Genomic DNA, 57671 nt, shown 5'->3' with positions numbered 1-57671 from the left:
CGCGACCCCGTGAACCCAGGCGTCGTTGACAGTGACGCCGGACATGGTGATGTTTCCAGGGACCTGAAGCACTTCGTCCGGGGTGGTGAGGCCGTATTCGATTGCGGCGGAAGCGGTCACGATCTTGTTGACCGAGCCGGGCTCGAACGGTGAGGTCACCGGCAGGTTGCCCATCTGCGCGGTCGGCGAGTTGTTGCCCACCCCGATGGACGGGTTGAACGTGCCGTCGTTCGACATGGCCAGAACCTCGCCGGTGTGGGCGTCGAGCACCACGGCGGACGCGTTCTTGGCTCCCGACAGGTCCTTCGCCGACTGCACTTGCTGCTGGACGTAGTACTGCAGATCGGAATCGATCGTGAGCTCGACACTGGAGCCGTTGATCGCCGACTGCTGATCTCGCCAGCTGCCCGGGATTACCGCGCCGTCGGACCCTCGGTCGTAGGTTCGCGATCCGTCGGTGCCCGCCAACGTGGGGTCGAGCGAGCTTTCGAGACCCAGGAGGCCGTGCCCGTCCCACCCGGTGGCGCCGACGATGTTCGCGCCCAGCGATCCCCCGGGGTATTCGCGAATGTCCTGACGCTCGAGGCCGATTTCGGGGAACTGCTGGTTCAGCTTGGCCGCGGTCGCCGGGTCCACGCTGCGCACCAGATAGACGAAGGACTCCTTGGACGTGAGCTTGGCCAGAACGTCCTTCTCGGTCACGACGGAGCCGAGCGCCGACGCGATACCGGCGGCGATCTCGTCGATGCGCCGATCGGGGTCGGGTTCGGAGGGGTCCTTGGCCTTCGCCGCTTCCAGATCGGCACGCACCTTGGCGGGCTGGAAGGTCAACGCCTTGGCTTCCATCGTGAACGCGATGGGATTGCCGTTGCGATCGAGGATGGAACCGCGAGTGGCGGGGTCGACGATCGTGGTCGAGCGCTGATTGGCCGATTGCGCGGACAGCGTCGGGCCCTGGAAGACCTGAATCCACAACAGTTGCAGCGCAGCGATTCCCAGCACGACGAACATGACGAACCGGCCCACCCGAAAACGTGAGACCGACCCGTCGAGACGGCGCGCGACCATTCTCGACGAACCACGCGGACCGGCTGATCCATGAGGTGCAGTTCGCTGTGGAGTCGAGCGATGGGGCGCAGTGCGCTGCGGAGGGCGGCGGGTCGGTGCGCTCACGCCGGCACCTGCTGTTCGCCGGCGGGTGCCGCAGGCGCTGGTGCTGCGGGTGCCGCGGGTGCCGCGGGCGCTGCGGGTGCGGCCGGTGCTGCGGGCGCCGCCGGGGCCGTCGTGGTCGGTGCGGGTGCTGCCGGTGCTGCGGCGGGTGCCGGCGTGGGTGTCGCGGTCGCAGACGGCGTGGCGGAGGGTGTGGGGGTTGCCGTGGCCGACGGTGTGGCGGAGGGCCCGGTTCCCACCGGAATCAATGCCTCGCGGCCCGGTGCCCCGGCCGCCGTCGTGTTGGGCGAGCCCGCCACCGGTCCGGTCGGTGCCGCGGCGTCGAAATCGGGAGCCGGCGGACCCGACGCGGGCGCCGGCTTACCGATCACCTGCACGGAACCGTCCGGAGTGACAAGAAGTCGCGCAACGTCCTTGGTGGGAATCATTCCGAGTTCCTTTGCGCGCTTGGCCAGTTCGGGTGCCGAGTTCGCCGTTTCGACGTCGCGTTCGAGGCCGGCGGCCTGTTCGGCGAGGCTCTGATTCTGCTGACGTGCCGCGGTCAACGCGTAGGAATCCTCTGTCGAGCGGGTGGTCAGCAGCAGGGTGAGCGCCAGACCGACCGACAGCAGACCGATGACCAGAGTCACGAACGGGATGCGCGCCGCGAGCGAACTGCCCGCGCGCGGAGAATCCGATCCCGACCTGGAATGTCCTTGCGCGCGTTGCTGCCGCTTCTCGTATGCCCTCTTGGCAGCGCCCGTGCGCGCAGTGCGAGCGGACGGCGTGGAGACTTCGAGGTCTCTGCGCGGTGACTTGACGGGGACGCTCATGCAGACCTCCTGGAGACTCGCTCTGCAGCGCGCAACCGAACGGGCGCCGACCGTGGGTTGTCGGCGATTTCTTCGTCGGACGCTTTCTCGGCTCCGCGGGTGAGGAGCCGAAACTGCGGTCCGCTGCCGGGCAACTCGACCGGCAGACCTTCTGGGCTGGTGGACCGCGTCAGTGGCGTCAGTTCCTGCTTGACCACGCGGTCTTCCAGCGATTGGTAGGACATGAAAACGATGCGTCCGCCGACGCGCAACGACGCGAGAGCGGGTGCGATGGCGTCGCGAAGGGAGTCGAGTTCACCGTTCACGGCGATCCGCAACGCTTGGAAGGTCCGCTTCGCGGGGTGCCCGCCGGTGCGTCGGGTAGCCGCCGGGATGCTGGCGTACAGCAATTCGACCAACGGCCCACTGGTTGTGAAGGGCGTTCGTTCGCGCTGACGAACCACCGCCGTGGCGATGCGCCCGGCGAACCGTTCCTCGCCGAACGTGCTCAGGATTCGGGCGATTTCGCCGTGGGTGGAGTTGTTCAGGATGTCGGCTGCCGTGGGCCCCTGCGTCGGATCCATCCGCATGTCCAACGGCGCATCCACCGAATACGCGAAGCCTCGATCGGCGGAGTCGAGCTGCATCGAGGACACACCGAGGTCGAACAGGATGGCGTCGACGGAGTCCTCTGCGTCGAGACCGGCTTCCACCAACGCGTCGGCGATGCCGTCGTACGTGGTGCGAACGAGGGTCACGCGGTCACCGAACTCGGCCAGCCGTTCGGCGGCCATCGCCAGCGCATCGGGGTCGCGATCGAGTCCGACGAGGCGTAGTGCCGGGTAGGTGGAGAGGAAGTACGCCGAGTGCCCGCCGAGACCGAGTGTGGTGTCGACGTAGACCGGGGACGGGGAGGCCTGGATGGCCGGACCGAGCAGCTCGTCGGCGCGGTGCAGCCGAACCGGAACATGCGAGAAGGCCGGAGGCCGGTCGGAATTCTGCGAGAAGGCCGGGGCGGGGGGCTGGTCCTTCTCACCATCCGCCATGCGCTGTCCTCCGGCCAAGATCGAACTCGATGAGTGTTACCGCGGCCCGGTGGGTACTGCGAGGTCTCTGTCCGAGGCGAGAACCTGGCGTTGGGGAAGTACGTCAGGGTCTCTCCCGGCACCTGGCGCTGGGGAAGTGCGTCAGGGTCCGGTTCGGGCAGAGGCCACGCGGTAACCACCGCGGGCCGGTCGTGCTTGTTCGGCGGTGCTTTACAACAATCCTTGGAGCGCTTCGTCGACCGCCTGCGAGAAGTCGTCTTCGTGTTCGTCGGAGTAGGAGTTCCAGGCTTCTGCGTCCCAGAGTTCGAGGTGGTCCACGGACCCCAGGACGACGCATTCCTTGGTGAGGCCTGCGTACTGCCGGTGCGCCGGCGCGATGGTGATGCGCCCTTGCGAATCCGGATGCTGTTCGTCGGCGCTACCCGCGAAGTTGCGGATGAACGCACGCGCGCTCGGGTTCGAACGCGACGCCTGAGCCAGTCGCTCGGCCCGTGCCGCGAAGACTGCGCGGGGATAGATGTCCAAGCTGTGGTCCTGCCCCTTGGTCACCATCACCCCTCCAGCCAACTCGTCGCGGAACTTGGCCGGCACGGTCAGCCGGAATTTGTCGTCGAGCTTGGGCGTGTAGGTACCGAGAAACACTCGACACCTCCACTCGCGCCCACCGGAAGACTTCGTCTCCCGCTGCCCACCACTTTACCCCACTTTTCTCCACACACAATCTTATAGAGGGGTCAGTTCTGTGAATCGTCACCATTTTCCCAGCTAGACGATGTGGGTGGCGGTGGGAGATTTTTCGGGGCCACCTCCGCACGAACCCGCTTCTGCGGTGTCACCGACGGCGATACCCCCGGAAAAGGCCAGGTTCGAGCCGTACTCCCCCGGCCGAGTGGGGCATGGTGGGAATCAGGTCTCCCGTGGGGGGCACAGTGGGGAACTCGGGGGCAGAACGACAAAAAACGCGGCACCCGTGGGGTGCCGCGTTCTGCGTTCGGTGTCGAACTGTGTAGCTACTCCTGATCGAATCGCTTCTTGAAGCGATCTTCCATCCGGGACGTGAATCCCTTGCGGTTGCTGCGCTTCGGTGTGCCGGCACCGCGAGGTGCGCTACCCGATGCAGCGGCCGGTCCTTCTTCGGCGCCGCCGCTGGGCGGAACCTTCTTCGAACTCTTCAGGAGCAGGAGCACTCCCGATCCGAACATGAAGACGAAGCCGATCAGGCTGATGACAGGGAAGCCGCCAGGCTTGAACGGCAAGGCGACTCCGGCTATGAGTAATACGAGCCCGATGACGAACAGGGCAGCCGCTTGGAAACGGCGCCTCGTCGACGCGACCCTCATCCGTCCACCGCGAACTGTGGATGCGAACTTGGGGTCCTCGGCATAGAGAGCGCTCTCGATCTGATCGAGCATGCGCTGCTCGTGCTCGGAGAGTGGCACGGTACCTCCCCCGGCACTTGATGGTGGCAACCGTTTCTTGCCAGAAACGGTGGGTGATCGACGTTGGCGACCACCTGCTGTCGATGATACGAGCAGAATCGGCGGCGTACCACCTACCCGTTACACGTGTTCGAGAGAATCTGCGCGGAACGTCCGACGAACAGCGTCTAAGCGGGGATGGAAACCGGCATTTCCGACCGATGAACGCGATCGTCGACAGCGTGGAGAAAGCGCCCGACCTGCACGAAGAAGCTGTCCGCATCCTCCTCCGTCATACGGTCGACCGAACCGGCCTCGACCGATGCACGGACCGACGACCACCCGGCGAAATAGGCGGACCACTCGGCCAGATCGGGGGCGGACGAACCGATTCGAACCCAGGCACTGCGCGAGCGGCCTCTTTTCGGCGCCGGATCGACCGCTGCGAGCAGGGCTCCCGCCCCTCGCAACGCGGCGATGTACGCGGCGAGAAAGCGCTCCGCGGGATCCGTCGCGCCGGCCGCCTCTTCGAGCAACGCGTCGGCACGGCGGAGCAATACTCGGGCCGCAGGAGTCAGCGGAGGACCGTCGGCGCCGCCGAAGCGTCGATCACTGCCGGACGCCGCACTGTGTTGCCTCATCTACCCGTCCTCCTCCTGCGTTCCTCCGTGCACCGCTGCGCATCGGATCCGTACTCGATGCAACCATTGAGGTCCGACATCCGATTCCCACCGAAGTTCGACGCTGCGTATCGAACACTTGTTCGATAGATCGAATATAACCCCTACCACCGACAGAAAGCGAGAGGAAAAGGTGAGTACGGTCCCGCCGCACGCCGTCCCGGCACCGGTTCCTTTCGAGCTGTCCGCCCACGAGCTCAGAAGTCGGCTGCCCGAGGCACTGTCCGTCTACGTCCAGGCGATGGGTTATCCGCACGGAACCGAACACCACCGCGCACCCATGTGGGCCGAACACATCCTGCGACCCGGATGGCGCGCGATCGGCGCGGTGTCGCCCACCGACGGAACCCTGGTCGCGATCGCCTACGGCTACCGCGGTGCCGGACACCAGTGGTGGCACCGGCAGGTCCGCGACGGGATGCGTCGAGCAGGCTGGGACCGGGGCGCCGCCGACAGGATGCTCTCGGACTACTTCGAACTGACCGAGTTGCACGTGCTGCCGTCCGCCCAGGGGCACCGACTCGGCGAGTCCGTTCTGGCTGCTCTTCTCGACGGTCGAACCGAGAGGCACGTACTGCTCTCCACGCCGGAGGTGGCCGGCGAGGACAACCGCGCTTGGCGCCTGTATCGGCGATCAGGGTTTCGCGACGTGATCAGACGGTTCCATTTCACAGGTGACACCCGACCCTTTGCGGTGCTCGGCCGCGAACTACCCATGACATCTCGTCCCGACAGCCTGGAGGCTCCCCTGTGATCGACGCCGTAGTGGTCGGATCCGGCCACAACGCTCTTGTCTCGGCCGCCTACCTCACCGACGCGGGGTGGTCCGTGCGCGTGATCGAACGCGACACCGAGATGGGCGGCGCGGTGTCGACCGTGGAACGGTTCCCCGGCCACGCCGTCGACCGCGGCTCGTCCGCCCACATCATGGTGCGGCACTCCGGAATCATCGAGGAGCTTCGCCTCGCCGATCACGGCTTGAGGTACATCGATTGCGATCCATGGGCGTTCGCGCCGGCACCGCCCGGAAGCGACGAGCCGGGCATCGTCTTCTCCCGCAGTCTCGACGACACCTGCGCCTCCATCGAAGCAGCGTGCGGGAAGGCCGACGCCGACGCGTACCGCGACTTCGTCGATGTGTGGGGACCGCGCAGCGAGCGAGTGATGAAGGCCTTCGCCCAGCCGCCGACGGCCCGCGGACTGCTCGGCTCGTTCTGGGGCATGGACGCCTCGGACGGCGGAAGCGAACTCTCGCGCCAGTTTCTGACCACCGGCGACTCTCTGCTGGACGGGCTCTTCCGGAGCGAACGGCTGAAGGCCGCGCTCGCGTGGTTCGGCGCCCAGTCCGGACCGCCGATGTCCGAGCCGGGCACCGCGTCCATGGTCGGCTTCGCCGCACTCATGCACACCCTCGGGCCAGGCCGCGCCGTCGGCGGGAGCGGCTCGCTGAGCAAGGCGCTGGCGGCCAAGGTCCGGGCCGACGGTGGAACCGTGACCCTCGGAGACGCGGTGACGGAGATCCGGCGCCGCGGCGAGGGCTGGGTCGTGCGCACCGAGAGCGGCGAGGAAGTGGCCGCCCGCACCGTGATCGCCGGGTGCCACATCCTGACCACGCTGGACCTGCTCGACAACGGCGGCTTCGACCCCGGGGCGACCGCGCAGTGGCGCAAGTCGATACGCGTCGGCCCGGGCATCGGAATGGTCGTGCGCGCGTCGACGTCGTCTCTCCCCGCTTATCCGAGCGCGCCGAGCGAGGCGTCGTCGACGCACGGACTGCAACTGCTCGTGCACGATCGGGCACAACTGCGGCGCGCGCACGGCGCGGCGATGGCGGGCGACCTGCCACCGAAGCCGGTGGTCCTCGCGATGAGCTTCAGCGCGGTCGATCCGTCGATCGCACGTCCGGGAGAGCATCAGGTGTCGCTCTGGTCGCAGTGGCATCCCTACCGTCTCTCCGACGGACGCACCTGGCGCGGTGGGGCCGGCCGCGAGATCGCGGAGCTCGAAGGTGACCGCATCATCGCGGAAACCGATTCCTACGCAACCGGATTCGCCGATTCCATACTCCAGCGCCACGTTCAGTCGCCGTGGGATATCGAGCGGGAGCTCGGGCTGATCGGCGGGAACGTCATGCACGTCGAGATGTCGCTCGACCAGATGATGATGTGGCGACCGCTGCCCGCGCTGTCGAATCAGAAGGTCCCGGGCGCCCCGTCGTTGTTCCTGACCGGCGCGTCCACGCACCCCGGAGGCGGCGTATCGGGATCGAGCGGACGCAGTGCCGCACGGCTGGCCATCGCCGAACGGCGCGGCAGTCTGCTCCATCGCGCCGTCGGTCGGCTCACGCGGTGAAGCCGGGGCGGATACCGGCCGCCTTCGCGATCGGTGCGGTGCTGGCACAGATCACGTATCCGCTGGTGTCCGGTTCCGCCCGCGACGTGGTCACCGCCGCGGTGGTCGCGCTGCTCGCCGCAGCGTGTCTCGCCCACGCCGTTCAATGCCGCGGCGCGGGGTGGGCTCTCGCGCTGCTCGTCGTCACCGCCGGCGTGGGCCTTGTCGCGGAGATCATCGGCTCCTCGACGGGATATCCGTTCGGCGACTACGCCTACGCGCAGGGACGCATCGGGCCCAGCGTCATGGGAGTGCCCTTCGTCGTACCCTTCGCGTGGACGGTCGGGCTCTACCCGGCATGGTGCGTCGCCACCCAGCTCACGTCCAAGCGCCTGCCTCGCATCGCGCTGGTGGTCGCCGGTCTCGTCGGGTGGGACCTCTACCTCGATCCCCAGATGGTTCTCGACGGTCAGTGGACCTGGTTCAGCGACGCCGCGCATCTTCCCGGACTGCCGAACATCCCGTACACGAACTACCTCGGTTGGATTCTCGTCGCACTGATCATGGCCGCCGGAATGGAATTGCTCGGGCGCGTCCCCCCGCGAACGTCCGCGTATCCGACGGTCCCCGTCGCGCTGTTCCTCTGGACGTGGCTCGGATCGGCGCTCGCTCACGCGGTGTTCCTGCCCGGTCTCGGGTGGTCCGCCGTGTACGGCCTCGTCGCGATGGGAGTTGTCGGGGTTCCGCTGATCGGCTCGCTACGATATCGCGTGTGTCACGACCTCCACTCGCGCGGCGATCGCGCAGGCTCTTCTCCGTCCTCGCTCTGATCGTCCTTCTCGGTCCGTTGCTGGCCGGTTGTCTGCGCGTGCAGGTCTCGATGGGTGTCTCCGCCAACGATCGAGTGTCGGGTCAGATCGTGGCCGCGACCGTCCCGACGTCGGACTCCGACACCGGACCCACGCTGACCCCGCCGGATTCGATCGCGAGCAAGATCCGGGTACAGCCCTACAACTCGGACGGCTACGTCGGCAGCGAGGCCTTCTTCAGCGACCTCACCTTCGGTGACGTGCAGCAACTCGCGGCGCTCTCGGACCAGTCCGCCGGCGCCTACCAGCTGACTCTGACCCGCGCCGGAGACCTGGTGACGCTGGCCGGTCAGGTCGATCTGACCTCGGTTCCCGTGCAGGGCACGGACGTTCAATTCACCATCGCGTTCCCGGCGAGGGTGGCGACGACCAACGGCACCCGCGACGGGGACAACATCGTCACCTGGAAATTCCCCGCCGGCGAGAACAGCACCATCCGGGCCGAGGTGCGGTACTCCGACCCCAACACGCGCAGCTTCGCCGGCTGGGCGGGCATCGTCGGCGGCGTGACCGTCGGAGTGGCGGCCATCGTCGCCGGTATGGCCTACGTGTCCCGAAACCCACCCGTACGCCGCCGCGAGAAGACCGACGCTTGATCGCCGCCGCAGTTCGGGCGGGGTGCACCGTCAGTGTGGTGGGGGCCGCGCTTGCCGCGGTCAACACACTCACCGCCCCTCGCGTGCGGCCGAATCCGAACGACACGTCGGCGTCCGAGACGGTGACGGTGTGTATTCCGGCGCGAGACGAGGAACGCGACCTGCCGCTGCTCGTCTCCGACCTTCGCGCCCAGCGACTTGGCGCGCCGATGCGTGTGCTGATCCTCGACGACGGGTCGCGTGACGGCACCGTCGACGCGGCAACGCACGCCATCGGCGGTGACGACCGGTTCACCGTCCTGACCGGTTCGGCCGGCGGACAGGGCGTCGGCAAGTCGGTGGCGTGCATCGAGCTCGGACGCATTGCACTGCAGGGTGATCCGACCGTCCTGGTCTTCCTCGACGCCGACGTCCGTCTGGTTCCGGACGCCATCGCGTCCGCCGTCACGCAGTTGAGACGAGGGGGAACGTCGTTTCTCAGTCCGTGGCCCCAGCAGGTTGCCGTCGGGCTCGCCGAACGGCTCGTGCAGCCACTGCTCGTGTGGTCGTGGACCTCGACGCTGTACCTCCGGGGCGCCAACGCCTCGCTGCGCGCGTCGACCGCGGTGGCGTGCGGACAATTCCTCGTCCTCGACGCGGCTGCCTACCGCGCCGTCGGCGGCCACGAATCGACGCGGTCGTCGGTCACCGACGACTTGACTCTCGCACGGAGCTTTCGAGCGTCGCGGTTCTCGACCGCGGTGGCCTACGCGGGAGAGGTTGCGTCCTGTCGGATGTACACCAGCACCCGAGAGGTCCGCGTCGGATACACCCGGTGGCTCTGGTCGGCGTTCGGGCGACCGGCCGCGATGCCGGTGGTCATGGTGCTCGCGGTGACAGCGTGGGTGCTTCCGCCGGTCGCGGCGGTGATCGGCCGCGGGTCGGTCCGCCGATGGGGTCTGCTCGGGTACGCGGCGGCGGTGGCGTCGCGTGCGCTCACGCGTCGGGCCGAAGGACTCGGGTTCGATCTGCCCTCGGCCGCGACGCACCCCGTCTCGGTGTCGGCCGGCGTCGCGCTCGTCGTCGAATCAGCCCGCGGCCGCCGGCGCGGCACTCTCACGTGGAAGGACAGACGCCTGAGCGTCTGACGCGAATTCCGGTCTCGGCGCAGCCAGACCCAGGTTGGCCAACACCTCGCTGGTCGCCCGCGCGAAGTTGAGGGTGATGAAGTGCAGAGCGGGTGCCCCCTCGGCGATGAGGCGCTCCCCCATCGCCGTCGCGAGCTCGATTCCGATGGCGCGGACGGCCGCCCGGTTCTCGTCCGGTCCGGAGCCGGCCGCGTCCTGCAGGCGCTTCTCCACGGCTGCGGGCAGACGTGAACCCGACAGTTCGACCGCGCGTTTGACCGACCGCAGCGACGTGATCGGCATGATCTCGGGGATGATCGGCTTGCGTCCCTGCTCGGGGTCGTAGGCCTCGACCCGGTCGCGCAGACGCAGATAGTCATCGACGTCGAAAAACATCTGTGTGATCGAATACTCGGCTCCTGCACGCAGTTTCGCGACCAGGTGCTTCGTGTCGTGCTCGAGGTCCGGCGCCCGGTGGTGGCCTTCGGGGAACGACGCGACCCCGACGTGGAAGTCGCCGAGTCCGCAGACCAGCCGCACGAGCTCCTCGGCGTATTCGACTCCGTCCGGGTGCTTCTCCCACGGACCGAGTGGATCTCCGGGCGGGTCTCCGCGCAGAACCAGGATGTTGGAGATGCCGCGGTCCGCGTAGGCACCGACCATCGAGCGCAGTTCCGCGATGCTGTGCGAGACCGCAGTGAGATGCGCCACGGGAAGGAGGGTGGTCGATTCCGCCAGGTCGCCGGTGACCCGGACCGTGCGATCGCGGGTCGAGCCGCCCGCCCCGTAGGTCATCGACACGAAGGCCGGGCGCATCTGCTCGAACGTGCGCACCGCGCGCCACAACCGCGCCTCGGCGTCTGCGTCGCGCGGCGGCGAGAACTCGACCGAGAACGGGATGCGGGATTCTCGTGGTGCGGACAGTCGGTCCACCACCGAGGGCGTGCCGCTGGTGTGTCCCACTGCGTCTGTCACGTAGTCAGCATAGATTCCGCGGACCTACCGGACGGTAGCCGGTGGCGCTCGTCGGCATCGAGGTTCGACTCCGAATACGGCGTTAGAGTGGACACGACCGTGCCGCTCGTCCTCTTTGCACGTTTCCACAACGCCCTTTCGACCAGGAGGCCAGCTCTGTCTGCCGGACCGCACGCACCCAGGGTGACCAGCCGACCGCCCACCACCGACGGATTCGTCGAGTCGGTGGAGAACACCCTGCGCGAGTTCGTGGAGACCCGGCGGGAGCTCGTGCGCAGTGTCAGCCCGGTCTACGACGACGCAGTGAACGAGTTGATGTCGTTCGTTCTCCGCGGCGGCAAGAGGGTGCGTCCCGCGTTCGCCTGGACGGGATGGATCGGAGCCGGTGGCGATCCCGCGTCGGCAGACGCGAAAGCCGCTCTCTCCGTCTGCTCGGCCCTCGAGTTCGTGCAGGCATGCGCCCTGATCCACGACGACATCATCGACTGCTCGCTGACTCGGCGCGGCTTTCCCACCGTCCACGTCACGTTCGCGGAGCGCCATCGCGCTCAGGGGTGGTCGGGAGATTCCGATCGCTTCGGCGAGTCCGTCGGCGTCCTGCTCGGTGACCTCGCGTTGTGCTGGGCGGACGACATGGTTCGGTTCGCCGATCTGGACGCGGACGCGGCTGCCCGCGTCGCACCGGTGTGGTCCGCCATGCGTACCGAGGTCATGGGCGGTCAGCTTCTCGACATCGCCGTCGAAGCCAGCGGTGACGAGTCCGTCGAGGCTGCTCTGCGCATCGACCGCTACAAGACCGCGGCGTACACCGTGGAGCGTCCGCTGCTCATCGGCGCTGCCCTGGCCGACGCGGATCCCGCCCTGATCGCCGCCTATCATCGCTTCGGCGCGGACATCGGCGTGGCCTTCCAGCTTCGCGACGACCTGCTGGGCGTGTTCGGCGACCCCGAGATCACCGGAAAGCCGTCGGGCGACGATCTGCGCGAGGGCAAGCGCACGGTGTTGCTGGCCTCCGCTCTCGCCGCCGCCGACCGCGTCGCGCCCGAGTCAGCGGCGCTCATTCGGTCGTCGATCGGCACCGACCTCAGCGACGACCAGGTGGACACACTGCGCCGCGTCCTGATCGATCTCGGCGCGGTCGACGACGTCGAATCGCGCATCTCCACACTCACCGATTCCGCACTCGCGGAACTGGATCTGTCGGACGCCACGGCGCCGGCGAAGGAAAGGCTGCGCTCGATGGCTTGGTCCGCAACTCGGCGGGAGTACTGATGACTCGCACGGTCTCCGGCCCCACCGACCACGTCGTGGTGGTGGGTGCAGGCCTGTCCGGACTCGCTGCCGCACTTCATCTTCGGGGTAGCGGCCGCCAGGTCACGGTCATCGAGAGAAACGACACCGTCGGTGGTCGTGTCGGATCGGTCGAAGCTCCCGGTTACCGAATCGATACGGGCGCAAGCGTTCTCACCATGCCGAGCCTGATCGCCGAGGCGCTGGGCGCCGTGGGCGAGACGTTCGAATCGACCACCCCGAAAATCGAACTGGTGCACCTGAATCCGGCGTACCACACCCGATTCGCGGACGGCACGAGCATCGACGTTCATTCCGATCCGCAGCGCATGATCGACGAGGTGACGAACAAGTGCGGGCCCGCCGAGGCAGCTCGCTACCGCCGTCTACGACAGTGGCTCAGCGACGTCTTCGACTCCGAATTCGACCGATTCATCGACGCCAATTTCGACTCGCCCCTGGACCTCGTCCTCGGCAAGGGCGCGCTGAAGGACACTTTGCGCCTGGTTGCGCTCGGCGGTTTCGGCAAGCTCGGCTCTCGCATCGACAAACTGGTCACCGACCCGCGCCTGCGCCGCATCTTCACCTTCCAGGCTCTGTACGCCGGGGTGGCCCCGAGCAAGGCACTGGCCGTCTACGGCGCCATCGCGCACATGGACACGTCCATGGGCGTCTCGTTCCCCATCGGCGGTATGCGCATCATCGCCGAGTCGATGGCGGACGCCTTTGTCGGAGCGGGCGGAACACTTCTGCTCGGGACGGGCGCCCGCAGCATCGAGTACGCGGGCGGACGAGCACGCGCGGTCGTCACCGAGGACGGAGCGCGCCACGCCTGCGACGCGCTCGTTCTGACGCCCGACCTGCTGGTCACCGACCGCCTGCTTCGGAACGCGGGGATCGACGTCAAGCGCAAGACCCGCGTCTCACCGTCCTGCGTCGTCGTGCACGGCACCGTGCCGACGTCGGTCAGCAGTACGTGGGAGTCACAGTCGCACCACACCATCGACTTCGGTGAGAACTGGGCGCAGACCTTCGCGGAGCTGACCGCGACTCGAGGCCGCGGACGGCTCATGTCGGACCCGTCGCTGCTGATCACCCGAGTGTCCAAGTCGGACACCTCGTTGCGCGTCGACCGCGACGGCGTCACCGCGGAGCCCATCTCGATTCTGGCGCCGTGCCCCAACCTCGACAGTGCCCCCCTGGACTGGGACGCCCTGACCGACCCGTACGTGCAAGACGTCCTCGAGACCCTCGAGCGTCGCGGGTACCACGGGCTGCGCGCGAACCTGACGATCGATCACATCGACACCCCGAAGACGTGGCTCGAGCAGGGCATGATCGCGGGAAGCCCGTTCTCGGCGTCGCACATCTTCCGGCAGACCGGTCCGTTCCGCCGTTCCAACGTTGTTCGCCGGGCAGAGAACATCGTGCTGGCGGGCAGCGGAACCACACCGGGAGTCGGGGTTCCTACCGTTCTGGTGTCCGGGAAGCTTGCCGCGGCGCGAATCGACCCGCAGATTCGCTGACTTTCAGCCCCAGCGATTAAACTCGGCTCTCGTGCCGCACGGCCCGTCGGTCCGTCGCAATCAGAACTGGGAGGAACATGTCGACGTCCTCCCCCACCCGGACCGCGGGCGACCGACCCAGTATCGGTAGAGCGCGTGCCGTGAGGCAGTTCGCCGCCGGTGCTGCCGGCAGGGCGGCCATGGTCGGACTCGTCGGCGCCGTGCTGATCACCTTCGGCGGTTTCGGGTCCGGAGCCGTCCGGCGCCGCGATCCCCTACTCGAGGTCATGCACCTGTCGTGGCTGAGGTTCGGGCACGGTCTGGTGCTCTCGACGGCGATGGTGTGGATCGGCGTCCTGCTCATGATCGCGGCCTGGGTACGCATCGGACGTGCGACGCTCGCCCACCGCACCACCACCCGCCAGCTGCTCTGGGTGGTGCCGCTCTGGATCGCCCCGCTGCTGCTGGCCGTCCCCATGTTCAGTCGCGACGCGTACTCCTACCTCGCCCAGGGTGCGCTGCTGCGCGACGGTTTCGACCCCTACGCCGTCGGTCCGGTCGCCAACCCCGGAATCATCCTCGACAACGTGAGCAACGTCTGGACCACCACGACGGCTCCCTACGGACCGTTGTTCCTGCTCCTCGGCAAGGGCATCACCTCGATCACCGGTGACAACGTGGTGGCCGGAACCATGCTGCTGCGGCTCACCATGCTTCCCGGGCTCGCGCTCACGATGTGGGGTGTGCCGAAGATCGCGCGGCACTTCGGCGCCGATCCCACCGTGGCGCTCTGGCTGGCCGTGCTGAACCCGCTGGTCCTCATCCACCTCATCGGTGGTGTGCACAACGAGATGCTGATGGTCGGCCTCATGACGGCGGGCATCGCCCTGGTCCTCGACCGCCAGCACATCGCGGGCGTCGGCCTGGTCGCTGTTGCCGTGGCCATCAAGGCCACCGCGGGCATCGCGCTGCCGTTTCTGGTGTGGGTCTGGATGATTCACGAGCGTGAGAAGGAAGGCGACGAGCCGCGCCCGGGCCGAAAGCCGGTGTTGCTGTTGTTCGCCAAGACCGCCGGCATCGGTATGGGTGTGTTCGTGGCGGTGTTCGTGGCCGCCTCGCTGGTCGCCGGCGTCGGTATCGGCTGGCTCACGGCGCTGTCCGGATCCGCCAAGATCATCAACTGGCTGTCGCTGCCGACCATCCTCGCCCACCTGGTGACCGTCTCGACGTCGTGGTTCACCGGCGTTCAACTCGCCCCGGTGCTCGAGGTGACGAGAATGCTGTGCGCCGCCGCTCTCGTGGTGATTCTCGCGTGGGCCTGGTGGCGGTTCCGCCGCACCGAACGCGACGCCGTCAACGGAATCCTGATCTGCCTGGTCGCGATCGTGATCCTGTCTCCGGCAGCGCTGCCCTGGTACTACTCGTGGCCGCTGGCCGTCGCCGCCGGACTGACGATGAGCACCGGGACTCTGGCCGTCCTGGTGGGCCTGTCGGCGTGGTTGATGCTGGTGTTCCAGCCCGACGGGTCGATCGGCCTCTATACGTTCCCGCACGTGCTGCTCGCGACGTTCGCCGCGGTGGTCGCGGCGCTCTCGCTGCGCACGGTCGATCCGCTAAGGCTGCGATCGGTGGCCAGCAGGGTCGACGCACACGACAAGGTTTCCCGAGGAGCAGTGGAGCACTAGATGGATCCCACACTGGCGCAGGCCTATCGGCTCTGCAGGTCCATCGCGGCCGAACACGGAAAGACCTACTTCCTCGCGACTCGCCTCCTGCCGGCGGAGCGCCGCCCGGCCGTGCACGCGCTGTACGCGTTCGCGCGCATGGTCGACGACATCATCGACGTCGACATGATCGCCGACCGTGACGATCCCGACGCCGTCGCGGCCGGAACGACGGCTCTGTGGTCCATCGAGGAGGCACTTCTCGCCGGCCTGGACCATCGGACGGCGACGGTCGATCTCGGGTCGCCGGACCGCACCCTCGTCCTGGCCGCACTGCTCGACACCGCCGGGCGGTACGACATCCCGACCGAATACTTCACCGCGTTCATGACGTCGATGCAGATGGACGTTCCCACCTCGCCGCTGTACCGGTCGCGCTACGCCGACATGGATCAGCTCCGGACGTACATGTACGGCTCGGCCGCGGTGATCGGACTGCAGATGCTCCCCATCCTCGGCACCGTGGTGCCCGTCGAGGACGCTCGCCCGGCCGCGGCGGCGCTGGGAGAGGCCTTCCAGCTCACCAACTTCATTCGCGACGTCGGCGAAGACCTCGATCGTGATCGGATCTACCTTCCCGCCGACGATCTCGCCGCGTTCGGTGTCGACGAGGACCTGCTGCGGTGGAGCAGAAGTACGGGCCGCACTGATCAGCGCATCGTGCGCGCACTCGCCCACCTGGTGGCCGTCACCCGCGCCCTCTACCGCACCGCGGAACCGGGCATCGGCATGCTCGAGCCGCGTGCGCGCGCGGGCATCGGCGTCGCGTTCGCCCTGTACGGCGAAATCCTCGACGAGGTGGAGAAGGACGGCTTCACCGCCCTCACCCGACGCTCGCACGTGCCGAACCGTCGACGCCTCGCCGTGGCGACGTCGGCGGCCACCCGCGGCGTCCGAACCAGACTGGTGCAGCGCAGCTAGAAAACCATGGGCAGCTAGAAAACCATGGGCAGCTAGAAAGCCATGGCCTGTGCGCGGCGGATGACCTCGCGAGCATGCTGGCCACGAAGCACGTCGACGGGAGTCCCCGGCAGCGTGTCGTCGGGCGTGTACAACCAGCGCAGAATCGCGGGGTGGCCGTAGCCGCCGTCGGTCATGACGGCGATCAGGCCGGCCAACTGCTTGAGCGGCTGGCCGTCCTCGTCGAGAAACTTCGCCGGAATGGACACCACTCCGTTGCGGCGCAGAGCGATGAGCTTCTGATCTCGCACCAGTTGATGAACCCTCGATACGGGCAGACCGAGCAGGTCCGCGACGTCGGGAAGTGGCAGCACGGACTCGTCCGCAGGCAGGACGTCGTCACAGAATGGAATGGCACTCACAGGTGTCAACGGTAGTCACCGGCCGTCGTCGGGCGCTCGGCTGGCTACCATCGAACGCGAGAAGATCCTCCAGATCCCGAAAGTGGGCGCAGTGATTCACCCCGGACAGAGCTTGCTCGGCGCGATCGTCGACGGTCGATACCGCGTCGACGCTCCCATCGCGCGCGGCGGTATGTCCACGGTGTACCGAGGTTTGGACACGCGCCTCGACCGCCCCGTCGCAATCAAGATCATGGACCCTCAGTTCGCTGCGGACCCGGCGTTCCTGCAGCGGTTCGAGTTCGAGGCTCGCGCCGTCGCGCGGCTGAACCATCCCGGCCTCGTCGCGGTGTACGACCACGGCCGCGACGGCGAACTGGCGTTCCTCGTGATGGAACTGGTCGAAGGCGGCACGCTGCGCGAACTTCTGCGCGAACGCGGACCGATGCCGCCCCACGCCGCCGCCGCGGTGATGCAACCGGTGCTCGACGCCCTCGCCGTCGCGCACCGCGCTGGGCTGGTGCACCGCGACGTCAAGCCCGAGAACGTATTGATCTCCGACGGCGGCGAGGTCAAGATTGCGGACTTCGGCCTCGTGCGCGCCGTCGCGGCATCGACGACGACGTCGAACAGCGTGATTCTGGGGACCGCTGCCTACCTCTCCCCCGAGCAGGTGACCGTCGGCAAGAGCGATGCACGCAGCGACGTCTACTCGGCCGGCATCCTGCTGTTCGAGGTATTGACGGGGAGCACACCGTTCACCGGCGACACGTCGCTGTCGATCGCGTACCAGCGCATCGAGAACGACGTCCCGCCGCCCAGCTCGCGCATCGCCGGCGTGCCGTCCCAGTTCGACACCCTCGTGCGCCACGCGGCCGATCGGAACCCCGATGCCCGCTTCGCCAATGCGGATGCGATGGCCGAGGCCTTGCGCTCGGTGTCACGTGCCCTGCAGCTGCCGACGTATCGCGTACCCGCCCCGTCCAAGTCGGCAGAGCACCTCAGCTCCGAGACCCTCGCGTCACCGCGCCCGTACGCACCCGAGGCACCGCGCACCCCGGAGACAGCCATCGTGGCAGTCCCACAGAGCGATTTCGAGCGCGGTGACTTCGAGCGCGGTGACTTCGTGCGCGACGCCGGCCCGCACCGCACTCGCATGGTGACCACCGCAACTCCGCGAGACGAGGACGCGGAGCCACCCCTTCCCCCGCCGAGCCGAGGCTTCGCGTTCCCCGACTTCGACGCCGAACGTCGTAAGTCACGAAGGACGATCATCGCGTGGCTGCTGGTGATTCTGCTGCTGGCGCTGGCGGTGGGATTCGGTGGCTGGTGGATGGGATCCGGCCGCTACACCGCGGTTCCGGCGACCGACGGGATGAGTCAGAGCACCGCCCAGGAGGCGATCGTGGCCGCCGACCTCACCACGACCGTGCGCGGAACGTACTCCGACACCGATCCGCCCGATCGGCTGCTGGGAACCGATCCCGTTGCCGGGTCACGCATCGCGAAGGGCGCGAGCGTGGCCCTTCTGGTTTCGCTCGGACAACCCGTGGTTCCGTCCCTCGCGGCGACGTCGAACCGCGGCGAGGTGGAGCAGGCGCTGCGTGACCGAACCTTCAAGCCCGTCTCCGGCGGCGAGGCGTTCTCGACCACTGCGGCCGCCGGCACCGTCGCCGCGCTGAATCCACCGCCCGGCACCACACTGCCCGTGGGCACCGCCGTCAAGGTCGTGATGAGCAAGGGCGCTCCGCCCGTGCAGGTCCCGAACGTGGCAGGCGCAAGCGAAGCGGATGCGCGGGCCGCACTCGAATCCGTCGGACTCACCGTGGGCACCGTCGACACGACGTTCGACGAGAACGTGGACGCAGGCAAGGCCATCGCCACCGATCCACCGGCGGGACAGACGATCAGCGCCGGTTCCGAGATCACCCTGTCGGTCTCCAACGCGGTTCCGGTGCCGTCCGTCGTCGCCAACTCGGTCGGAACCGCCCGCAACACACTGCAAGCCCTCGGACTGAAGGTCGTGGTGCGTCAGGTGGCGCAGACCGACCGGTCCTTCGTGCTCTCTCAGACCCCTGCGGCGGGAGAGCGCATCGAACCGGGCGGCACCGTCACGCTGGTGTCCCTGCCTTAGCCGGTCAGTCGCGCAGCATCTCCGCGACGAGGAACGCCAGTTCCAGCGACTGCTGGGTGTTGAGCCGGGGATCGCACGCCGTCTCGTACCGGCCGGACAGGTCCAGGTCGGAGATGTCCTGAGCGCCGCCGAGGCACTCGGTGACGTTTTCTCCGGTCAGCTCCACGTGGATACCGCCCGGGTGCGTGCCGAGGCCGTTGTGCACCTCGAAGAAGCCCTGCACCTCGTCGACGATCCGGTCGAAGTGCCGTGTCTTGTAGCCGGTCGACGCTTCGTGTGTGTTGCCGTGCATCGGATCGCACTGCCAGATGACCTGGTGGCCGGTGGCCTGCACCTTCTCGATGATGCCCGGCAGGATGTCCCGGACCTTGCCGTTGCCCATCCTGGAGATCAGGGTCAGCCGGCCCGGCTTGTTGGTCGGGTCGAGCCGCTCGACGTACTCGACGGCCATCTCCGGGGTGGTGCTGGGCCCGATCTTGAGACCGATCGGGTTGGACACGAGTTCGGCGAACGCGATGTGCGCGCCGTCGAGCTGACGGGTGCGGTCACCGATCCACAGGAAGTGCGCCGACAGGTCGTACAGCTTCGGGTGGTCGCTGTCGTTGTCCAGCCGCAGCATTGCGCGCTCGTAATCGAGCACGAGCGCCTCGTGGCTGGCGAAGATGGTCGCCTGGTGCAGGTTGGGATCCTGCACGCCGCACGCGTCCATGAAACGCAGTCCGCGGTCGATCTCGGCGGCGAGCTGCTCGTACCGCGCGCCGGCGGGCGAGTTCTGCACGAACTCGCGGTTCCAGTCGTGCACCTTGTGGAGGTCGGCCATCCCGGCGCCCGTCAGTGCCCGCACGAGGTTCATCGCCGCACTGGCGTTGGCGTACGCGCGCACGAGTCGCGACGGGTCGTGGACGCGGACCGCGTCGTCGGCCACCAGCGAGTTGATCATGTCGCCGCGGTAGGACCGCAGTCCGAGGGCGTCGGTGTCGGCCGAGCGCGGCTTGGCGTACTGGCCCGCGATGCGGGCGACCTTGACCACGGGAACGGAGGCACCGTAGGTGAGCACGACCGCCATCTGCAGCAACGTGCGAATGTTGCCCTTGATGTGCGGCTCGGTGTTGTCGACGAAGGTCTCGGCGCAATCGCCACCCTGCAGCAGGAAGGCTTCGCCGCGGGCGACGGCAGCGAGATTGTCCGAGAGCGTCTCGACTTCGCTCGCGACGGTGATGGGCGGCACGCTCTCGAGCACCTTGCGCATGGCCTCGGCCTGATCGAGCGGCCACGTGGGCTGCTGAGCAGCGGGTTTGCTCAAGGCCTCGTCGAGCTGATCGCGCATGGCGTCGGGCAGCGGAGGCAATTCGGGCAAACGTTCGATGGGAACGTCGACAGTCCAGTTCACCCGTACAGGGTAGTTGTTCACCAACTACGCGCGACGGCGGCCTCGATGGCTCGGAACTTGGCGAGGTTGTGGCGTGCGTCGGCGAGCGCGTCGTGGGAATCGTCGGGCGCCGGCGGAATGGGCGGAGACCCCGAGTCCTCCCACAGCTGCTTGAGTTCGCGGGTGAACCTCGGCATGGACCGCGGGAGCGCCGTCATGGGTCCCCACAGTTGGCAGAGCGCCACGTGGTCGTACGCGGCGACCCACGCCCACAGCTCGACCGACGGCGCGACCGTCAGAAACTCGAGCAGCTCGTCGCGGATCTGTGCGCGGGAGCGCCACAACGGTGACGAGAACGGCGGAAGCTTGGGCAGCACGTTGCGGCGAACCCATTTACCTGCACGTTCGGGGTCGAACTCGGTGGAGACCGCATAATATTCACGGCCGTCCTCGGCGGCGACGCCGATGGACACCAACTCGATTGTGCGACCATCCTCGATGAACTCGCAGTCGTAGAAGTAGCGCACTCGGCCAGCGTAGTCACACCCGACCAACTCGAACGGATGAGTACTGCACCCATGACGACACAGGAACCGGCGGCCTACGGCGGCCCGACCGTGAGGGTGCCCGGCCCGGTACGACTCCTCGCCAAGGTCGCCGTCTCGATCGCGGTGGTGGTCGGAGTTCTCTACAACCTCGCCGGCTTCCCGCCGTTGCGCGACTTCGGATTCCCCTACCGAATCGACCTCGACGTCTACCGCATCGGCGGCGGCGCATTGCTCGACGGTATCGACCTCTACGGGGTTCTGCCGCGCACGTTCTACGACATCCCGCTGCCCTTCACCTATCCCCCACTCGCCGCCATTTCCTTCACCCCGATGGCGTTGATCCCCCTGAACGCCGCGGGCACGATCATGTCGCTGATGTCCATGGTCACGATGGCAGTCACCGTGTTCGTCGTTCTCCGCGCGCTGGTCCGGCTGCGCCTGTCGACGACGCTGTGGTTCACCGCGGCGATCTGCGCCGGTGCGTTCGCCCTCGAGCCGGTGTGGTCGACGTTCGACTACGGCCAGATCAACATCGTGCTGATGTGCCTCGTCACGGTGGACGTACTTCTGAAGAAGACGCCGTGGCCGCGCGGCACTCTCATCGGCGCCGTCACGGCGATCAAGCTGACGCCCGCCGTGTTCGTTCTGTACTTCCTGGTCAAACGCGACTACCGCTCGGCGATCGTCACGTGCGTCAGCTTCCTGGTGTTCACGGGCATCGGGTTCGCGATCACGTTCTCGAACTCGGTCCGGTACTGGACCGAGGTGTTGATCGATTCCTCCCGCATCGGCAATCCGCCCTACATCTCGAATCAGAGCATCACCGGATTGCTGGCCCGACTCGGAACTAGCGAATCCCTGCGAACGATGTTGTGGATCGCGATCAGCGCCGTGGTGCTGGCAATTTCGGTGGTCGCCATCCACCGCGCTCTGCAGGCCGGTCAACCGGTGTTGGCGCTGTGCGTGAATGCCGTGCTCGGGCTGCTGGTGTCACCGGTGTCCTGGTCGCACCACTGGGTGTGGGCCGTCCCGCTGATGGCGGCGTTGGCCTACGTTGCGCTCACCTGCCGCAGCATCGTCTTCGGAGTTCTCGTCGTCGTGGGGGTTCTGCTGATGCACTACCCCGCACACTGGCGTCTGGGACAGGGACGCTGGAACGGCCTGGGATGGCCCGTGTCGGACCAGCTGATCGCTTCGTCCTACGTGTGGTGGGGCCTGGCGTGCATCGTCGCCGTCGCGCTACTGCCCGACGGTCGCGTCAGGAGGCCTTCGAGTCCGGAAATCGAGACGAGGCCACCTGCGCAGTCGCCGGCGTGACCGCCTTCTCCTTCAGGCTCGCGGCGTAGACGTCGACGTACTCCTGACCGCTGAGCTTCATCAGGTCGTACATCACCTCGTCGGCCACGGCGCGCTCGACGAACCGGTTGCCCGTCATGCCCTCGTACCGCGAGAAGTCCAGCGGCTCACCGATTTTGATCGTGACCTTGGCCGGCTTCCAGATGCGGGATCCGATCGGGTTGACCTTCTCGGTGCCGATCATGGCGACCGGGACCACCTTCGCGCCCGACTCGAGGGCCAGGCGAGCCAGGCCCGTCTTGCCCTTGTACAGGCGGCCGTCGGGTGAGCGCGTGCCCTCCGGGTAGATGCCGAGAAGCTTGCCCTTGGCGAGAACCCGCATGCCGGAGTTGAGCGCGTCCTGCGCGGCGTCGGCTCCGGTGCGGTCGATCGGGACCTGGCCCGCGGCGGTGAAGAACCACCGCTGCAGGAAGCCCTTCAGACCGGTGCCGGTGAAGTACTCGCTCTTGGCGAGGAACGTGATGCGGCGCGAGACCACCAGCGGCAGGAAGAACGAGTCGAGAACCGCCTGGTGATTGCTCGCCAGAATTGCGCTTCCGTCGTCGGGGATGTTCTCCAGACCGATGACCTTCGGGCGACCGAGAAGGTGCAATATCGGGCCGAGAAGAACGTACTTGAAGATCCAGTACCACATGCCTGCGTCCCTCTTCCTGCGCTGAGATCAGTGCCCCACGACAACTGCGAACTCTACTCACGGTTTATGACAGCAGCCACACTCCGCGAAGACTGTTGGACACATCTCACACTCTTCTCAGGCGTGGGCGGCACCGACCTCGACGCGCGCCAGTTCCGCCGCCCCGATCATGCCTGCGGCCTCGCCGAGTTGCGTCGCTCTGATCCGGGCGAGGGGCCGATGTCCCGCCCCGGTGATCTGTGTCGCGTAGTGCTCGCGCGCCGCGTCGAGGAACAGCGCGGACGAACTCGCGACTCCGCCCGCGATCACCATCCGGTCGGGGTCGTACACGTCGGACACCATGGCCAGTCCGATTCCGAGCCACCGTGCGAATTCGGCGATGGTGTCGAGAGCGACGACGTCACCGTCCTGCGCCGCACCCGCGATACGGCGACCCGTGAGCGATCCGGGATCGAGGAACGCCTCGCGTGCGAGGACCGTCGACCCGCGGGGGTTGGCGGCGAGCAACTCGACGGCGGTGTCCACCAACGCCGTGCCGCTGCAATAGCGCTCCCAGCACCCACGCTTGCCGCAACCACACTGGCGTCCGTCGGCGACGACCTGCAGGTGCCCGAGCTCGGGCGCGATGCCGTAGCTGCCGCGATAGATCTTTCCGTCGATCAGCAGTGCCGCACCGATGCCGGTGCCGATGGCGATCATGACGACGTTGCCGGCTCCGGCCGCCGCCCCGAACCGATGCTCGGCCCACGCAGCAGCGTTCGCGTCGTGCTCGAGGATCACCGGCACGCCCAGCCGTTCGGTCATCTCCCGCGCCACCGGGCGATTCACCCACGGAAGGTGCGGAGCGAATCGCACGACGGTGCGGTCGGAGTTGATGAACCCCGCCACCGCGAGACCCACGGCCGCGATGTCGTGCCGGCTCGCCAACTCGCGCACCGCACGGTCGATTCCGTTCTCCAGTGCCCGCGAGCTCTGGGGAGTCGGCGCCTGCGTCGAATCGACGACCTGACCGTCGACGTCGACCACCGCGGCCCGGATGCTGGTGCCGCCGACATCGATCCCGATGGTCAGAGGCCGTCGAACCCGAGAATACGAACTCATCCCTGCGTGTCCCTCTGCTCCGACCGGCCCTCGGCCCGCCCGCTGATCCCGGCTCGCGGCCCGCTCGTGGCAGGCCGAGATGTCATTGTTTGACCGTTACCGTAATCGGCTCGTAGGTGCGCTTTCGCCTTGACTCGCCCGAACTGGTCGGCGCATCCACCGGACGGCTCGACTCCGCTGTCTTGTCGGAACTCGAATCGTGTTCGTGCGCAGCAGTATCGGGGGAACCGGCACGTGCCATGTGCTCGCCGAGAACGTCGCGCACCAGCTCGAGAATTTGCTCCAACTCGCCGCCGGCCAGAGTCAGGAGATCGTGCCGTTCACCTTTCAGGAACGCGGCCGCCGCGCACAGCGGGCACCAACTGCAACCCTGCCATGCGGCGCCGCCCTCGGTGCCCTGCTCGAGCCGTCGGATCATCGGTTCGACCCGGTCCAGGACGGTCTCGACGAGTACCCGGAAGTCGGCCGCGAGGTCACGTTCTCCCGACGTCACGTCGGCCAGACCGATGGATCGGGGACGAAGCGAACGGTCAGCGTGGTGTCGTCGAACTCGGCGCCGACGACGTCGCAGCGGCGCAGCACGGACGCGAGACGAAAGCGTCGGCGTACGCGCCCGGCACTCACGATCACGTCGTCCTCCACCCGCCCCACACTCACCGTGTCGGGATCGACCAGTGGCAGTTCCACCGCCATCACGTACACGGAATCGACACCCGCTCCCGACTCGTGCCGAACCTTCGGCTCGACAGCGGGGAACGGATCGGTGCCCGTCGCGTTGCTCTCGTCGACCAGGTCGTCGGCAATCGCGTCCAGAGCCGCCAACCCTACCGGCTCGTGAAAAGCCGACCGGACCCTGACGACGCGGACACCGACAAGCTCCCGGGCGAATCGATCGAGCTGCTGCTCCTGATCGGACCGCATCGCCTCGAACCAGAAGACGGACGGGTGCGTCCCGAGAACGGTGGTGGGCGCCGAGCCGAGGCGGGGCACGAGCATGTTGACCACCACGCACGACGTGGTGATTCCGAGAACGGCGTTCGCGGCGAGCAGTTCCCTGGTCTCGGCCAGCACCACCGCGCTCGCCGTGGTCACCACGGTGGCGGTCGTTCGGGCGTCGGTGAGCATGTCGGCGACCTCGGACGCCCCGGAATCCATGCGCTCGAGCAACGAGACGACCATCGCCAGACGCGGATCGCCGCTGACGCCCACGGTGACTCGGCTGTGCCGCGGCCAGATGCGTTCGAGGTAGTCGCCGACGAGCGACGGGACGGTGGCCATCGCCAGCCAGTCGGCGGTCGGCGGGCAGTCGACCACGATCTCGTCCCACCGGCCGCTGTCGGCGAGGTCGCGAATCGTGTCCAGGCCGGCGAGATCTTCGGCTCCGGGGACGGCCGTCAACTCCTCGGGATCGAGCATCGCGAGTCCGGAGTCGTGCCGGTGCGCACCGGCTGCGCTCGCCAGGGCGGCGAGCGAGCGGTAGCGCGATTCGAGAACACCGAGCGAATCGATCTCGACGATGTCGAGGTTCTCCCCGATACTTCGCACCGCCACGGGTTCACCGAGTGGGGAGGGCGCGACGTCCAGCACGTGGGTGAGCGAATGCGCCCGGTCGAGCGACGCGAGCAGGACGCGTCGACCGTCGCGCGCGGCCGCTACGGCCGTGGCCGCGGCCATCGTCGTCTTCCCGGTACCGCCCTTGCCCACGAACAGCTGCACGCGCGAGCGTGCGACCGCGGCGGACGTCAGCCCTCGACCCGCTTCTTGAGTTCCTTGAGAGCGGTGTCGGTGATGACCTTCTCCGCCTTGCGCTTGAACAACCCGATCATCGGAATGGCGAGGTCGACGGTCAGCTCGTACGAGACGTCGGTGGTGCCGTCCGCGTTGTCGACGAGCGTGTAGGAACCGACCTGCGACTTCTGCATCTCACCCGAAACGAGGTGCCACGCAACCGATTTGCCGTCGTCGGACCAGTCGTACTCGAGCTCGTACGTGTCCTTGACCATGCCCGCGTCGAGAACGAACCGCACGCGCTCGGCGCGTCCCGAGGGAGCGCTCTCGAGCACCTCGACGGACTTCGCAGCCGACACCCAGTCCGGATACGCAGGGAAATCGGCGATCACGTCCATCACCTTGTCGGACGACGCATCGACGACTATCGACCTTTTGGTCTGCTCTGCCATGGCGGGTGTGGGATCCTTCCGTCGTTTCGTGCACGTCTATTCCACATGATCAGGTGGCGGCGTACAACGGTGGCTCCCCCGGCGCGCGCCCGCGCTCGGCTTCGGCCTTGACGTCGAAGGCCATCTTCTTGCCCGCAATGCGGCGCACGCGGGTGATCTCCGCCGGATCCGCATTACCGGCCGGCTCCGCGTGCAGGAAGTAGTGGACGATCACCCCGTCCAGCGACGGCTCGAGCCACACCTCCATGGTGCCGACCAGTTCGCCGCTCACCACCCACCGAATACCCTTGCCGCCGCGGTCTTCTCGCACACCGACGTCGAGACCCGGGAACCAACGACGCCATCGGCGCCGCTCGCCGAGAACCAGTGCGACCACGTCCCCCGGGGCTGCGACGAAGGTCTGGTCGGCGACCTGAACGCTGCTCATGAGGCAAGCTTCACACACTGCCTGAAATGCGAATTCGGGCAGGGTTACTGTGTCAACCGTTCCATTTGCTCTGCTAACAGCATGTTCGGAGGATTCCCGTGCGCGAATTCAGCGTTCCCGCCCAGTTCGAGATCGGTGACGACGAATCGGTCGTGGACGCCGTCTACGCCCACGAATCCTCGCGGCCCGATGCGGTCGTGTTCCGCCGCAAGTCCGATTCGGGGTGGGACGACGTGCGTGCCGCCGACTTCGCCGCACAGGTGCGGGCGGTCGCGAAGGGCCTCGTGGCCTCCGGGGTGGTGCAGGGCGACCGCATTGCACTGATGTCCGCCACTCGATACGAGTGGGCGCTGATGGACTACGCGATCTGGTCGGCGGGAGCAGTCACCGTGCCGATCTACGAAACGTCGTCGGCGGGGCAGGTGCAGTGGATTCTCGAGGATTCCGGTGCGGTGGGCGTCGTCGTCGAGTCGGTCGCGCACTCGAACATGCTCGCCGAGATCCTTCCCGACCTGCCGGGCGTGCAGCACGTCTTCCAGATCGACACCTCGACCGAGAAGGTCGGGGCCGTCGACGTGTTGACCGAACTGGGCGCCGACGTCTCCGACTCCGAGATCGCATCGCGGGTCGCAGCGCTGAAGGCATCGGACCCGGCGACCTTCGTCTACACCTCGGGCACCACCGGCCGCCCGAAGGGCTGCCGGCTGACCCACTCGAACCTGATCGCGGAGTCGCGGGGAATTCGGGCCACCAGCTTCGGTGAGGTTCTCACCGAAGGCCGGCGGACGTTGATGTTCCTGCCGATGGCTCACGTTCTGGCGCGCGCGGTGAGCATCGCGTCGTTCGACGCCGGTGCGACCGTCGCCCACACGGGCGACATCCCGAACCTCGTGCAGAGCTTCGGCTCGTTCGGCCCCGACTTCATCCTCTCCGTCCCGCGAGTCTTCGAGAAGGTCTACAACACCGCCCGCCAGAACGCGCACTCCGACGGCAAGGGAAAGATCTTCGACAACGCCGCCGACACCGCGGTCGCGTGGAGCGAAGCCCACGACGCCGGTGGACCGTCGCTGGTGCTCAAGGCCAAGCACGCCGTGTTCGACAGGTTGGTCTACTCCAAGCTCCGCGCCGCGCTCGGCGGCCGGTGCGAGGTGGCGATTTCCGGCGGCGCGCCCCTCGGCGACCGACTGGCGCACTTCTACCGAGGAATCGGCGTCACCATCTACGAGGGCTACGGACTCACCGAGACCACCGCGGCGGCCGCGGTCAACACGCGAACCGAGCAGCGCATCGGCACCGTCGGGAAGCCGTTGCCCGGCAACGCCGTTCGCATCGCCGACGACGGTGAGATCCTGCTCTCGGGCGGAGTGGTGTTCGAGGGCTACTGGCACAACGACGAGGCCACCGCCGAATCGCTGACCGACGGGTGGTTCCACACCGGCGACCTCGGGGCGGTCGACGACGACGGGTTCATCTCGATCACCGGGCGCAAGAAGGAACTGATCGTGACCGCGGGCGGCAAGAACGTCGCGCCTGCTGCGCTCGAGGATCAACTCCGCGCCAGCCCTCTGATCAGCCAGGCCATGGTGGTCGGTGATCAGAAACCCTTCATCGGCGCCCTGATCACCATCGACACCGACGCATTCCCCGGCTGGAAGAAGCGCAACGGCAAGGACGAGGCCGCGACGGTGGCCGACCTGACGAAAGATCCCGACCTGATCGCCGAAATCGACTCCGCCGTCGCCGACGCGAACAAGTCCGTCTCGCACGCCGAGTCAATCAAGAAGTATCGGATTCTTCCCGTCGACTTCACGGAGGAGACCGGCGAGCTCACCCCCACCATGAAGCTCAAGAGGAACGTGGTCGCACAGACGTACGGCGACGACATCGAGGCGATCTACGCCAAATAGCGTCAGCCGAGGTGGCGCTGCAGCCTCTGCGCGAGAGTGTCCCAGCGCCACTCGGTTTCGACGAACCGGCGACCCGCCGCGCCCATCCTGGCGGCCGCGTCGCGATCGCCGAGCACTCTCACGACGGCGTCGGTGATCTGCGTAACCGACGTCCCCTCGACGGTGAGGCCCGTGGTTCCCACCTGCACCGTCTCGGGTGCGCCACCGGACAACCCGGCGATCACCGGAACGCCGCACGCCGACGCTTCCAGATAGACGATGCCGAGTCCCTCGACGTCCAGTCCCGCCCCGCGTGTTCGGCTCGGCATGGCGAACACGTCGGCGATCGTATGGTGGGCCGCCAGTTCCGCGCTCGGCACCGAGCCGGTGAAGATCACGTGATCGGCGACACCGCACGTGCGGGCCAGACGTCGTAGCGTGTCCGCGTAGGGACCGCCGCCGACGATCACGAGAATCGCACCGTCGATCTTCTCGCGAATCCCCGGCAGCGACCGAATCAGAAAGTCCTGGCCCTTGCGCGGCACGAGGCGTGACAGACACAGCACGGTCGGCCGGTCCCCCAGTCCGTACCGGGACCGGAGCTCCTCGCGCGCATCGGGATCGGGCCTGAAGACGGTGCTGTCCACTCCGGGCGGAACGTGTTCGAGCGCCGCGTCCGGACCGAAGGCGGACGCGAACCGTCCGCGGGTGTACTTGCTGACGTAGGTCACGACGTCGGTGTGAGTGCCGATGCGGCGCAACGCTTGCCGGGCGACGGGCAACATCGACCACCCCACCTCGTGGCCGTGGGTCGAGGCGACGATCCGGCTCGCACCGGCACGACGCATCGCCGGCGCAAGCAGGGCGAGCGGCGCCGCCGCGCCGAACCACACGGTCTCGATGTCGTGAGCGCGCACCAGATCCGCCGCGCGGCGCGCGACGAACGGCGTCGGCAGCATCAGGGTGGTGGGGTGACGCGACACCGAGAACGGTTGCGCAGCATCGAATTCTACGTGCGAATCGCCGCGCCACCGCGGCGCGTAGACCACCAAATCGTCCGCCGGGAGCAAGGACGCGAACGTGTGCAGATACGACTGGATGCCGCCCTGCCTCGGCGGGAAGTCGTTCGTCACCAGCAGCGTTCGGCGCATCGCACCACCGTAACCGCTACGAGTTGGCGCGCTCGTTCACCCACGCGCCCCAGCCGTTCAGGAAATCGTCCGTGCCGACGCCCAGCGTCCGCCGCAGATTCCCGTCGAGAACGGTCGGGTTGGACGGCGCCGACGCCACCGCCCGGTACAGAGTGCGCAACATCGGCTCACCGAACCGGTCCGCAACGTACGCGTTCACCGACCACGCCGATTCGTACGCCGTCGCCCCTCGCGCGCCGCCCGCCCCGAAATCCGAGTCGATCGGCAGTACCCGCGGCGGTCCGGCCGCGCGAACGATCGCGGTGAGCGTCGGCGCCAACTGTGCGAACGAGCGACCCGTCCCCCGGTATCCGGAGTAGTCGGCGAACCCTTCGAGCATCCACAGCGGCGCGGTGTCCACCGTCGCCACCCGCGCGGCAACGTGCGTGAGCTCGTGTCGCAGCACCGTGCCGCGCGTGAAATCGGTGAGTCGATCCTGCGACGACGGACTGAAGACGATGCGCTGACCCGTCGCAAAACCGGACGTGACGGGATCGGAGACCGTGGTGGCCGCCGTGTCCGTGTTGCTCGCCGCGGTGCCCGTCGTCGCCGCGAACTCCGCGTCCGAGCTGGTGACCACGACGACCGCCCGGCGCGACCACCCCACCCCCCAGAAATCGGTCACGGCCGACACGGCGGCTGCGGTGTCGTCGGCCAGAGCGTCGATCGTGGCGCGGCGGTCCTCGTGACCCAACACCACGGAGGTGGTGCCGCCCGTGTCGACCGAGCGAACGACGACGGGTCCGAAGTCCCACGGTCCGCGCCACGTACTGCGCGTGCTGTCGCCGAGGGTCGAATCGGACACCAGTTTCCAGTCGTCGCCGCGACGAGCGACGAGAAGCGAGACAGGCTGGCGGGTCGGGCCGATGTCGGCGCCCGCGTATTCGTACCGCAGCACAACCGGGGGCGCCCACACGTCGACGGCCCCCGTGATGGCGTCGGCCGTCGCCGGAGGCACAGGTGTTTCGGGCGTGTTCGGATCGACTTCGTAGCCGAAATCGGCGAGCGGAACCCCGGTCAGGTTCTGTGCCCGCCGAATTTCGGCGTCGACGAACGCCGGGTCGGCAGACGGATCGAAGAGGGAACGCAGCGTGTCGACGTCATCGGACCGGACGGCCGTCCCCCATGCTGCGAGCAACCGGTTCAGGCCGTCGGTGCGCTGCTGGTCGTACGACGGCGCGGACGAAGCAGAAGGCGCAGTGTCGGACGAAGCAGTGTCTGACGAAGCAGTGGTGGCAGGCCCGGATCCGCACGCAGCCAGAAGTGTCGCTCCGACGACGACCAGCAGGACCGAACGCCACCGGCTCAGTAGCGTCGCGCTCCGTAGAACGGCCAGCGTGCCATTGATTCGACCTTCACCGGAACGCCGAAGGTGGACGCGTGAATGACGTTTCCGTTACCGACGTACATGCCCACGTGTGTTGCGCCGGGATAGAAGATCACCAGGTCACCCGGCTGAAGATCCTGCCGGTCCACCGGCGTTCCGCCCGCGGCCTGGGCCTGACTCGATCGGGGCAAGGTGACGCCGACCTGCTTGTACGACCACACCATGAGCCCGGAGCAGTCGTACCCGTCGGGCCCCGTTGCGCCCCACACGTACGGCTTGCCGATCTGGGTGAACGCGGCCTGCAGCGCCCCCATTCGCGACCCCGGAGTGAGTGTGGCCAGAATCGTCGCGGGGTCGAACCCCGGCGGGTACGGGGTTCCGGCGAGCGCCGCCTTGTCCTCACCGCTGAGTGCACCGAACGCAGCCATGACATCGGCGATCTGGGTCTGTAGTTGACTCTGCTTGTTCTGCAGGTCGTCGCTGACCGCTCGCGCCTGCTCGGCGGCCACACGCGCCGCGTCTGCCGACTGCTGCGACGCGTCCTTCGCGGTCTGCGCCGCCGCGGTCGCCGACATGAACGTGTCGACCTTGTCCCGCGTTTCGGCGGAGATGACGTCCAGCGCCGACATCTGATCGAGCATCTGCTGAGGTGAGTCGCTGACCATCAATGCGAACAGGCGATTGGTGCGGGCGCCCTGGTAGTTGGCCTGCGCGATCTTGTCGATCGTGGGCTGGACGGCAGCGATCTGCACCTGTGCGGCGTCGAGGGCGGCTTGGTTCTCCGCGAGCACCGCATTCGCGCGATCTCGGTCGGCCGTCTTGGCGTCGAGGTCGATCTGCGCGTTGTGCATTGCCTCGGTGGTCTCTTCGGACTGCCGAGAGAGCTCCGACAGCCGAGTCGAGGGGTCTCCGGGCGCCGGATCCGCGCCGGCGACGGTGGCAGGACCCACGAGGAGTCCGACGGCGACCACGGCCGTCACCATCAGACGGCGCACTGAGCGCTGGCGATCCGAGAACGACACGGTGGATGGAACTCCTGTTCGGACGAGCGTGGCTGGTGGTTCATCAGAGTACTACCGAGTAGTTCCCCGTTACGAGGAATGGAGCCAAACCAAAAGATTGGTTTGACTCCATCCATCGAACTCTGGGTCGGTCGAGCGATCAGGCGAAACGAGTTGCCCCGTCGACCGGCATCGAAGCGAGCGGAGCGATCTTGACCGGAACACCGGACGTGGACGCGTGCACGACGTTGCCGTTGCCGATGTAGATACCGGAGTGCGAGCCGCCGTAGAACGACACCACGTCGCCCGGCTGCAGGTTCGCCGTGGAGACGGGAACACCGGCCGACGCCTGCTCGTAGCTGGTACGGGGGATCTGCAGTCCGGCCTGCTTGTACGCCCACTGGACGAGGCCCGAGCAGTCGAACGCGTTGGGGCCGGCTGCGCCGTAGACGTAGGGTGCGCCGATCTTGCTCTCGGCTGCGTCGACCGCCTGCTGCGCGGCCGACGTGGCCGGAGCGGGAACGGCGGGAAGCTGAGGTGCGGCCGGAATCTGCGGCAGCGGCGGGAGTGCCTGCAGGATCTGGTCGGGAACGTCGAAGGTGCCGACACCGGGGATGGTGACCGGGGCTGCGAACGCGGGGGCCGCGGGGATCGCGATTGCGCCGGTGGTGAGGGCTCCGGCTACGAGGACGCTGCGGACCGGCCGCGACATGCTCGACGGTTTGCGGTGTTTCGCCACGAGAGAGAAGTACTCCATTTCTTCCATTCGTCCGCCGACCGAGTTAGCTGACGGGTTCGGGCTGGGAAGATCAGCCCTACCCACCGATGCCGGGTTGCGGCTCGGCGGGATTCACCCCAAGTAGAACGGTGGGTTCCCGGTACGACCACCCGAATGGTGGTGGCCGATTAGGCGGTGACGCTGCGATGCGATCCCGGATGGAGCAGCATGACTTCGCAATGTCTCGGAAAGATTACGAAATGGCATCCCTCCTGTCGAGTCCTGTCTGACAACGTGTCGCGGAACGGTCACGATTCGGTCACCCCGCGGCGTGCGCACCCCCGTCCGAACGTGGTTGGCCGGGCTGAGCCGGAGGCGTCGGAAGCGCCGACGTGACCAACCTGAGACGGGGTACCAGACCACTGTCCGCAAGCACGGCCATGGCGTCTCGTTCCTCCTGCTCGAGGTTGATTCGGAGGTCGTCGTGACCGACCGAATCCAGCCCTCGCTCGGGCATGCCGGGCTCCCCCAGAAGCACCGTCACAACGCAGTCCCGGCACGCGTCACCGCGCACCAGACATTCGCCACAATCCACGATCATGTGATCCTCGTCTCACTCGGGAATTCGTCCGGATCCGTACCCGAACGACCGCAACGTAACGGGCACCTCCGACACGTTCGGTCGAGCGGACACGTTGTCGGTGCCCCCACCTACCGTCACGTCTCGTGATCGCTCGACCCGCGTCCTCCGGACAACAGCTCGCGTTCGACGAGCTCGATCAGTCGTTGCGCGACACCACGTTCGTGGTGGTCGACCTCGAGACCACCGGAGGTCGCCCGGACGAGGACGCGATCACCGAGATCGGCGCAGTGAAGATCCGCGGCGGTGAGGTCATCGGCGAGATGGCCACCCTCGTCGACCCCGGCCGCAGCGTTCCTCCGTACATCGTCGAACTCACCGGAATCTCCACGGCCATGCTGGTGGGTGCGCCGCGTATCGAACGGGTTCTGCCGAGCTTCATCGAGTTCGCGCGCGGATCGATCCTCGTCGCGCACAACGCGCGGTTCGACGTCGGCTTTCTCAAGACGGCTGCCGCCAGAATGGACGTGGCGTGGCCGCCGTTCCAGGTGCTGTGCACGGTCAAGCTCGCCAGACGCGTGCTGACCCGAGACGAGGCACCGTCGGTCAAGCTCTCCTCGCTCGCGCTGCTCTTCGGCGTGCAGACCCGTCCCATTCACCGCGCCCTCGACGACGCACGGGCCACCGTCGAGGTGCTGCACAACCTGATCGAACGGGTGGGAAACCAAGGGGTGCACAGCTATCCGGAGCTGGTGGACTACCTCCCCGCCGTACCCGCCGCCCACCGAGCGAAACGGCACCTCGCGCACGGACTGCCGCACGCGCCCGGGGTGTACCTGTTCCGCGGGCCCTCCGACGAGGTTCTCTACGTCGGCACCTCGTCCAACCTGCACCGGCGGGTACGCAACTACTTCACCGGGTCCGAGACGCGTGGACGCATGAAGGAGATGGTTGCCCTCGCCACCCGCGTCGACCACGTGGAGTGCGCGCACGCCATCGAGGCAGGCGTTCGAGAACTGCGACTCCTCGTCGCGCACGCCCCGCCGTACAACCGTCGGTCCAAATTTCCCAAGCGCGGGTGGTGGATCGCGCTCACCGCCGAGGCCTTCCCGCGGTTGTCGGTGGTGCGCACGCCGACCGCACAGTGCCTCGGACCGTTCTCCGGCCGTACGGCGGCGGTCGAGGTGGCTGCGCTCGTGGCCGAAACCTGCCGCATCCGAACCTGCACGCGTCGCATCCCGGCTTCCAGGCAGCACGGGTGTGCGGTGGAATCGGTGGGAGGGTGCGCCGCGGCGGGAGACGGCCCACAGGACGCGGAGGCCTACGCCCCGGTCGCGCAGACGTTCCGAGACCTCGCCGCGGGAGTCGACTCGTCCGTCGTCGACGTCCTGCTCCGGCGAATCGACGATCTCGCCGCAGCCGAACTGTTCGAGACCGCCGCTCGCCTGCGCGATCGAACCGAAGCGCTCGTCACGGCACTGCGCCGAATGCAGCGGCTGAGCTCCCTCGCGCGGCTCGAACAGATCGTCGCTGCCCGGCCCGCCCAGACCGGGGGGTGGGAATTCGTGGTCGTCCGATTCGGCCGCCTGGCCTCGGCCGGCGTGGCCCGACGTGGTGTGCCCCCGATGCCCGTCGTCGCTGCGCTCGTAGCGGCCGCGGAAACCGTGACGCCGGACGACACCCCACTGCGCGGCGGATCACCCGAGGAGATTGCGCTGATGGCACGGTGGCTCGACACAGACGGTGTGCGCGTCGTGAGCGCCACCGAGGGGTACTGCGAGCCCGCCGGCGGCGTCGGCCGATACGCGCAGTGGTGTGTCGCCGTCCGAGACATCTCCCGCCGCGAGCGTGGCAACTAGAGTGAGGGAATGATCACCGCCATCGTTCTCATCCACGCCGAGGTGCATCGCATTCCGGAAACCGCGCGCGCCGTGGCGGATGTGGCCGGCGTCTCCGAGGTCTACTCGTGCGCGGGCGACGTCGACCTGATTGCCATCGTCAAGGTCCGCGACCACGCACAGATCGCCGAGGTGGTCACCGAACACGTGAATCGTGTCGACGGTGTCGTGCGCACCGATACCCACATCGCGTTCAAGTCCTACGCGAGCGCCGACGTGGACGCAGGATTCTCCCTAGGCGAGTGAGCCGCTAGAGCGTGTGCGTCAGGGCGGCCCAGTCGTGCAGCAGCCGCTCGGCCGCACCCGAGTCGATCGTCGCGGCGGCCGTGGCGATGCCGTCCGCCAGGGCTGCCGTCAGATCGCCGTTCACACCGCGGAACGCGGCGATGGCGGCACCCGCATTCAGTAGTACGGAGTCGCGTACCGCTCCCTGCTCGCCCGCGAAGGTGCGCCGGGCGATGGCGGCATTGGTTTCGGCGTCTCCGCCGCGCAGCGCGTCGAGAGCCACGCGCGCGATCCCGAGTTCACGAGGATCGAGCCTCGTCAAGGTCACCGATCCGTTCTCGACGACGTAGACGTGCGACGTACTCGACGTCGTGATCTCGTCCAGACCGTCGTCGCCGCGCACCACCAACACCGAATTGCCCCGTGCGGCAAACACTCCCGCGATGACCTCGATGAGTTCGGGAAAGGCGCACCCGACCAGACCGGCGCGTGGACGGGCGGGATTGGTGAGCGGTCCGAGCACGTTGAACACGGTCGGAATGCCGATCTCCTTGCGCGGCGCCCCGGCGAAACGAAGTGCCGGATGAAACACCGGCGCAAAGCAGAACCCGATTCCCAAGGCCGCGACGCTCGCCGCGACCTGCGCAGGCCCGAGATCGATTCGGACGCCGAGCTTTTCGAGCAGGTCGGCCCCGCCGCTCTTCGACGAGGCGGCGCGGTTGCCGTGCTTGACGACGCGAATACCGCTGGCCGCGACGACGATCGACGACATGGTGGAAATGTTGACCGTGTGCGACCGATCGCCTCCCGTTCCCACGATGTCCACCACATCCGCGTCGATCGGTACGGCGACGGAGTGAGCGAGCATCGAGTCGGCGAGTCCGGTCAACTCCCCCGAGGTCAAGCCCTTCATCTTCAGCGCGACGCCGAACGCCGCGATCTGCGCGGACGTCGCGTTGTCGCTCATGATCTCGTCCATCGCCCAGGCGGTGTCGTCCGGTGACAGATCGTGACCGGCTGTGAGTTCGCCGAGCACGTACGGCCATGCGCGAGGAGCAGTCATGGGATGCGAGCCTAGTGGGCGCCCATCGCGACTACCGGTCGGCAGTCGCCGCCGGTTGCAAGGCGTCCCACCCGGCCACCACGCCGCCGCGCCGCTGAGCCAGACCCGCCATCCGTGACCGTTCCTGAGAACAGTGCAGTGCGTCGAGCACCTGCACGCGCTGCAACACCAGGCTCCGTCCGTTCTCGACGTCGGGCGGCGTCGATTCCGCGCGAGGCGGACCCGACTCCGGCTCGCTGTACCCGTCCTGCGCGGCCACGGCCACGGCGTCGTCGATCGTGTCGGCGGGGAGTACCAGATGGTGGCGCAGAACGACCTGCTCGTCTCTCGCCCACTTCGGATCCGTCGCCTCGGCACGATCGAGAGTCGTACTGGCCGCCTCGGCGTCGTCGAAGCACGACGCGACCACCACGAGGTCGGTCCTGGCCGGGTCCAGGTCCGCTGCCGAACCCTTCCCGAACAGCCGACGCCACCAACGTTCCTTGCGTGCGACAGCCATGACGTTCAGCCTGCCAGAAGCCTCCTCCAGCGCTGGTCGTCAGACCGGCCGAGACGCCGAGCAGGGCTCCTGTCGAGGCCCGACGCGCCACAGCCGGACCCGGGTATGCCATCCGTACTACGACGGGTCATACTTCTCTCTGTGACGAGCGCAGTAGGGACTTCGGGATCCGCCATCACCCAGCGCGTGCACTCGCTGAACCGACCCAACATGGTCAGCGTGGGCACCATCGTGTGGCTGTCCAGTGAGCTGATGTTCTTTGCCGGCCTGTTCGCGATGTATTTCGTCGCGAGGGCCCAGGCAGCAGGAAACTGGCCGCCGGAGCCGACGGAGTTGAACCTCGCGCTCGCGGTGCCCGTGACGGCAGTGCTGATCGCGTCGTCGTTCACCTGCCAGCTCGGCGTGTTCGCCGCGGAGCGCGGCGACGTCTTCGGCCTGCGCCGCTGGTACGTCCTCACCCTGATCATGGGCGCGTTCTTCGTCGCCGGCCAGGGTTACGAGTACTACCACCTGGTGCACGAGGGCACGACGCTCTCGAGCAGCGTGTACGGCTCGGTCTTCTACATCACGACCGGCTTCCACGGCCTGCACGTCATCGGCGGCTTGATCGCCTTCGTCTTCCTCATCACCCGCACCCTGGTCAGCAAGTTCACGCCGGCACAGGCAACGGCAGCAATCGTGGTGTCCTACTACTGGCACTTCGTCGACATCGTCTGGATCGCCCTGTTCGCGACGATCTACTTCATCCGCTAGCTCAGCTCCACCGCTTCACCCGCATCACCCCGTGGCGTCGAATTCTTCACAGACCGGAAACAGCTCGATCCGGCGCCACAGAACGACAGGACCAGCCGTCCCGACACGACAAGGGATACAGATGAGCTCAACTTCCCCCGCATCACCCGGCGACGACAGCGTGGCCGGTGGCGCCGACGCTGCCGCCGCGACTCAGGTGAGGCGCAAGCGCAAGGCCAAGCGTCGCGTCAGCGGTGCTCTCGTTCTCTTGATGGGTCTGGTCGGTGCAGGTTTCCTGGCCGCAGCCCTCACCCCCGATGCGCAGGTCGCCACTGCGCAGGAAGACTCCGCCGCACTCGTGCGCGAGGGTCAGCAGATCTACGACACGTCGTGCGTGACGTGCCATGGCGCGAACCTGCAGGGCGTGACCGACCGCGGCCCGAGCCTCATCGGCGTCGGCGAGGCTGCGGTCTACTTCCAGGTGTCGTCCGGCCGCATGCCCATGGCGAAGAACGAGGCGCAGGCTCTGCGCAAGGCCCCGAAGTACAACGAGGCTCAGGTCGACGCACTCGGTGCCTACATTCAGGCCAACGGCGGCGGCCCGACGGTCATCCGTGACGAGAACGGCGAGATCGCGCAGGAGTCGCTCGTCGGCGGAGACGTCGCCCGAGGCAGTGAGCTGTTCCGCCTCAACTGCGCGTCCTGCCACAACTTCACCGGCCGCGGCGGCGCACTGTCCGGTGGCAAGTTTGCCCCGAACCTCGATCCCGCGAACGAGCAGCAGATCTACCAGGCCATGGTGACCGGCCCCCAGAACATGCCGAAGTTCTCCGACAGGCAGCTCTCGCCCGAGGAGAAGGAAGACATCATCGCCTACGTGAAGTCGTCGTCGGACACGGCGCCGCAGGGCGGATACGGCCTCGGCGGCTTCGGGCCCAGCACCGAAGCTCTCGCCATCTGGATCGTCGGCATCGGCGCAGTCATCGGCGCAGCAATTTGGATCGGAGCCAGGTCATGAGCGACGAAAACCGTCCGGACGACGGCACCACAGCCGTCGATCCCACCGATCGCGGAATGATGGACACCACGCGGACGTACTCCGACGAGGAACTCGCCGGCATGAGCCGTGACGAGCTCGTCAAGCTCGGAACGAACCTCGACGGTGTCGACGTCGCATTCCGCCGTAACCGCTGGCCCGTGCCGGGTACCAAGGCGGAGAAGCGTGCCGAGCGCAACGTCGCCGCGTGGGTTCTCCTCGCCGGGATCTCCGCGATCGCCTTCGTCGCGATCTACCTGTTCTGGCCGTGGCAGTACGCCGGCATCGGCGACGAGAACTACGGGCTCTACAGCCTCTACACCCCGCTCATCGGTCTCACCATGGGTCTGGCGATCCTCGGTGTCGGCGTCGCGGCGGTGCAGTTCACGAAGAAGTTCATCCCCGAAGAGGTGTCCATCCAGGACCGCCACGACGGCGGCTCGAGCACCGTGGATCAGAAGACTCTGGTCGCCGAACTCGGTGACTCCTTCGACACCTCCACCCTCGGGCGCCGCAAGCTCATCAAGCGCAGCCTGTTCTTCGGTGGCGGCGCCCTCGGAATCATGGCGATCATGCCGCTCGGTGGCTTGATCAAGAATCCGTGGGCGCAGGGAGATGATTCTTCTCTCTGGGTATCGGACTGGACTCCGAAGTACCCTGGAGAAACTATCTACCTTCGGCGATACACCGGTCGTGCAGACGACATCGTGCTGGTGCGTCCCGAGGACATGGACGCAGGTGCTATGGAGACCGTTTTCCCCTTCCGCGAGTCGGACCGCGGCGACGAGGAAGCCTTGCTGCATTCGCTCAAGGGCATTCGTAACGCGGTCATGTTGATCCGCCTGCGCACCGAGGATGCCGATCGCGTCATCAAGCGCAAGGGTCAGGAGAGCTTCAACTACGGCGACTACTTCGCCTACTCGAAGATCTGCACGCACCTCGGCTGCCCGACCTCGCTCTACGAGCAGCAGACCAACCGCATTCTCTGCCCCTGCCATCAGTCGCAGTTCAATGCTCTGGAATACGCCAAGCCGGTGTTCGGCCCTGCCGCACGCGCTCTCCCCCAGCTCCCGATATCTGTAAACACGGACGGATATCTCGTGGCAACCAGCGACTTCCTCGAACCCCTCGGCCCCGCTTTCTGGGAGCGGCCCGCAGGTGTTCACACTTCCGGTTAGCAGGAGGGAACCCCATGAGTCCATCCATCGCGACTCTCGCGGCCAAGCAGGCCGAAGGAGTCGATTCGAGATATCACCTGTCCCCCGGTATGCGGCGGCAGATCAACAAGGTCTTCCCCACACACTGGTCCTTCCTGCTCGGCGAGATCGCGCTGTATAGCTTCGTGATCCTGCTCATCTCGGGCGTGTACCTGACGCTGTTCTACGACCCCTCGATGGCGGAGGTCACCTACAACGGTGCCTACGCGCCGTTGCGCGGCGTGGAGATGACGAAGGCGTACGAGACCACGCTCAACCTGTCGTTCGAGGTGCGTGGCGGTCTGTTCATCCGTCAGATCCACCACTGGGCGGCACTGCTGTTCGCGTGCTCGATCATCGTGCACATGTTCCGCATCTTCTTCACCGGAGCATTCCGTCGCCCGCGTGAGGCCAACTGGGTCATCGGCTCGCTCATCCTCATCCTGGCGATGTTCGAGGGCTTCTTCGGTTACTCGCTCCCCGACGACCTGCTCTCCGGCACCGGTCTTCGTGCGGCGTTCTCCGGCATCACGATCAGCATCCCGGTCATCGGTTCGTGGATGCACTGGCTGATCTTCGACGGCGACTTCCCCGGCACGATCATCATCCCGCGCCTCTACATCGCGCACGTGCTGCTGCTGCCGGGCATCATCCTCGCCCTCATCGCAGCTCACCTCGCACTGGTCTGGTACCAGAAGCACACGCAGTTCCCCGGCCCCGGCCGCACCGAGAAGAACGTCGTCGGCGTTCGTATTCTCCCGGTCTTCGCGGTCAAGTCCGGCGCGTTCTTCGCGATGACCTTCGGTGTTCTCGCGGTCATGGGCGGCGTGCTGCAGATCAACCCGGTCTGGGCCCTCGGCCCGTACAACCCGGCGCAGGTCTCCGCAGGTTCGCAGCCCGACTTCTACATGATGTGGACCGACGGCCTCGCTCGACTGTGGCCGGCGTGGGAGCTCTACATCGGCAACTACATGATCCCCGCGGTGTTCGCCGTCGCTCTCATCATGGGTCTCGTGTTCGCGATCATGATCGCGTACCCGTGGATCGAGAAGCGCTTCACCAAGGACGACGCACACCACAACCTGCTGCAGCGCCCGCGTGACGTTCCGGTTCGCACCGGCGTCGGCGCCATGGCGATCGCGTTCTACGTCGTGCTCACGCTCTCGTGTGTGAACGACATCATCGCGTACAAGTTCGACATCTCGTTGAACGCGATGACATGGGCAGGTCGTATCGGAATGCTCATCGTTCCGCCGATCGCGTACTTCGTCGCCTACCGGTTCTGCATCGGACTCCAGCGCAGCGACCGTCAGGTGCTCGAGCACGGCATCGAGACCGGTGTGATCAAGCGTCTGCCCACCGGCGCATTCGTCGAGATCCACCAGCCCCTCGGCCCGGTGGACGATCACGGCCACCCGATCCCCCTCGAGTACCAGGGTGCCGCGGTCCCGAAGAAGATGAACAAGCTCGGTTCGGCCGGCAAGCCCGGCTCCGGCAGCATCTTCACTCCCGACCCGATCGAGGAGAGCCGCGCACACGAGCAGGCCTTGCACCAGGGCGAGCACGACCAGCTCACCATGCTGCGCGAGCTCCAGACCAAGACCTTGGCCACCAACGGCAACGGTCACGGCTCGAACGGGCACAGCAACGGGAGCGGCTCGAACGGGCACAGCAACGGGAACGGCTCCAACGGCAACGGTCACTAGGCCTTCGCCGTAGGTCCTCCAAGAGGGCGTCACCCCGAGTGGGTGGCGCCCTCTTTGCTGTCTGTGGCTGCGTCCGCGAGCCTTCTGTGTGTTCGAGAGGCCTGTAGGGAACGCGGGAACGCAATCGGCTATCGAACGGGCCTGGATGGCTCGGTTCGCTCTGTGCATCCGCTGTCGGAGGGGCGCGGGGTGATCCGAGGTGCTCCACTCCCCCACCGACCGCGCTGCACGCCAGCGGTCATCGAACTTGGCCATCAGCCCGGAGGCCGGGCCGCCGGCTCCGGGCACTCCCATTGGTCCCACGCATCTGCAATCGGCGGTGCCCGAAGCTATCCGGGGTGCCCGAGTCGCAGACCACTACAAACAGAGCACCCACCGGCCTCTCACGGCGCCTATACGACCGCTGTGTGCACCCCTGCCGGTGCCAGGCAAGGCCCACGCAATCGGCGGTGCCCGAATCGATCCGAGGTGCACCGGGACTGGCCGTCCAGCGCTCGACGACTGCAATCAAACGCTGCTGCCGGGGAACCTCCCTGCACTTCGACGACCGCCCCCCAGCGCCCGGGCACCCCGATTCGCCCCACACACCCCCGATCGGCGATGCCCAACGCAATCCAAGGTGCCCAAAAACCTGCGCCACCCCCACACAGCAAAACGGGCCGCACCCGAAGGTACGGCCCGCTCGACAGACTCTGTCAGTGCTTCTCGGGTCCCAGGTGGTACTCGAAGACCAGGCCGGCAGCTGCGGCGATGATGGCGACGGCGCCGAGGGCCAGCATCCACGGCTCGAAGAACGCGAATGCCAGGCCCATGAATGCGGCCGCGGCGGCCAGCAGGATGGGCCAGAAGCTTCCGGGGCTGAAGAAGCCCAGGTCGCCTGCGCCGTCGGCGATTTCGGCGTCGTCGTAGTCCTCGGGGCGGGTGTCGAGACGACGAGCCACGAAGCGGAAGTACGTGCCGATGATCAGCGTCAGGCCGGCCGTCAGCACGATGGCCGTGAGTCCGGCCCATTCGATTCCGGTACGGGAGAAGCCGGTGAAGACGCCGTACAGGATGCCGGTGAGGATGAAGAACACCGTCAGGATCTCGAAGAGTTTCGCTTCGATCTTCATGTCAGTTTCCTTCCGCCACGGTGGCCGACTTGACGGTGCGGTCCGTGTTGAACGGAACCGTCGTGGTCGAAACCGGGGACTGGCCGATTGCCGCCAAAGCCTGCGCGTTCGTGGATCCGGATTCACGTGCTGCGAAGTAGGTCTTGAAGTCCTGCTCGCTGACGGCACGCACTTCGAAGTTCATCATCGAGTGGTAGGTGCCGCACATCTCGGCGCAACGCCCGACGAAGGCGCCTTCCTTCTCGATCTCGCTGATCTGGAAGATGTTGTCCGAGTGGTTGGCCTTCGGGTTCGGCATGACGTCGCGCTTGAAGAGGAACTCCGGAACCCAGAACGCGTGGATGACGTCCGAGGAAGCCATCTGGAACTCGATGCGCTTTCCGACCGGGAGGACCAGGACGGGGATCTCGTTGCTCGATCCGACCGTCTCGATCTTGTCGTACTGGAGGTACGAGAGGTCGGACTCCTCGCGGCCGAACACAGGTCCGGGCTCTTCTCCCTCGGGGGTGCTGCCCTGGGCTTCGGCGGAGGCTTCCTTCTCCTCGTCGATGCCGTTGTACTTGGCGGAGCCGTCCTGCATGTCGATCGTGCGGTAACCGAACTTCCAGTTCCACTGGTAGGCGGTGATGTCGACGACGACGTTGGGGTTGTCCTGCTTGTCGTTGACGAAGTTCTGGACGACGACGGTGAAGTAGAACAGCACGGCGATGATGACGAACGGCACGGCCGTGTAGAACAGCTCGAGCGGCACGTTGTATGCCGTCTGGCGCGGGAACTCGGGTGAGTCCTTCTTCTTGCGGTGGAACATCACCGTCCAGAAGGTGAGGCCCCACACGATCACGCCCATGACGAGCGCGGCGATGACGGACCACGTCCACAGCTCGCGCATGCGGGTGGCCTGCGGGGTCACGCCCGAGGGCCAACCGAAACGCAGGACGCTGTTGTCGATGCCACAGCCCGACAACGTCAGGGCGGCCATGCCGAGTGCGACGACCAAACCGGCCCGCCTCACGATTCGACTGCCGGATCCAACACTTTGCGTCACGTTCACGCCTTCCTCATTCACCACGTCGAGTCGAGGATCGCCGGGCGAGGGCTCGCACGGGACACGCTCCATGTACTACGCAGCGTAGACCAAAGCGAGCCACTATTGGATGCCGGGTCGACCTGCTGCGGCGCGTCGACCGTGCCCGAGGAACAGGCGTCGGTGCGGCATACTCGACCGGGATCCACGGGGCCCCCGAATACCGAAAGAGGACAGACGACTGTGTGTGGACTGCTTGGACTTTTGACGCCGAACGCATCCGCGGAGGATGTGGTCGATGCCGTCGGCGAGGCCAGCCATTGCATGCGCCACCGTGGTCCGGACGACCCCGGGACCTGGCACGACGGCGATCTCGCTTTCGGGTTCAACCGACTGGCCATCATCGACATCGAGCACTCGCACCAGCCTTTGCGGTGGGGACCGGCGGAGAACCCGACCCGGTACGCGCTGACGTTCAACGGTGAGATCTACAACTACCTCGAGATCCGCGACACGCTCGCTCGTGAGCACGGTGCCGTCTTTTCCACCGAGGGCGACAGCGAGGCAGTGGTCGCCGCGCTGCACTACTGGGGCGACGACGCCGTACGCCGACTGCGGGGCATGTTCGCCATCGCACTGTGGGACACCGAGACACGCGAGCTCTTCCTGGCGCGTGATCCGTTCGGCATCAAGCCCCTCTTCTACGCGACCGGTCCGGGTGGCACGGCGTTCGGCAGCGAGAAGAAGAGCATTCTCGAACTCCTCACCCCGCTCGGATTGGGCGAGGAACTCGATCCGCGCGCGATCGAGCACTACACCGTTCTGCAGTACGTCCCCGAGCCGGAGACGCTGCACGCTTGCATTCGACGACTCGAATCGGGCACGTATGCCCGTGTGCGACCGGGCGGGTCGATCGAGCCCGTTCGATACTTCCGGCCGACCTTCCCCATCCGCCCGTTCGCCGCCGGCACGGAGGAAAAGCGCTACCGGGAGATCGCCGAGGCACTCGAGGATTCCGTCGCCAAGCACATGCGCGCAGACGTCACCGTCGGCTCGTTCCTGTCGGGCGGAATCGACTCGACGGCCATCGCTGCCCTCGCAATGCGCCACAACCCCAACCTGATCACCTTCACGACGGGCTTCGAGCGCGACGGGTATTCCGAGGTGGACGTGGCCGCGGAGTCGGCCGAGCTGATCGGTGCCCGGCACATCGTTCGGGTGGTGGGGCCGGAGGAGTTCGCGTCGTCGATTCCCGAGATCGTCTGGTACCTCGACGATCCCGTGGCCGATCCTGCCCTGGTGCCGCTCTACTTCGTCGCGAAGGAAGCGCGCAAGCACGTCAAGGTCGTGTTGTCCGGTGAGGGCGCCGACGAGCTGTTCGGCGGGTACACGATTTATCGGGAGCCGTTGTCGCTCAAACCGTTCGACGCTTTACCCGGCGGTCTGCGCAAGATGGCCGGACGGCTGAGCGAGCGCATTCCGGACGGTACCCGCGGGAAGAGCTTGCTGAACCGGGGTTCGATGTCGCTCGAAGAGCGCTACTACGGGAACGCGCGCAGCTTCAACGACGCTCAATTGCGTTCCGTACTGCGCGATTTCAAGCCCGAGTGGACGCACACCGACGTCACGGCACCGATCTACGCCGAATCGGCGGGCTGGGATCCGGTGGCCAGGATGCAGCACTTGGATTTGTTCACGTGGCTTCGCGGCGACATCTTGGTCAAGGCCGACAAGATCACCATGGCCAACTCGTTGGAGCTGCGAGTTCCGTTCCTCGATCCCGAGGTGTTCGCCGTTGCCGAGCAGCTGCCGTTGGAGCAGAAGATCACCAAGACGACTACGAAGTACGCCCTGCGGCGCGCACTGGACGGTATCGTGCCCGCCCACGTGTTGAACCGGGCGAAGCTCGGTTTCCCTGTGCCGCTACGGCATTGGCTGCGCGGTCCGGAACTGTTCGACTGGGCACACCAACAGATCGCGGACTCGGCGACCGAGCACCTGCTGCACAAGCCGGCCATCGTGGCGATGCTGAACGAACACCGCGAAGGCCGCGTCGACCACAGCCGCCGGTTGTGGACCGTGCTGATCTTCATGGTGTGGCACGGCATCTTCGTCGAGAAGCGCATCGTGCCCACCATCGCAGAGCCGACCTACCCGGTCAGGCTCTGACCGGGTAGGTCGGGGGCCGATCGACTACGCGGGAAGAATTTCCGCGATCTCGGACGCCACGTCGGAGCCGTAGGCGTCGCCGAGGCGCTTGATCGCGTCCTCGCGTACGAGGGTCCATTCCTGCGTTCCCGTGGTCTCGAGGATGAGAACGGCAACGAACGAGCCGAGCTGGGCAGCACGTTCGAGCGACAGACCGCGGGTGCGCGCGTACAGGAAACCGGCGCGGAAACCGTCGCCGACGCCGGTCGGGTCGACCTTGCTGGTCTCCGGCACGACGGAGACGTGCACGTCGGTTCCGTCGGCGCCGACGATGTCGACTCCGCGCTTGCCGAGTGTGGTCACGCGCAGTTCGACCATGTCCCGGACCTCGGACTCGCTGAGCCCGGTCTTCTGCTTCAGCAGGCCCCACTCGTACTCGTTGCAGAACAGGTACTTCGCCCCCGTGATCAGGGCGCGTGCCTGGTCACCGGTCAACCGCGCGAGCTGTTGCGACGGGTCGGCCGCGAACGGCAGACCAGCGTCGCGGCACTGCTGGGTGTGGGTGATCATGCCGTCGGGATCGTGGGCACCGATCAGCACGAGTTCGAGATCGTGTTTCGCGACGAGGTCGGTGATCGAGATGTTGCCCGACTCGCTCATCGCACCGGGGTAGAACGAGGCGATCTGCGCCATGTCCTCGTCGGTGGTGCAGACGAAACGTGCGGTGTGCTGCGAGGCCGAGACCGCGACGGCGCTGCAGTCGACCCCGTTGGATTCGAGCCACGGCTGGTACTCGGTGGCGAAGTCGGCGCCGACCGACCCCACCAGCAACGGCGAACCGCCGAGGACGCCCATCGCGTACGAGATGTTGCCGGCAACACCGCCGCGACGGATCACCAAGTCGTCGACGAGGAAGCTCAGCGACACGTGCGCGAGCTGGTCGGCGAGAAACTGGTCGGCGAACCGACCGGGGAAACGCATGAGGTGATCGGTGGCGATCGAGCCGGAGACGGCGATGGTCACGAACGGGCCTTTCGATAGAAGATCGTCGTACACCCGCAGGCTACCCACAGTTCCGACAACAAATCACCGGCCCGCGCTGCGGACCGGTGATTCGATGAAACTACGTCAGTTGAACGAGTCGCCGCAGGCGCAGGACCCGGTGGCGTTGGGGTTGTCGATCGTGAACCCCTGCTTCTCGATGGTGTCGACGAAGTCGATGGATGCACCCTCTACGTACGGCGCGCTCATGCGGTCGACGGCCAGCGTGACGCCGCCGAAGTCCTTGACGAGGTCGCCGTCGAGCGAGCGATCGTCGAAGAAGAGCTGGTAACGCAGGCCGGCGCAGCCACCGGGCTGGACGGCGATGCGAAGTGCGAGATCGTCACGACCTTCCTGGTCGAGCAACGCTTTCGCCTTCGAGGACGCGGCCTCGGTCATGATGACGGCGTGGGTGGCCACGTCTTCGGTCGAGACGTCGCTCGTGGCGACATCGTTCTGCACAGTCATGGGCTCTCCCTATCGTTCGTACAAGACCCGCGAACACTGTCAACGGTACTCCCGCACCCTCTATTCCACACGATGCATGCGGGTAGGCAGATCATCAGTGCCACTGGGACTCATCAGTGCCACTGGGATGCGACGTGCGTGGCCAGGGCGGTGAGTTGGTTGCGCGCATCGGACATCGCCAGCTCGATCGAGCCGGCGAACTCGGTCACCGAGTGCGCCGAGACGACTCCTGCGTCCTTCACCTGCTGATCGGTGAGGACGACCTGACCGGCCAGGACGACGGTTCGGACGTCGTATCGTCCCCCGGCCGACGCGAGTGCGGTCACCAGCTTCCCGCGCAGGGACTGCGAATCGAACTTTCCTTCGCCGGTCAGGACGAGATCGACGTCACCGAGTACGGCGTCCTGGTCCGTGTACTCGGCCACCAGTTCGGCTCCCGAACGCCGATGGCCGCCGAGCGCGAGCAGCGCTGCTCCGATGCCGCCCGCGGCGCCGGCTCCGTCCATCTCGTCCACCGGCTTTCCGGTGACGGCGCGCAACACTTCGGCCCAGTCGGCGTTGCGGTCCTCCAGGATTGCGAGCGCGGCCGCGTCGGCGCCCTTCTGCGGCCCGAACACCGCCGCGGCGCCGTGGGGTCCGAGCAGCGGATTCTCGACGTCCGACGCCACCACCACCTCCACGTCGCGCAGCTTCGACATCGCCTCCCCCAGACCGCCGAGCGCTCGAACCAGGCCGCGTCCGCCGTCGGTGCAGCTGCTGCCACCCAGACCCACGACGACGGTGGTCGCGCCGGCGCTCAGGGCAGCGTCGATCAGCTCTCCGACTCCGCGGCTGTGCGCGGACAGCGAGGTCTGCGGGTCCGGCGCTCCCCCGAGCAATCCGAGGCCGCACGCCTGCGCCACCTCGATGAATGCCGTGTCGCCCGCCAGAAGCCATCGAGCGTCGACCGCCTCCACCAGCGGTCCGCTGACGTGCTCGGTGCGCACGTCCCCGCCGCGGGTGGCGAGGACGTCGACGAATCCCGGCCCACCGTCCGACTGCGGCATCAGCACCAGGTCGTCGTCCGGACGAGCCGACGCCCACCCGTCGGCGATGGCGTGAGCCGCCTGTACGGCGGTGAGGGTTTCGCCGAAGGAGTCCGGGGCGATCATGACGCGCATCGGAGGGATATTAGGGCCGACGAACCGTGCGAGCACGTCGAAGAAGTCGGACATCCGGTGTTCACCGAAGGGGGGTCGTCGAATAACCTGGAGGGCGTGAAGCTATTTCCCCTCGGAAGCTCCGACAAGTCGGAGAACGTCGACCCGGAGATCACCGAGACCTCGGTCGAGGAGACCGTCAGTCTCGGTAAGGGACGGCCGACTCCGAAGCGTCGTGACGCCGAGGCGCGGCGGCGCGGGCCGGTCGCTCCGGCGCCGCTCACCGCCAAGGAGGCGCGGGCACGTCGCAAGGCCACCCGAGGATCGAAGGAAGAGCGCAAGCAGGCCTCTGCCGAGCGCCGCGCGACCGCGGCGGAGCGTCGAGCGAAGATGCTCGCCGGCGAGGACAAGTACCTCCTCCCCCGCGACAAGGGACCGGTCCGCGGGTTCGCACGAGACATCGTCGATTCGCGTCGCAACCTGGTGGGCCTGTTCATGCCGCTCGCCCTGCTGCTCATCGTCGCGATGTTCCTGACGCCGGCAATTCAGTCGATCGTCACGCTCGCGATGCTCATCATGATGGTGTTCATGGGAATCGACGGATACCTTCTCGGCCGTCGGGTCAACAATCAGGTGCGAGAGCGCTTCCCGGACACCGCCGACGGCGGTTTCAAGCTCGGTTGGTACACGTTCGTCCGCGCGTCGCAGATTCGTAAGATGCGCGCCCCGAAGCCCCGCGTGGGCCCCGGAGACGCAGTCTGACCGACGGACCGATGCGATCGCTGATCCTCGGGGGTGCCCGGTCCGGAAAGTCCGCTCACGCCGAAGGTTTGGTGACCGAGGCGGCGACCGTTCGGTATGTCGCCACCGGCCGGCGGGATCCTTCGGACGACGACTGGAACGCTCGGATCGACCGTCACCGAGACCGTCGACCCGATCACTGGGTGACCGTCGAGACGTCCGCAGCCGCCGATCTGGCTGCGCTGCTGTCCGTTTCGTACCGGGGTCCGACGCTCGTCGACGATCTGGGCACGTGGCTGACCGGGGCGTTCGACGATCTGAACGCATGGGACAGTCCACGCGGAACCATCACCCCTGCGGTCGACGATCTCGTCTCTGCCGTGGCGCAATTCGACGGTGAACTCGTGCTCGTCACCCCGGAAGTGGGCCTCGGCGTCGTCCCGGAATCGGCTGCAGGGAGACTGTTCCGGGACGAGATCGGTTCTCTCAACTCCCGCCTCGCAGACCAGTGCGATTCCGTGCGTCTCGTCGTCGCTGGTCTTGCCGTCGAACTCAAAACGAAAGGCCAACGGTGACAACGGATTCGGCTGACCTGTTCGCACCGGTCGAGGTGCCCGACGCGTCGGCGGCGGCGGCTGCGCGTGAGCGGCAGACCAACTTGACCAAACCCGCCGGTTCCCTCGGCCGCCTCGAGACGATCGCGGAATGGGTGTCGGCGTGCCAGGGTCAGTGCCCACCGCACCTGTTCGAACGTCCCCGCGTGGTGGTGTTCGCCGGCGACCACGGCGTCGCCCGAGGAGGCGTGTCCGCCTATCCGACCGAGGTCACCGCGCAGATGGTGGCCAACATCCTCGGCGGGGGCGCTGCCGTCAACGTCCTCGCCTCCGTCGCCGGCGCGAGCGTGCGGGTGGTCGACATCGCGGTCGACGCCGATACCGACCCGTCGGTGTCCGCCCACAAGGTTCGCCGGTCGAGCGGGTCCATCGATCGCGAGGACGCCCTCACCCCCGACGAGACCACGGCTGCCTTCACCGCCGGCCGGGCCATTGCCGACGAGGAGGTCGACGGAGGTGCCGACCTCCTCATCGCGGGCGACATGGGTATCGGAAACACCACGCCCGCAACGGTTCTGATCGCCTCGCTCACCAGCACCGAACCGGTCGCCGCGGTGGGACGGGGCACGGGAATCGACGACGAGGGCTGGTCGCGCAAGACCGCCGCGATTCGCGATGCCATGCGCCGCGCCCGTCCGGTTCTCCGGGACCCTTACGCTCTCGTCGGCGCCGTGGGCGGAGCCGACTTCGCGGCCATGGCCGGCTTCCTGATCCAGGCCGCGGTGCGCAAGACCCCGGTCGTTCTGGACGGAGTCGTCGTCACCGCGGCGGCGCTGATCGCGAACGACATCGCGGCGAACGCCAAGGAGTGGTGGATCGCCGGGCACCGATCGACCGAACCCGCACACTCGCTCGCGCTGACGCATCTGCGCATGGAGCCGGTGGTGGAGCTGTCGATGCGGCTCGGCGAGGGGTCCGGTGCATTGATGGCGCTCCCGATCGTGACGGGCGCCGTCGCGACCCTGAACGGCATGGCGACGTTCGCCGACGCCGGTGTGAGTACCGAGGCGTAGTGCTCGACGGCCTGCGCCTCGCGGCGTCGTGGCTGACCGTTCTGCCGGTGCGCGGTCCGGACTCGGTCGACCGCGACGACGGTCGACGCGTGATCGCCGCGACGCCGGTGATCGGCCTCGTCCTCGGGGCGATGGTGGCAGTCGTCGCCTGGGTGGGCACCGTCGCCGGCCTTCCTGCACCCCTCGCGGGCTTCCTCGCGGTCGCGGCCCATGCGCTGGCAACCCGCGGAATGCACATCGACGGCCTGTCGGACACCGTCGACGGGCTCGGGTGTTACGGCCCTCCCGAACGCGCGCAGGCCGTCATGAAGTCCGGTGGCGCAGGGCCGTTCGGCGTCGCGGCGCTGATCCTGACTCTCGGGTCCGGAGCCGTCGCGATCGGCGAACTGGCCGATCGCGGCTGGTACGCGGCCATCGTGATCGCGCTTCTGACGAGCCGGGTGGCCGTGGTCGGATCGTGCCGAGTCGGTATCACTGCCGCGAACGAGTCCGGCTTCGGATCGTTGGTCGCCGGGACTCAGCGTCTCGGCGTCGTCGCCGCGTGGTCCGTCGTGGCACTGGCTGCCGGAGCCATGGCAACACCCGACCGCTGGTGGCTCGGTGTGGTCGCCGTCGCGGCGGCTCTCGCGTTCGCAGCCGTCTTCACCCGGCACTGCGTTCGACGCTTCGGCGGGCTCGTCGGCGATGTTCTGGGAGCGGTCATCGAGTCGACGACCGTCCTGATCCTGGTCGTGTGTCTGGTGTGAGACCCGAGATCAGGGAGCGGGACGCAGGGTGCTCATCCACCCGTGGGTGTCCGCGAACGTTCCGCGCTGAATCCCGGTCAACGTGTCGCGCAACGCCATCGTGAGCTCGCCCGGTTCGCCGCCGCCGATCGTGAACTCACCTTCCGCGGACTTGACGCGACCCACCGGCGTGATAACCGCTGCGGTTCCGCATGCGAAGACCTCGGTGATCTCGCCGGAGTCGGCCTTCTTCTGCCACTCGTCGGTCCCGATCTTGCGCTCCTCGATCGCGAAGCCGGCGTCGGTGGCCAACGCGAGAAGCGAGGACCTGGTGATACCGGGCAGCAACGAGCCGGACAGCGACGGAGTGACCAGACGCGCGTCCGGGCCGCTTCCGAAGACGAAGAACAGGTTCATCCCGCCCATCTCCTCGACGTAGCGGCGCTCGATGGCGTCGAGCCACACCACCTGATCGCAGCCTTCGTCGGACGCCTGCGCCTGGGCGAGAAGCGAGGCCGCGTAGTTGCCCGCGAACTTCGCCGCACCGGTGCCGCCGGGAGCCGCGCGCACGTACTCGGTGGAGAGCCAGACGCTGACCGGTTTGACGCCCTGCGGAAAGTAGGCGCCCGCGGGCGAAGCGATCAGCATGTAGCGGTACGAATGCGCCGGACGCACGCCGAGTCCCGCTTCGGTCGCGAACATGAACGGCCGCAGGTACAGCGCGTCCTCACCGCCCGCAACGGGAACCCACTCGTGATCGACCTCGAGCAGCTGACGGATCGACTCGCGGAAGAGCTCGGCGGGAAGCTCCGGCATCGCGAGACGCGCTGCGGACGTCCGCAGGCGCTCGGCGTTGTCGTCGACACGGAACGAGGCCAGACTGCCGTCGGGCTGGCGGTAGATTTTCAGGCCCTCGAAGATCGCCTGCCCGTAGTGCAGAACCATTGCGGCCGGGTCGATTTCGAAGGGCGCGTACGGGGTCACGACGGCGTTGTGCCATCCCTTGTCGACCGTGTAGTCGATGACCACCATGTTGTCGGTGAAGTAGCGGCCGAACCCGGGCGCGGCGAGCACGGCGTCGCGCGCACGCGCGTCCAACGGTGATGGGTGCGGGACGCGGGTGAACTCGGTAACGCCAGTCATGCGGTCATCCTAATCCACCTGCTACTTCGTCTTCGTGTCGACGAAAGGCGGCTTCACGACGTCGCACGCCACCGCCCGCCCGCGCACGTCCACCTCGACCGAATCGCCCACCGACACCCCCGCGGACGTGTCGAGCAGCGCGAGCGCGATTCCCGCTTTGAGGGTGGGTGAGAACGTGCCCGACGTGGTGACGCCGACCGTCGATCCGTCTCGCATCACGTTCAGGTCGGGCCGGAGCACACCGCGACCGCTCGCCCGCAGCCCGACGAGCGTGCGCGGTGCACCGTTCTCCTTCTGAGCGGCGAGCGCGTCGCGTCCCCAGAACGTGTCCTTCTTCCATCCGACGGCCCACCCGCATCGGGCTTCGAGCGGCGAAATAGATTGCGAGAGTTCGTGTCCGTGCAGCGGATAGCCCATCTCGGTACGCAGGGTGTCGCGCGCGCCGAGGCCTGCGGCCTCTCCCCCTTCGTCGCCGACGGCGGTCACGAGCGCGTCGAACAGAGCGGCGCTGCCGTCCCAGGTGGGCAGCAGCTCGTATCCGTGTTCGCCGGTGTAGCCGGTGCGGCACACCCTCACGGTTCCGTCACCGAAGGGCGCGTCGGCGAAGCCCATGTACTCGAGGTCGGTCGGCAGACCGAGTGCCTGCAGAACGGCCGCGGACCGCGGACCCTGCACCGCGAACACACCGTAGGAGCGGTGCAGGTCCGTGACGGTGACGCCCTCGGGCGCACCGGCGGTCAGCGCGGCCACGATCGCCGCGGTGTTCGCAGCGTTGGGGACCAGGAAGACCTCGTCCTCGCTCACCTCGTAGGCGATCAGGTCGTCGATCACACCGCCGGAATCGGTGCAGCACAACGTGTATTGCGCTTTGCCCGGAGCGATACGTCGAATGTCGTTGGTGAACGCGGTGTTCGCGTACGCGGCCGCGCCTGGCCCGACGATCGACGCCTTACCGAGGTGACTCACGTCGAACAGGCCGACTCGCTCACGAACCGCCGCATGCTCTTTCACCGTTCCGGCGTACGACACCGGCATCGACCAACCTCCGAATTCCGCGAACGTCGCGCCGAGTGCGACGTGGCGGTCGTGGACAGGTCCCTGCAGCAATTCACCCATGACGAGCACCGTATCGGACCTGCGGGAAGGCCGACGGTCGGTCGCCGAATCGGCCAGGGAGGCCGGAGGGTGACCGGAATGTGCGCCTAGCATCGGATACCACCGACAACCACGAGGAGACGTACACGTGAGCACCCAGCAGTCCCGAACGCTCGGACCCGAGATCGCCCTGGCCGGTGCGATCGGCGCCAAGACCGACGTGGTCGTGGTCGGGTTGATCAAATCCGACGACGGACTGCAGGTTGTCGGCGCATCTCTGCTCGGTGATCACGCCGCCGCCGTGCTGCTGGCGCTCAAGGCCGTGGGTGCGACGGGTCGCGCCGAACAGCTCACCCGCGTTCCCGCCCCGGCCGGTCTCGGCGCGACGAGCGTCGTCGCCGTCGGTATGGGAACGGACGACGAGCGCAACCCCGATTCCGTGCGTCGCGCAGCGGGCATCGCGGCTCGGTCGCTGACCGGTACCGACACGGCGACGACCACGCTGTCGACGCTCGACATCGGCGCCAGCGCGGAGGGGTTCTTCCTCGGCGCGTACCAGTTCACCGAGTTCAAGTCGTCCAAGAGCGCCCCCAAGGAGGACGGTGCGCCGGTTCGCCGCATCGAGTTGCTCGTCGACGCTCCGCGGAGCTCGGACGCCAAGTCCGCCCTCGCTCGCGGTCTCGCGATCGCCGCCGCGGTGGCCACCGCGCGCGACTTCGTCAACACCCCACCGAGCCACCTGTTTCCGGCGGAGTTCGCCGATCGCGCCAAGGCGCTCGGCACCGATGCGGGACTCGCGGTTCAGATCCTCGACGAGAAGGCCCTGGAAAAGGGCGGGTACGGCGGCATCATCGGCGTCGGCAAGGGATCGTCGCGCCCGCCTCGCCTGGTGCGGATGACCTACAAGGGCGGCAAGCGGGGCACGCCCTCGGTGGCCCTGGTGGGCAAGGGCATCACGTTCGACACCGGCGGCATCTCGATCAAGCCGGCCGCGGGCATGGAGAACATGACCTCCGATATGGCGGGGGCTGCCGCCGTCGTCGCGACCGTGGTTCTCGCCGCGAAGCTGAAGCTTCCTCTCGACGTGACCGCGTGGGTACCGATGGCGGAGAACATGCCGTCGGCCACCGCGCAGCGGCCCGGAGACGTTCTGACGCAGTACGGCGGCACCACCGTCGAGGTCATCAACACCGATGCGGAGGGTCGACTCGTGTTGGCCGACGCGATGGTGCGGGCCTGCGAGGAGAACCCCGACTACCTCATCGACACCGCAACGCTGACCGGAGCGCAGACCGTCGCCCTCGGCAACCGCACGCCCGGTGTCATGGGCACCGAGGTGTTCCGCGACCGGGTCGCGATCTTGTCGCAGAACGTCGGCGAGGACGCCTGGCCGATGCCGATGCCGAAGGAACTGCGGGCCGACCTCGACTCCAAGGTCGCCGACATCGCGAACGTCACGAACCACCGATTCGGCGGGATGCTCGCGGCGGCGCTGTATCTGAAGGAGTTCGTCGCCGACGGCGTCCAGTGGGCGCACATCGACGTGGCCGGCCCTGCCTACAACACCTCCGGACCACACGGATACACGTCGAAGGGCGGCACGGGCGTTCCGGTCCGCACGATGTTCGCGGTGCTCGAGGACATCGCCGAGAACGGCTGATCACAGCCCCTGTTCGCGCCGCCGGATGATCTTCTGGCGGGCATCGTGATCACGCATGCGCTGCGGGTATCCGACCTTGCGCACGTCGTAGACGGGGATCTTCAGGTCTTCGCCCAGCTTGCGGGCTCCCTTGTCGCCGCCCACTGCTCGTCGCGTCCATTCTCCGTCGGACGCGACGAGCACGACGGTCACCGGGGTCACGGTGGTCTCCGGTTCCACGTAGGCCTCGACACCGATGTGCGACCGGGTCCAGTCGGCGAGGTGCTGACGATCGGCGGAGCTGACTCCACCCTTCTTCTTCGCCGACCCCCGTCTGGCAAACCGGCTGAACATGCCCACGTCGACTCTCCTGATTCGTTCGTATTGTTCGCACCAGTGTGCCAAACGACACGCTTGCACCCTCTGGACGCGAAGACACGCCGTAAGTGACAGGATGACAGGCGTGAACGGTTCGGTTTCTTTCGGCAGTGCGTCGACACCCGAACCACCCGCATTCACTCAACCAGCCACACAATGGGCTTGGCGCCAGCACAATGGTTCACGACCACGAGTCGGCAACACCCACTTACAACTGTCGAGGAGTCAACAGACATGGCCTTCTCCGTCCAGATGCCAGCTCTCGGTGAAAGCGTTACCGAGGGAACTGTCACAAGGTGGCTGAAACAGGAAGGCGACACGGTCGAAGTCGACGAGCCTTTGCTCGAGGTGTCGACCGACAAGGTCGACACCGAGATTCCGTCCCCCGTGGCCGGAGTCCTCACCAAGATCGTCGCGCAGGAAGACGACACTGTCGAAATCGGTGGTGAACTGGCCACGATCGGTGACGAGGGCGACGCCCCCGCCGACGACTCCTCGTCCGAAGACACCGCAGAGCCCGAACCCGAGCCCGAGTCCGAGCCCGAAGAAGCCGACGCCGGCCCCTCCGACGCCGCCGAGAAGGCCTCCGTCGAAGGCGAGTCCGAGGACGCAGCCGAGACCAGCGCTCCGAAGAGCAGCGGTGGCGGCGGCGACGGCACTCCCGTCACGATGCCCGAGCTCGGCGAGTCCGTCACCGAAGGCACCGTCACCCGCTGGCTGAAGGCCGTGGGCGACGAGGTTGCCGTCGACGAGCCGCTCCTCGAAGTGTCCACCGACAAGGTCGACACCGAGATCCCGTCGCCCATCGCGGGCACCCTTCTCGAGATCACCGCCGAGGAGGACGACACCGTCGAGGTCGGCGGTCAGCTGGCCGTCATCGGATCCGGAGCCCCCGCCGAGAAGAAGGCTCCCGAGCCGGAACCCGAGCCCGACGCGAAGTCGGAGCCGGAACCCGAGCCCGAGCCCGAGAAGAAGCCCGAGCCGAAGAAGGAGCCCGAGCCCGCGAAGGCCGAGAAGACTCCGGATGCCGCCGAGTCGAAGCAGCAGCCCCCCAAGGCCGACGCTCCGAAGGCAGACGCTCCCAAGGCCGAGTCCGGTTCGTCGGACTCCACCCCCTACGTCACCCCCCTCGTTCGGAAGCTGGCGTCGGACAACAACGTCGACCTCAATTCCGTCAAGGGAACGGGCGTGGGCGGACGCATCCGCAAGCAGGACGTTCTCGCAGCCGCCGAGGCAGCGAAGGCTCCCGCGGCCGCGCCCGAGAAGGAAGCACCTGCCGCCGCGGCGCCGCAGAAGTCTGCTCCGGCAGCATCTGCGGGCGTGCGACCGGAACTCGCGCACCTGCGCGGAACCACGCAGAAGATCAACCGGATCCGCCAGATCACCGCGAAGAAGACCCGCGAGTCCCTTCAGACGTCTGCACAGCTGACGCAGACGTTCGAGGTCGACATGAGCAAGATCGCGGCTCTGCGTACCCGCGCCAAGGCCACCTTCAAGGAGCGCGAGGGCGTCAACCTCACGTTCCTGCCGTTCTTCGCGAAGGCCGTCGTCGAGGCACTCAAGGTGCACCCGAACGTCAACGCCAGCATCGACGAGGACAAGAAGGAGATCACCTACTACGACTCCGAGCACCTCGGAATCGCGGTGGACACCGAGGCGGGCCTGCTGTCGCCGGTCATCCACAACGCCGGTGATCTCTCGCTCGGTGGCATCGCGCGCGCCATCGCCGACATCGCGAACCGCGCTCGCTCGAACGGCCTCAAGCCGGACGAGCTGGCCGGTG

The 57671-nt window shown here is 67.1% G+C and carries 56 protein-coding genes and 1 riboswitch (2 of these 57 cut by a window edge); of the genes, 25 read left to right on the top strand and 31 right to left on the bottom strand.

Annotated features, from left to right (window positions below; genetic code table 11):
- From AC59JP_RS03015 to AC59JP_RS02990, 6 genes are all read right to left on the bottom strand, one after another.
- Positions 1 to 1068, bottom strand: the 5' portion of a protein-coding gene (locus AC59JP_RS03015) for a peptidoglycan D,D-transpeptidase FtsI family protein (RefSeq protein WP_497324141.1). It extends 744 nt beyond the left edge of the window; only the first 1068 of its 1812 coding nucleotides appear in the window; the start codon lies at positions 1066 to 1068; its stop codon lies beyond the left edge, outside the window.
- Positions 1069 to 1169: 101 nt separating this feature from the next.
- Complete coding sequence (gene ftsL, locus AC59JP_RS03010) at positions 1170 to 1982, bottom strand: cell division protein FtsL (RefSeq protein ID WP_497324140.1); 813 nt, start codon at positions 1980 to 1982, stop codon at positions 1170 to 1172.
- Positions 1979 to 3007, bottom strand: a complete 1029-nt coding sequence (gene rsmH, locus AC59JP_RS03005) for a 16S rRNA (cytosine(1402)-N(4))-methyltransferase RsmH (protein ID WP_497324139.1) — start codon at positions 3005 to 3007, stop codon at positions 1979 to 1981. The genes ftsL and rsmH overlap by 4 nt, the downstream gene beginning before the upstream one ends.
- A 210-nt stretch (positions 3008 to 3217) precedes the next feature.
- Positions 3218 to 3649, bottom strand: a complete 432-nt coding sequence (mraZ, locus tag AC59JP_RS03000; RefSeq protein ID WP_497324138.1) for a division/cell wall cluster transcriptional repressor MraZ — start codon at positions 3647 to 3649, stop codon at positions 3218 to 3220.
- 368 nt (positions 3650 to 4017) lie between these two features.
- Positions 4018 to 4446: an SCO2097 family morphological protein gene (locus AC59JP_RS02995; RefSeq protein ID WP_497324137.1), complete on the bottom strand. Its 429-nt coding sequence runs from the start codon at positions 4444 to 4446 to the stop codon at positions 4018 to 4020.
- A gap of 167 nt (positions 4447 to 4613) precedes the next feature.
- Positions 4614 to 5066, bottom strand: coding sequence for an SAV_6107 family HEPN domain-containing protein (locus AC59JP_RS02990; protein ID WP_497324136.1), 453 nt, complete (start codon positions 5064 to 5066; stop codon positions 4614 to 4616).
- Positions 5067 to 5238: 172 nt separating this feature from the next.
- Between AC59JP_RS02990 and AC59JP_RS02985 the strand changes: the two genes are divergently transcribed.
- The 5 genes from AC59JP_RS02985 to AC59JP_RS02965 are packed head-to-tail and all read left to right on the top strand — an operon-like array spanning position 5239 to position 10028.
- A complete protein-coding gene (locus tag AC59JP_RS02985; protein WP_497324135.1) occupies positions 5239 to 5859 on the top strand; it encodes a GNAT family N-acetyltransferase in 621 nt (206 codons plus the stop codon).
- Positions 5856 to 7457 carry a phytoene desaturase family protein gene (locus AC59JP_RS02980; RefSeq protein WP_497324134.1) on the top strand — a complete coding sequence of 534 codons (1602 nt, stop codon included), beginning with the start codon at positions 5856 to 5858 and terminating at the stop codon, positions 7455 to 7457. Before AC59JP_RS02985 ends, AC59JP_RS02980 begins: the two co-directional genes overlap by 4 nt.
- Entirely contained in the window at positions 7454 to 8266 is an 813-nt protein-coding gene (locus AC59JP_RS02975; RefSeq protein WP_497324133.1) for a carotenoid biosynthesis protein, read from the top strand. Before AC59JP_RS02980 ends, AC59JP_RS02975 begins: the two co-directional genes overlap by 4 nt.
- Positions 8200 to 8901, top strand: a complete 702-nt coding sequence (locus AC59JP_RS02970) for an LppM family (lipo)protein (RefSeq protein ID WP_497324844.1) — start codon at positions 8200 to 8202, stop codon at positions 8899 to 8901. Before AC59JP_RS02975 ends, AC59JP_RS02970 begins: the two co-directional genes overlap by 67 nt.
- Complete coding sequence (locus AC59JP_RS02965; RefSeq protein WP_497324132.1) at positions 8898 to 10028, top strand: glycosyltransferase family 2 protein; 1131 nt, start codon at positions 8898 to 8900, stop codon at positions 10026 to 10028. Before AC59JP_RS02970 ends, AC59JP_RS02965 begins: the two co-directional genes overlap by 4 nt.
- On the opposite strand, the gene AC59JP_RS02960 is transcribed toward AC59JP_RS02965, so the two are convergent.
- On the bottom strand, positions 9969 to 10982 hold the full coding sequence (locus AC59JP_RS02960) for a methylenetetrahydrofolate reductase (RefSeq protein WP_497324131.1): 1014 nt from the start codon (positions 10980 to 10982) through the stop codon (positions 9969 to 9971). The two genes, AC59JP_RS02965 and AC59JP_RS02960, sit on opposite strands and share 60 nt — an antisense overlap.
- 183 nt (positions 10983 to 11165) lie before the next feature.
- Between AC59JP_RS02960 and AC59JP_RS02955 the strand changes: the two genes are divergently transcribed.
- The 4 genes from AC59JP_RS02955 (at position 11166) to AC59JP_RS02940 (ending at position 16422) form a co-directional block, all read left to right on the top strand.
- Positions 11166 to 12254 carry a polyprenyl synthetase family protein gene (locus tag AC59JP_RS02955; RefSeq protein ID WP_497324130.1) on the top strand — a complete coding sequence of 363 codons (1089 nt, stop codon included), beginning with the start codon at positions 11166 to 11168 and terminating at the stop codon, positions 12252 to 12254.
- Complete coding sequence (crtI, locus tag AC59JP_RS02950) at positions 12254 to 13798, top strand: phytoene desaturase family protein (protein ID WP_497324129.1); 1545 nt, start codon at positions 12254 to 12256, stop codon at positions 13796 to 13798. The genes AC59JP_RS02955 and crtI overlap by 1 nt, the downstream gene beginning before the upstream one ends.
- A gap of 77 nt (positions 13799 to 13875) precedes the next feature.
- The gene (locus AC59JP_RS02945) at positions 13876 to 15462 is read left to right on the top strand and encodes an alpha-(1->6)-mannopyranosyltransferase A (protein ID WP_497324128.1); all 1587 of its coding nucleotides are present in this window, start codon (positions 13876 to 13878) and stop codon (positions 15460 to 15462) included.
- On the top strand, positions 15463 to 16422 hold the full coding sequence (locus AC59JP_RS02940; RefSeq protein ID WP_497324127.1) for a phytoene/squalene synthase family protein: 960 nt from the start codon (positions 15463 to 15465) through the stop codon (positions 16420 to 16422).
- 32 nt (positions 16423 to 16454) lie between these two features.
- Here the strand turns inward: AC59JP_RS02940 and AC59JP_RS02935 are convergent, their stop codons facing one another.
- Positions 16455 to 16823: an Rv2175c family DNA-binding protein gene (locus tag AC59JP_RS02935; protein WP_497324126.1), complete on the bottom strand. Its 369-nt coding sequence runs from the start codon at positions 16821 to 16823 to the stop codon at positions 16455 to 16457.
- Here AC59JP_RS02935 and pknB point away from each other — a divergent pair.
- The gene (gene pknB, locus AC59JP_RS02930; protein WP_497324125.1) at positions 16813 to 18936 is read left to right on the top strand and encodes a Stk1 family PASTA domain-containing Ser/Thr kinase; all 2124 of its coding nucleotides are present in this window, start codon (positions 16813 to 16815) and stop codon (positions 18934 to 18936) included. The genes AC59JP_RS02935 and pknB overlap by 11 nt on opposite strands.
- 4 nt (positions 18937 to 18940) lie before the next feature.
- On the opposite strand, the gene AC59JP_RS02925 is transcribed toward pknB, so the two are convergent.
- The gene (locus AC59JP_RS02925) at positions 18941 to 20326 is read right to left on the bottom strand and encodes a class II 3-deoxy-7-phosphoheptulonate synthase (protein ID WP_497324124.1); all 1386 of its coding nucleotides are present in this window, start codon (positions 20324 to 20326) and stop codon (positions 18941 to 18943) included.
- A 17-nt stretch (positions 20327 to 20343) separates the two neighbouring features.
- The gene (locus AC59JP_RS02920; protein WP_497324123.1) at positions 20344 to 20832 is read right to left on the bottom strand and encodes a polyadenylate-specific 3'-exoribonuclease AS; all 489 of its coding nucleotides are present in this window, start codon (positions 20830 to 20832) and stop codon (positions 20344 to 20346) included.
- A gap of 51 nt (positions 20833 to 20883) precedes the next feature.
- Between AC59JP_RS02920 and AC59JP_RS02915 the strand changes: the two genes are divergently transcribed.
- Positions 20884 to 22170 (top strand): glycosyltransferase 87 family protein, encoded by a 1287-nt coding sequence (locus AC59JP_RS02915; protein WP_497324122.1) that lies wholly within the window; start codon positions 20884 to 20886, stop codon positions 22168 to 22170.
- Here the strand turns inward: AC59JP_RS02915 and AC59JP_RS02910 are convergent.
- From AC59JP_RS02910 to AC59JP_RS02885, 6 genes are all read right to left on the bottom strand, one after another.
- The gene (locus tag AC59JP_RS02910; protein WP_497324121.1) at positions 22112 to 22843 is read right to left on the bottom strand and encodes a lysophospholipid acyltransferase family protein; all 732 of its coding nucleotides are present in this window, start codon (positions 22841 to 22843) and stop codon (positions 22112 to 22114) included. The two genes, AC59JP_RS02915 and AC59JP_RS02910, sit on opposite strands and share 59 nt — an antisense overlap.
- A 117-nt stretch (positions 22844 to 22960) precedes the next feature.
- Entirely contained in the window at positions 22961 to 23944 is a 984-nt protein-coding gene (locus AC59JP_RS02905) for an ROK family protein (RefSeq protein WP_188544577.1), read from the bottom strand.
- Positions 23945 to 24026: 82 nt separating this feature from the next.
- Entirely contained in the window at positions 24027 to 24437 is a 411-nt protein-coding gene (locus tag AC59JP_RS02900) for a hypothetical protein (RefSeq protein WP_497324120.1), read from the bottom strand.
- Positions 24434 to 25660, bottom strand: a complete 1227-nt coding sequence (locus tag AC59JP_RS02895; RefSeq protein WP_497324119.1) for an ArsA family ATPase — start codon at positions 25658 to 25660, stop codon at positions 24434 to 24436. The genes AC59JP_RS02900 and AC59JP_RS02895 overlap by 4 nt, the downstream gene beginning before the upstream one ends.
- Before the next feature lie 26 nt (positions 25661 to 25686).
- Positions 25687 to 26124 carry an SRPBCC family protein gene (locus AC59JP_RS02890; protein WP_497324118.1) on the bottom strand — a complete coding sequence of 146 codons (438 nt, stop codon included), beginning with the start codon at positions 26122 to 26124 and terminating at the stop codon, positions 25687 to 25689.
- 49 nt (positions 26125 to 26173) lie between these two features.
- Positions 26174 to 26551 carry a polyketide cyclase / dehydrase and lipid transport gene (locus AC59JP_RS02885; RefSeq protein WP_497324117.1) on the bottom strand — a complete coding sequence of 126 codons (378 nt, stop codon included), beginning with the start codon at positions 26549 to 26551 and terminating at the stop codon, positions 26174 to 26176.
- Between the two features lie 98 nt (positions 26552 to 26649).
- On the opposite strand from AC59JP_RS02885, the gene AC59JP_RS02880 reads away from it, so the two are divergent.
- Positions 26650 to 28458, top strand: a complete 1809-nt coding sequence (locus tag AC59JP_RS02880; protein ID WP_497324116.1) for an AMP-dependent synthetase/ligase — start codon at positions 26650 to 26652, stop codon at positions 28456 to 28458.
- A gap of 2 nt (positions 28459 to 28460) precedes the next feature.
- On the opposite strand, the gene AC59JP_RS02875 is transcribed toward AC59JP_RS02880, so the two are convergent.
- From AC59JP_RS02875 to AC59JP_RS02855, 5 genes are all read right to left on the bottom strand, one after another.
- Positions 28461 to 29588, bottom strand: coding sequence for a glycosyltransferase family 4 protein (locus AC59JP_RS02875; RefSeq protein ID WP_497324115.1), 1128 nt, complete (start codon positions 29586 to 29588; stop codon positions 28461 to 28463).
- 16 nt (positions 29589 to 29604) lie between these two features.
- Positions 29605 to 30765 (bottom strand): hypothetical protein, encoded by a 1161-nt coding sequence (locus AC59JP_RS02870; RefSeq protein WP_497324114.1) that lies wholly within the window; start codon positions 30763 to 30765, stop codon positions 29605 to 29607.
- A gap of 167 nt (positions 30766 to 30932) precedes the next feature.
- Positions 30933 to 31976 carry a C40 family peptidase gene (locus AC59JP_RS02865; protein WP_497324113.1) on the bottom strand — a complete coding sequence of 348 codons (1044 nt, stop codon included), beginning with the start codon at positions 31974 to 31976 and terminating at the stop codon, positions 30933 to 30935.
- Positions 31977 to 32115: 139 nt separating this feature from the next.
- Positions 32116 to 32667, bottom strand: a complete 552-nt coding sequence (locus AC59JP_RS02860; RefSeq protein ID WP_497324843.1) for a C40 family peptidase — start codon at positions 32665 to 32667, stop codon at positions 32116 to 32118.
- A gap of 43 nt (positions 32668 to 32710) precedes the next feature.
- Positions 32711 to 32878, bottom strand: a riboswitch (cyclic di-AMP (ydaO/yuaA leader).
- Between the two features lie 114 nt (positions 32879 to 32992).
- Positions 32993 to 33274 carry a hypothetical protein gene (locus AC59JP_RS02855; RefSeq protein WP_497324112.1) on the bottom strand — a complete coding sequence of 94 codons (282 nt, stop codon included), beginning with the start codon at positions 33272 to 33274 and terminating at the stop codon, positions 32993 to 32995.
- Positions 33275 to 33399: 125 nt separating this feature from the next.
- On the opposite strand from AC59JP_RS02855, the gene AC59JP_RS02850 reads away from it, so the two are divergent.
- Together AC59JP_RS02850 and AC59JP_RS02845 are read left to right on the top strand one after the other, a co-directional pair.
- A complete protein-coding gene (locus tag AC59JP_RS02850) occupies positions 33400 to 35112 on the top strand; it encodes a DEDD exonuclease domain-containing protein (RefSeq protein WP_497324111.1) in 1713 nt (570 codons plus the stop codon).
- 9 nt (positions 35113 to 35121) lie between these two features.
- On the top strand, positions 35122 to 35397 hold the full coding sequence (locus AC59JP_RS02845; RefSeq protein WP_497324110.1) for an Lrp/AsnC family transcriptional regulator: 276 nt from the start codon (positions 35122 to 35124) through the stop codon (positions 35395 to 35397).
- A 4-nt stretch (positions 35398 to 35401) separates the two neighbouring features.
- On the opposite strand, the gene trpD is transcribed toward AC59JP_RS02845, so the two are convergent.
- Positions 35402 to 36439, bottom strand: a complete 1038-nt coding sequence (gene trpD / locus AC59JP_RS02840; protein ID WP_497324109.1) for an anthranilate phosphoribosyltransferase — start codon at positions 36437 to 36439, stop codon at positions 35402 to 35404.
- Between the two features lie 31 nt (positions 36440 to 36470).
- A complete protein-coding gene (locus AC59JP_RS02835) occupies positions 36471 to 36938 on the bottom strand; it encodes a hypothetical protein (protein ID WP_497324108.1) in 468 nt (155 codons plus the stop codon).
- Between the two features lie 141 nt (positions 36939 to 37079).
- On the opposite strand from AC59JP_RS02835, the gene ctaE reads away from it, so the two are divergent.
- The 4 genes from ctaE (at position 37080) to qcrB (ending at position 41608) form a co-directional block, all read left to right on the top strand.
- A complete protein-coding gene (ctaE, locus tag AC59JP_RS02830) occupies positions 37080 to 37691 on the top strand; it encodes an aa3-type cytochrome oxidase subunit III (protein WP_188544562.1) in 612 nt (203 codons plus the stop codon).
- Between the two features lie 121 nt (positions 37692 to 37812).
- A complete protein-coding gene (gene qcrC, locus AC59JP_RS02825; RefSeq protein WP_497324107.1) occupies positions 37813 to 38688 on the top strand; it encodes a cytochrome bc1 complex diheme cytochrome c subunit in 876 nt (291 codons plus the stop codon).
- Between the two features lie 56 nt (positions 38689 to 38744).
- On the top strand, positions 38745 to 39884 hold the full coding sequence (gene qcrA / locus AC59JP_RS02820; protein ID WP_497324842.1) for a cytochrome bc1 complex Rieske iron-sulfur subunit: 1140 nt from the start codon (positions 38745 to 38747) through the stop codon (positions 39882 to 39884).
- Positions 39885 to 39898: 14 nt separating this feature from the next.
- Entirely contained in the window at positions 39899 to 41608 is a 1710-nt protein-coding gene (qcrB, locus tag AC59JP_RS02815; protein ID WP_497324106.1) for a cytochrome bc1 complex cytochrome b subunit, read from the top strand.
- A 695-nt stretch (positions 41609 to 42303) separates the two neighbouring features.
- Here the strand turns inward: qcrB and AC59JP_RS02810 are convergent.
- Both AC59JP_RS02810 and ctaC read right to left on the bottom strand, forming a co-directional pair.
- Positions 42304 to 42720 (bottom strand): cytochrome c oxidase subunit 4, encoded by a 417-nt coding sequence (locus AC59JP_RS02810; RefSeq protein ID WP_497324104.1) that lies wholly within the window; start codon positions 42718 to 42720, stop codon positions 42304 to 42306.
- 1 nt (position 42721) lies between these two features.
- On the bottom strand, positions 42722 to 43837 hold the full coding sequence (gene ctaC / locus AC59JP_RS02805; RefSeq protein ID WP_497324103.1) for an aa3-type cytochrome oxidase subunit II: 1116 nt from the start codon (positions 43835 to 43837) through the stop codon (positions 42722 to 42724).
- Positions 43838 to 43987: 150 nt separating this feature from the next.
- Between ctaC and asnB the strand changes: the two genes are divergently transcribed.
- Positions 43988 to 45913, top strand: a complete 1926-nt coding sequence (gene asnB, locus AC59JP_RS02800; protein WP_497324102.1) for an asparagine synthase (glutamine-hydrolyzing) — start codon at positions 43988 to 43990, stop codon at positions 45911 to 45913.
- Positions 45914 to 45937: 24 nt separating this feature from the next.
- Here asnB and AC59JP_RS02795 read toward each other — a convergent pair whose 3' ends face one another.
- The 3 genes from AC59JP_RS02795 to AC59JP_RS02785 form a co-directional block, all read right to left on the bottom strand.
- A complete protein-coding gene (locus AC59JP_RS02795) occupies positions 45938 to 46915 on the bottom strand; it encodes a carbohydrate kinase family protein (protein ID WP_497324101.1) in 978 nt (325 codons plus the stop codon).
- A 105-nt stretch (positions 46916 to 47020) separates the two neighbouring features.
- Positions 47021 to 47401 carry a HesB/IscA family protein gene (locus AC59JP_RS02790; protein WP_497324100.1) on the bottom strand — a complete coding sequence of 127 codons (381 nt, stop codon included), beginning with the start codon at positions 47399 to 47401 and terminating at the stop codon, positions 47021 to 47023.
- Between the two features lie 113 nt (positions 47402 to 47514).
- Complete coding sequence (locus AC59JP_RS02785) at positions 47515 to 48561, bottom strand: glycerate kinase family protein (RefSeq protein WP_497324841.1); 1047 nt, start codon at positions 48559 to 48561, stop codon at positions 47515 to 47517.
- A gap of 96 nt (positions 48562 to 48657) precedes the next feature.
- Here AC59JP_RS02785 and AC59JP_RS02780 point away from each other — a divergent pair, with 96 nt between their 5' ends.
- From AC59JP_RS02780 to AC59JP_RS02765, 4 genes are read left to right on the top strand one after another with little or no spacing between them, the layout of a single operon-like run.
- The gene (locus AC59JP_RS02780) at positions 48658 to 49302 is read left to right on the top strand and encodes a DUF3043 domain-containing protein (protein WP_497324099.1); all 645 of its coding nucleotides are present in this window, start codon (positions 48658 to 48660) and stop codon (positions 49300 to 49302) included.
- An 11-nt stretch (positions 49303 to 49313) separates the two neighbouring features.
- Positions 49314 to 49856 carry a bifunctional adenosylcobinamide kinase/adenosylcobinamide-phosphate guanylyltransferase gene (gene cobU, locus AC59JP_RS02775; RefSeq protein WP_497324098.1) on the top strand — a complete coding sequence of 181 codons (543 nt, stop codon included), beginning with the start codon at positions 49314 to 49316 and terminating at the stop codon, positions 49854 to 49856.
- Positions 49853 to 50908, top strand: a complete 1056-nt coding sequence (gene cobT, locus AC59JP_RS02770) for a nicotinate-nucleotide--dimethylbenzimidazole phosphoribosyltransferase (RefSeq protein WP_497324097.1) — start codon at positions 49853 to 49855, stop codon at positions 50906 to 50908. The genes cobU and cobT overlap by 4 nt, the downstream gene beginning before the upstream one ends.
- A complete protein-coding gene (locus AC59JP_RS02765) occupies positions 50908 to 51654 on the top strand; it encodes an adenosylcobinamide-GDP ribazoletransferase (RefSeq protein ID WP_497324096.1) in 747 nt (248 codons plus the stop codon). Before cobT ends, AC59JP_RS02765 begins: the two co-directional genes overlap by 1 nt.
- 9 nt (positions 51655 to 51663) lie before the next feature.
- Here AC59JP_RS02765 and AC59JP_RS02760 read toward each other — a convergent pair whose 3' ends face one another.
- Positions 51664 to 52776, bottom strand: a complete 1113-nt coding sequence (locus AC59JP_RS02760; protein ID WP_497324095.1) for a branched-chain amino acid aminotransferase — start codon at positions 52774 to 52776, stop codon at positions 51664 to 51666.
- Between the two features lie 21 nt (positions 52777 to 52797).
- Complete coding sequence (gcvT, locus tag AC59JP_RS02755; RefSeq protein ID WP_497324094.1) at positions 52798 to 53892, bottom strand: glycine cleavage system aminomethyltransferase GcvT; 1095 nt, start codon at positions 53890 to 53892, stop codon at positions 52798 to 52800.
- A gap of 127 nt (positions 53893 to 54019) precedes the next feature.
- On the opposite strand from gcvT, the gene AC59JP_RS02750 reads away from it, so the two are divergent.
- Positions 54020 to 55531 carry a leucyl aminopeptidase gene (locus AC59JP_RS02750; RefSeq protein WP_497324093.1) on the top strand — a complete coding sequence of 504 codons (1512 nt, stop codon included), beginning with the start codon at positions 54020 to 54022 and terminating at the stop codon, positions 55529 to 55531.
- Here the strand turns inward: AC59JP_RS02750 and AC59JP_RS02745 are convergent, their stop codons facing one another.
- The gene (locus AC59JP_RS02745) at positions 55532 to 55870 is read right to left on the bottom strand and encodes an oxidoreductase (RefSeq protein WP_497324092.1); all 339 of its coding nucleotides are present in this window, start codon (positions 55868 to 55870) and stop codon (positions 55532 to 55534) included.
- A gap of 252 nt (positions 55871 to 56122) precedes the next feature.
- On the opposite strand from AC59JP_RS02745, the gene sucB reads away from it, so the two are divergent.
- Positions 56123 to 57671, top strand: partial view of a 2-oxoglutarate dehydrogenase, E2 component, dihydrolipoamide succinyltransferase gene (gene sucB / locus AC59JP_RS02740; RefSeq protein ID WP_497324091.1) — the 5' portion only. The gene runs 281 nt beyond the window's last position; 1549 of the gene's 1830 nt are visible here — the first part of the coding sequence; its start codon is at positions 56123 to 56125; its stop codon lies beyond the right edge, outside the window.

Source organism: Rhodococcus sp. 320_ES (genome assembly GCF_059691855.1).
Note: the sequence above shows the minus strand (reverse complement) of the source record. Positions and strands in the feature narration are given on the sequence as shown.

Coding starts and splice junctions, on each gene's coding strand:
- ftsL (WP_497324140.1), bottom strand. CDS start 1,982: ATGAGCGTCCCCGTCAAGTCACCGCGCAGAGACCTCGAAGTCTCCACG.
- rsmH (WP_497324139.1), bottom strand. CDS start 3,007: ATGGCGGATGGTGAGAAGGACCAGCCCCCCGCCCCGGCCTTCTCGCAG.
- AC59JP_RS02990 (WP_497324136.1), bottom strand. CDS start 5,066: ATGAGGCAACACAGTGCGGCGTCCGGCAGTGATCGACGCTTCGGCGGC.
- crtI (WP_497324129.1), top strand. CDS start 12,254: ATGACTCGCACGGTCTCCGGCCCCACCGACCACGTCGTGGTGGTGGGT.
- AC59JP_RS02945 (WP_497324128.1), top strand. CDS start 13,876: ATGTCGACGTCCTCCCCCACCCGGACCGCGGGCGACCGACCCAGTATC.
- AC59JP_RS02940 (WP_497324127.1), top strand. CDS start 15,463: ATGGATCCCACACTGGCGCAGGCCTATCGGCTCTGCAGGTCCATCGCG.
- pknB (WP_497324125.1), top strand. CDS start 16,813: ATGGCACTCACAGGTGTCAACGGTAGTCACCGGCCGTCGTCGGGCGCT.
- AC59JP_RS02915 (WP_497324122.1), top strand. CDS start 20,884: ATGACGACACAGGAACCGGCGGCCTACGGCGGCCCGACCGTGAGGGTG.
- AC59JP_RS02910 (WP_497324121.1), bottom strand. CDS start 22,843: ATGTGGTACTGGATCTTCAAGTACGTTCTTCTCGGCCCGATATTGCAC.
- AC59JP_RS02905 (WP_188544577.1), bottom strand. CDS start 23,944: ATGAGTTCGTATTCTCGGGTTCGACGGCCTCTGACCATCGGGATCGAT.
- AC59JP_RS02890 (WP_497324118.1), bottom strand. CDS start 26,124: ATGGCAGAGCAGACCAAAAGGTCGATAGTCGTCGATGCGTCGTCCGAC.
- AC59JP_RS02885 (WP_497324117.1), bottom strand. CDS start 26,551: ATGAGCAGCGTTCAGGTCGCCGACCAGACCTTCGTCGCAGCCCCGGGG.
- AC59JP_RS02875 (WP_497324115.1), bottom strand. CDS start 29,588: ATGCGCCGAACGCTGCTGGTGACGAACGACTTCCCGCCGAGGCAGGGC.
- AC59JP_RS02860 (WP_497324843.1), bottom strand. CDS start 32,667: ATGTCGCGGCCGGTCCGCAGCGTCCTCGTAGCCGGAGCCCTCACCACC.
- AC59JP_RS02855 (WP_497324112.1), bottom strand. CDS start 33,274: ATGATCGTGGATTGTGGCGAATGTCTGGTGCGCGGTGACGCGTGCCGG.
- AC59JP_RS02845 (WP_497324110.1), top strand. CDS start 35,122: ATGATCACCGCCATCGTTCTCATCCACGCCGAGGTGCATCGCATTCCG.
- trpD (WP_497324109.1), bottom strand. CDS start 36,439: ATGACTGCTCCTCGCGCATGGCCGTACGTGCTCGGCGAACTCACAGCC.
- AC59JP_RS02835 (WP_497324108.1), bottom strand. CDS start 36,938: ATGGCTGTCGCACGCAAGGAACGTTGGTGGCGTCGGCTGTTCGGGAAG.
- qcrC (WP_497324107.1), top strand. CDS start 37,813: ATGAGCTCAACTTCCCCCGCATCACCCGGCGACGACAGCGTGGCCGGT.
- qcrA (WP_497324842.1), top strand. CDS start 38,745: ATGATGGACACCACGCGGACGTACTCCGACGAGGAACTCGCCGGCATG.
- qcrB (WP_497324106.1), top strand. CDS start 39,899: ATGAGTCCATCCATCGCGACTCTCGCGGCCAAGCAGGCCGAAGGAGTC.
- AC59JP_RS02810 (WP_497324104.1), bottom strand. CDS start 42,720: ATGAAGATCGAAGCGAAACTCTTCGAGATCCTGACGGTGTTCTTCATC.
- ctaC (WP_497324103.1), bottom strand. CDS start 43,837: ATGGAGCGTGTCCCGTGCGAGCCCTCGCCCGGCGATCCTCGACTCGAC.
- AC59JP_RS02790 (WP_497324100.1), bottom strand. CDS start 47,401: ATGACTGTGCAGAACGATGTCGCCACGAGCGACGTCTCGACCGAAGAC.
- AC59JP_RS02785 (WP_497324841.1), bottom strand. CDS start 48,561: ATGCGCGTCATGATCGCCCCGGACTCCTTCGGCGAAACCCTCACCGCC.
- cobU (WP_497324098.1), top strand. CDS start 49,314: ATGCGATCGCTGATCCTCGGGGGTGCCCGGTCCGGAAAGTCCGCTCAC.
- AC59JP_RS02760 (WP_497324095.1), bottom strand. CDS start 52,776: ATGACTGGCGTTACCGAGTTCACCCGCGTCCCGCACCCATCACCGTTG.
- gcvT (WP_497324094.1), bottom strand. CDS start 53,892: ATGGGTGAATTGCTGCAGGGACCTGTCCACGACCGCCACGTCGCACTC.